General features: G+C 57.3%; 58 protein-coding genes and 1 pseudogene. 23 read left to right on the top strand and 36 right to left on the bottom strand.

Annotated features, from left to right (window positions below; all coding sequences use genetic code 11):
* Positions 1 to 20: 20 nt before the first annotated feature.
* The 3 genes from repA (at position 21) to repC (ending at position 3675) form a co-directional block, all read left to right on the top strand.
* Positions 21 to 1235 carry a plasmid partitioning protein RepA gene (repA, locus tag Q2T52_RS26000; RefSeq protein ID WP_052642541.1) on the top strand — a complete coding sequence of 405 codons (1215 nt, stop codon included), beginning with the start codon at positions 21 to 23 and terminating at the stop codon, positions 1233 to 1235.
* Positions 1232 to 2245 carry a plasmid partitioning protein RepB gene (gene repB / locus Q2T52_RS25995; RefSeq protein ID WP_145162306.1) on the top strand — a complete coding sequence of 338 codons (1014 nt, stop codon included), beginning with the start codon at positions 1232 to 1234 and terminating at the stop codon, positions 2243 to 2245. The genes repA and repB overlap by 4 nt, the downstream gene beginning before the upstream one ends.
* A 191-nt stretch (positions 2246 to 2436) precedes the next feature.
* Positions 2437 to 3675 (top strand): plasmid replication protein RepC, encoded by a 1239-nt coding sequence (repC, locus tag Q2T52_RS25990; protein ID WP_302079821.1) that lies wholly within the window; start codon positions 2437 to 2439, stop codon positions 3673 to 3675.
* 93 nt (positions 3676 to 3768) lie between these two features.
* Here repC and Q2T52_RS25985 read toward each other — a convergent pair whose 3' ends face one another.
* From Q2T52_RS25985 to Q2T52_RS25970, 4 genes are all read right to left on the bottom strand, one after another.
* Positions 3769 to 4311 carry a helix-turn-helix domain-containing protein gene (locus Q2T52_RS25985; protein ID WP_302079820.1) on the bottom strand — a complete coding sequence of 181 codons (543 nt, stop codon included), beginning with the start codon at positions 4309 to 4311 and terminating at the stop codon, positions 3769 to 3771.
* A gap of 253 nt (positions 4312 to 4564) precedes the next feature.
* Positions 4565 to 4987, bottom strand: a complete 423-nt coding sequence (locus tag Q2T52_RS25980) for a hypothetical protein (RefSeq protein ID WP_302079819.1) — start codon at positions 4985 to 4987, stop codon at positions 4565 to 4567.
* Positions 4984 to 5355 carry a hypothetical protein gene (locus Q2T52_RS25975; protein WP_302079818.1) on the bottom strand — a complete coding sequence of 124 codons (372 nt, stop codon included), beginning with the start codon at positions 5353 to 5355 and terminating at the stop codon, positions 4984 to 4986. The genes Q2T52_RS25980 and Q2T52_RS25975 overlap by 4 nt, the downstream gene beginning before the upstream one ends.
* Positions 5356 to 5431: 76 nt before the next feature.
* Complete coding sequence (locus tag Q2T52_RS25970; protein ID WP_436799588.1) at positions 5432 to 6124, bottom strand: ParA family protein; 693 nt, start codon at positions 6122 to 6124, stop codon at positions 5432 to 5434.
* Positions 6125 to 6709: 585 nt separating this feature from the next.
* Between Q2T52_RS25970 and Q2T52_RS25965 the strand changes: the two genes are divergently transcribed.
* The 3 genes from Q2T52_RS25965 to Q2T52_RS25955 are packed head-to-tail and all read left to right on the top strand — an operon-like array spanning position 6710 to position 9811.
* Positions 6710 to 7111, top strand: coding sequence for a DUF6290 family protein (locus tag Q2T52_RS25965; protein WP_302079816.1), 402 nt, complete (start codon positions 6710 to 6712; stop codon positions 7109 to 7111).
* A gap of 3 nt (positions 7112 to 7114) precedes the next feature.
* Positions 7115 to 9592, top strand: a complete 2478-nt coding sequence (locus Q2T52_RS25960) for a relaxase/mobilization nuclease domain-containing protein (protein ID WP_302079815.1) — start codon at positions 7115 to 7117, stop codon at positions 9590 to 9592.
* A 6-nt stretch (positions 9593 to 9598) separates the two neighbouring features.
* Complete coding sequence (locus Q2T52_RS25955) at positions 9599 to 9811, top strand: hypothetical protein (RefSeq protein WP_052642558.1); 213 nt, start codon at positions 9599 to 9601, stop codon at positions 9809 to 9811.
* Positions 9812 to 9818: 7 nt separating this feature from the next.
* Here Q2T52_RS25955 and Q2T52_RS25950 read toward each other — a convergent pair whose 3' ends face one another.
* Genes Q2T52_RS25950 through Q2T52_RS25890 form a run of 13 tightly spaced genes read right to left on the bottom strand, consistent with a single transcriptional unit; the run spans position 9819 to position 22809 of the window.
* Positions 9819 to 11906 (bottom strand): type IV secretory system conjugative DNA transfer family protein, encoded by a 2088-nt coding sequence (locus Q2T52_RS25950; protein WP_302079814.1) that lies wholly within the window; start codon positions 11904 to 11906, stop codon positions 9819 to 9821.
* On the bottom strand, positions 11903 to 12925 hold the full coding sequence (gene virB11, locus Q2T52_RS25945) for a P-type DNA transfer ATPase VirB11 (RefSeq protein WP_037093762.1): 1023 nt from the start codon (positions 12923 to 12925) through the stop codon (positions 11903 to 11905). The genes Q2T52_RS25950 and virB11 overlap by 4 nt, the downstream gene beginning before the upstream one ends.
* Positions 12906 to 14117 carry a type IV secretion system protein VirB10 gene (gene virB10, locus Q2T52_RS25940; RefSeq protein ID WP_302079813.1) on the bottom strand — a complete coding sequence of 404 codons (1212 nt, stop codon included), beginning with the start codon at positions 14115 to 14117 and terminating at the stop codon, positions 12906 to 12908. The genes virB11 and virB10 overlap by 20 nt, the downstream gene beginning before the upstream one ends.
* The gene (virB9, locus tag Q2T52_RS25935; protein ID WP_037093757.1) at positions 14117 to 14929 is read right to left on the bottom strand and encodes a P-type conjugative transfer protein VirB9; all 813 of its coding nucleotides are present in this window, start codon (positions 14927 to 14929) and stop codon (positions 14117 to 14119) included. The genes virB10 and virB9 overlap by 1 nt, the downstream gene beginning before the upstream one ends.
* Positions 14926 to 15618 carry a VirB8 family type IV secretion system protein gene (locus Q2T52_RS25930; RefSeq protein WP_037093755.1) on the bottom strand — a complete coding sequence of 231 codons (693 nt, stop codon included), beginning with the start codon at positions 15616 to 15618 and terminating at the stop codon, positions 14926 to 14928. Before Q2T52_RS25930 ends, virB9 begins: the two co-directional genes overlap by 4 nt.
* Positions 15619 to 15651: 33 nt before the next feature.
* On the bottom strand, positions 15652 to 16680 hold the full coding sequence (locus Q2T52_RS25925; protein ID WP_037093751.1) for a TrbL/VirB6 family protein: 1029 nt from the start codon (positions 16678 to 16680) through the stop codon (positions 15652 to 15654).
* Between the two features lie 4 nt (positions 16681 to 16684).
* A complete protein-coding gene (locus tag Q2T52_RS25920; protein ID WP_142523761.1) occupies positions 16685 to 16921 on the bottom strand; it encodes a hypothetical protein in 237 nt (78 codons plus the stop codon).
* Entirely contained in the window at positions 16914 to 17612 is a 699-nt protein-coding gene (locus Q2T52_RS25915) for a type IV secretion system protein (protein ID WP_302079812.1), read from the bottom strand. Before Q2T52_RS25915 ends, Q2T52_RS25920 begins: the two co-directional genes overlap by 8 nt.
* 14 nt (positions 17613 to 17626) lie before the next feature.
* Positions 17627 to 18718, bottom strand: coding sequence for a lytic transglycosylase domain-containing protein (locus tag Q2T52_RS25910; protein WP_302079811.1), 1092 nt, complete (start codon positions 18716 to 18718; stop codon positions 17627 to 17629).
* Positions 18715 to 21174, bottom strand: coding sequence for a VirB4 family type IV secretion/conjugal transfer ATPase (locus Q2T52_RS25905; RefSeq protein WP_227705950.1), 2460 nt, complete (start codon positions 21172 to 21174; stop codon positions 18715 to 18717). Before Q2T52_RS25905 ends, Q2T52_RS25910 begins: the two co-directional genes overlap by 4 nt.
* 3 nt (positions 21175 to 21177) lie before the next feature.
* Positions 21178 to 21477: a VirB3 family type IV secretion system protein gene (locus Q2T52_RS25900; protein WP_081950740.1), complete on the bottom strand. Its 300-nt coding sequence runs from the start codon at positions 21475 to 21477 to the stop codon at positions 21178 to 21180.
* Complete coding sequence (locus tag Q2T52_RS25895; protein WP_037093745.1) at positions 21477 to 21824, bottom strand: TrbC/VirB2 family type IV secretion system protein; 348 nt, start codon at positions 21822 to 21824, stop codon at positions 21477 to 21479. The genes Q2T52_RS25900 and Q2T52_RS25895 overlap by 1 nt, the downstream gene beginning before the upstream one ends.
* Positions 21825 to 21834: 10 nt before the next feature.
* On the bottom strand, positions 21835 to 22809 hold the full coding sequence (locus tag Q2T52_RS25890) for a lytic transglycosylase domain-containing protein (RefSeq protein ID WP_302079810.1): 975 nt from the start codon (positions 22807 to 22809) through the stop codon (positions 21835 to 21837).
* 159 nt (positions 22810 to 22968) lie between these two features.
* Here Q2T52_RS25890 and Q2T52_RS25885 point away from each other — a divergent pair, with 159 nt between their 5' ends.
* The 6 genes from Q2T52_RS25885 to Q2T52_RS25860 all read left to right on the top strand — a co-directional run bounded on the left by Q2T52_RS25885 (position 22969) and on the right by Q2T52_RS25860 (position 26236).
* Positions 22969 to 23577: a hypothetical protein gene (locus tag Q2T52_RS25885; protein WP_115672744.1), complete on the top strand. Its 609-nt coding sequence runs from the start codon at positions 22969 to 22971 to the stop codon at positions 23575 to 23577.
* Entirely contained in the window at positions 23574 to 24110 is a 537-nt protein-coding gene (locus Q2T52_RS25880; RefSeq protein WP_302079809.1) for a thermonuclease family protein, read from the top strand. Before Q2T52_RS25885 ends, Q2T52_RS25880 begins: the two co-directional genes overlap by 4 nt.
* A complete protein-coding gene (locus tag Q2T52_RS25875; protein ID WP_302079808.1) occupies positions 24107 to 24811 on the top strand; it encodes a thermonuclease family protein in 705 nt (234 codons plus the stop codon). The genes Q2T52_RS25880 and Q2T52_RS25875 overlap by 4 nt, the downstream gene beginning before the upstream one ends.
* The gene (locus tag Q2T52_RS25870; protein ID WP_302079807.1) at positions 24812 to 25123 is read left to right on the top strand and encodes a hypothetical protein; all 312 of its coding nucleotides are present in this window, start codon (positions 24812 to 24814) and stop codon (positions 25121 to 25123) included.
* Between the two features lie 360 nt (positions 25124 to 25483).
* Positions 25484 to 25804: a hypothetical protein gene (locus Q2T52_RS26855; RefSeq protein WP_367187375.1), complete on the top strand. Its 321-nt coding sequence runs from the start codon at positions 25484 to 25486 to the stop codon at positions 25802 to 25804.
* 9 nt (positions 25805 to 25813) lie between these two features.
* Positions 25814 to 26236 (top strand): hypothetical protein, encoded by a 423-nt coding sequence (locus tag Q2T52_RS25860; protein WP_302079841.1) that lies wholly within the window; start codon positions 25814 to 25816, stop codon positions 26234 to 26236.
* Positions 26237 to 26262: 26 nt separating this feature from the next.
* Here the strand turns inward: Q2T52_RS25860 and Q2T52_RS25855 are convergent, their stop codons facing one another.
* Both Q2T52_RS25855 and Q2T52_RS25850 read right to left on the bottom strand, forming a co-directional pair.
* Positions 26263 to 26544: a hypothetical protein gene (locus tag Q2T52_RS25855; protein WP_137040018.1), complete on the bottom strand. Its 282-nt coding sequence runs from the start codon at positions 26542 to 26544 to the stop codon at positions 26263 to 26265.
* Between the two features lie 305 nt (positions 26545 to 26849).
* Entirely contained in the window at positions 26850 to 27998 is a 1149-nt protein-coding gene (locus Q2T52_RS25850) for a site-specific integrase (RefSeq protein WP_302079805.1), read from the bottom strand.
* 190 nt (positions 27999 to 28188) lie between these two features.
* Here Q2T52_RS25850 and Q2T52_RS25845 point away from each other — a divergent pair, with 190 nt between their 5' ends.
* The 3 genes from Q2T52_RS25845 (at position 28189) to Q2T52_RS25835 (ending at position 31611) form a co-directional block, all read left to right on the top strand.
* Positions 28189 to 29331 carry an RHE_PE00001 family protein gene (locus Q2T52_RS25845; protein ID WP_302079840.1) on the top strand — a complete coding sequence of 381 codons (1143 nt, stop codon included), beginning with the start codon at positions 28189 to 28191 and terminating at the stop codon, positions 29329 to 29331.
* 135 nt (positions 29332 to 29466) lie between these two features.
* Entirely contained in the window at positions 29467 to 30300 is an 834-nt protein-coding gene (locus tag Q2T52_RS25840; protein WP_302079804.1) for a DUF5131 family protein, read from the top strand.
* 39 nt (positions 30301 to 30339) lie between these two features.
* On the top strand, positions 30340 to 31611 hold the full coding sequence (locus tag Q2T52_RS25835; protein ID WP_302079803.1) for a three-Cys-motif partner protein TcmP: 1272 nt from the start codon (positions 30340 to 30342) through the stop codon (positions 31609 to 31611).
* A gap of 259 nt (positions 31612 to 31870) precedes the next feature.
* Here Q2T52_RS25835 and Q2T52_RS25830 read toward each other — a convergent pair whose 3' ends face one another.
* The 4 genes from Q2T52_RS25830 to Q2T52_RS25815 form a co-directional block, all read right to left on the bottom strand.
* On the bottom strand, positions 31871 to 32527 hold the full coding sequence (locus Q2T52_RS25830) for a hypothetical protein (protein ID WP_302079802.1): 657 nt from the start codon (positions 32525 to 32527) through the stop codon (positions 31871 to 31873).
* Between the two features lie 175 nt (positions 32528 to 32702).
* Positions 32703 to 33344, bottom strand: a complete 642-nt coding sequence (locus Q2T52_RS25825; protein ID WP_302079801.1) for a hypothetical protein — start codon at positions 33342 to 33344, stop codon at positions 32703 to 32705.
* 385 nt (positions 33345 to 33729) lie between these two features.
* Positions 33730 to 35181: an argonaute/piwi family protein gene (locus Q2T52_RS25820; RefSeq protein ID WP_302079800.1), complete on the bottom strand. Its 1452-nt coding sequence runs from the start codon at positions 35179 to 35181 to the stop codon at positions 33730 to 33732.
* On the bottom strand, positions 35181 to 36938 hold the full coding sequence (locus Q2T52_RS25815) for an SIR2 family protein (RefSeq protein WP_302079799.1): 1758 nt from the start codon (positions 36936 to 36938) through the stop codon (positions 35181 to 35183). The genes Q2T52_RS25820 and Q2T52_RS25815 overlap by 1 nt, the downstream gene beginning before the upstream one ends.
* A 254-nt stretch (positions 36939 to 37192) precedes the next feature.
* Here Q2T52_RS25815 and Q2T52_RS25810 point away from each other — a divergent pair, with 254 nt between their 5' ends.
* Positions 37193 to 38062: a hypothetical protein gene (locus Q2T52_RS25810; protein ID WP_302079798.1), complete on the top strand. Its 870-nt coding sequence runs from the start codon at positions 37193 to 37195 to the stop codon at positions 38060 to 38062.
* A gap of 504 nt (positions 38063 to 38566) precedes the next feature.
* Here the strand turns inward: Q2T52_RS25810 and Q2T52_RS25805 are convergent.
* The 6 genes from Q2T52_RS25805 to Q2T52_RS25780 form a co-directional block, all read right to left on the bottom strand.
* On the bottom strand, positions 38567 to 39283 hold the full coding sequence (locus tag Q2T52_RS25805) for an HAD-IIA family hydrolase (RefSeq protein ID WP_302079797.1): 717 nt from the start codon (positions 39281 to 39283) through the stop codon (positions 38567 to 38569).
* Between the two features lie 85 nt (positions 39284 to 39368).
* A complete protein-coding gene (locus Q2T52_RS25800; protein ID WP_302079796.1) occupies positions 39369 to 40211 on the bottom strand; it encodes a phosphodiesterase in 843 nt (280 codons plus the stop codon).
* Between the two features lie 61 nt (positions 40212 to 40272).
* On the bottom strand, positions 40273 to 41523 hold the full coding sequence (locus tag Q2T52_RS25795; RefSeq protein ID WP_302079795.1) for an ABC transporter substrate-binding protein: 1251 nt from the start codon (positions 41521 to 41523) through the stop codon (positions 40273 to 40275).
* A 46-nt stretch (positions 41524 to 41569) separates the two neighbouring features.
* On the bottom strand, positions 41570 to 42415 hold the full coding sequence (locus Q2T52_RS25790; RefSeq protein ID WP_302079839.1) for a carbohydrate ABC transporter permease: 846 nt from the start codon (positions 42413 to 42415) through the stop codon (positions 41570 to 41572).
* Positions 42415 to 43296 carry a carbohydrate ABC transporter permease gene (locus tag Q2T52_RS25785; protein ID WP_302079794.1) on the bottom strand — a complete coding sequence of 294 codons (882 nt, stop codon included), beginning with the start codon at positions 43294 to 43296 and terminating at the stop codon, positions 42415 to 42417. The genes Q2T52_RS25790 and Q2T52_RS25785 overlap by 1 nt, the downstream gene beginning before the upstream one ends.
* Entirely contained in the window at positions 43293 to 44411 is a 1119-nt protein-coding gene (locus Q2T52_RS25780; RefSeq protein ID WP_302079793.1) for an ABC transporter ATP-binding protein, read from the bottom strand. The genes Q2T52_RS25785 and Q2T52_RS25780 overlap by 4 nt, the downstream gene beginning before the upstream one ends.
* A gap of 105 nt (positions 44412 to 44516) precedes the next feature.
* Here Q2T52_RS25780 and Q2T52_RS25775 point away from each other — a divergent pair, with 105 nt between their 5' ends.
* The gene (locus Q2T52_RS25775) at positions 44517 to 45389 is read left to right on the top strand and encodes a LysR family transcriptional regulator (RefSeq protein WP_302079792.1); all 873 of its coding nucleotides are present in this window, start codon (positions 44517 to 44519) and stop codon (positions 45387 to 45389) included.
* Positions 45390 to 45629: 240 nt separating this feature from the next.
* Here the strand turns inward: Q2T52_RS25775 and Q2T52_RS25770 are convergent.
* Positions 45630 to 46202 (bottom strand): annotated as a pseudogene (locus Q2T52_RS25770) (IS6 family transposase).
* Positions 46203 to 46507: 305 nt separating this feature from the next.
* Between Q2T52_RS25770 and Q2T52_RS25765 the strand changes: the two are divergent.
* Positions 46508 to 47646 (top strand): IS3 family transposase gene (locus Q2T52_RS25765; protein WP_302079791.1). Its coding sequence is split into 2 segments (ribosomal slippage): positions 46508 to 46766 and positions 46766 to 47646, totalling 1140 coding nucleotides; the frame shifts between segments, so codons are not numbered across the junction.
* 118 nt (positions 47647 to 47764) lie between these two features.
* On the opposite strand, the gene Q2T52_RS25760 is transcribed toward Q2T52_RS25765, so the two are convergent.
* The gene (locus tag Q2T52_RS25760; RefSeq protein ID WP_302079790.1) at positions 47765 to 48448 is read right to left on the bottom strand and encodes a hypothetical protein; all 684 of its coding nucleotides are present in this window, start codon (positions 48446 to 48448) and stop codon (positions 47765 to 47767) included.
* Between the two features lie 2 nt (positions 48449 to 48450).
* Complete coding sequence (locus Q2T52_RS25755) at positions 48451 to 48588, bottom strand: hypothetical protein (RefSeq protein ID WP_302079789.1); 138 nt, start codon at positions 48586 to 48588, stop codon at positions 48451 to 48453.
* A gap of 265 nt (positions 48589 to 48853) precedes the next feature.
* Between Q2T52_RS25755 and Q2T52_RS25750 the strand changes: the two genes are divergently transcribed.
* The 4 genes from Q2T52_RS25750 to Q2T52_RS25735 all read left to right on the top strand — a co-directional run bounded on the left by Q2T52_RS25750 (position 48854) and on the right by Q2T52_RS25735 (position 51219).
* Entirely contained in the window at positions 48854 to 49141 is a 288-nt protein-coding gene (locus tag Q2T52_RS25750; protein WP_302079788.1) for a helix-turn-helix domain-containing protein, read from the top strand.
* A gap of 302 nt (positions 49142 to 49443) precedes the next feature.
* On the top strand, positions 49444 to 50127 hold the full coding sequence (locus Q2T52_RS25745) for an SOS response-associated peptidase (protein ID WP_302079787.1): 684 nt from the start codon (positions 49444 to 49446) through the stop codon (positions 50125 to 50127).
* 25 nt (positions 50128 to 50152) lie between these two features.
* Positions 50153 to 50449 carry an I78 family peptidase inhibitor gene (locus tag Q2T52_RS25740; protein WP_302079786.1) on the top strand — a complete coding sequence of 99 codons (297 nt, stop codon included), beginning with the start codon at positions 50153 to 50155 and terminating at the stop codon, positions 50447 to 50449.
* A gap of 605 nt (positions 50450 to 51054) precedes the next feature.
* The gene (locus Q2T52_RS25735; RefSeq protein ID WP_302079785.1) at positions 51055 to 51219 is read left to right on the top strand and encodes a hypothetical protein; all 165 of its coding nucleotides are present in this window, start codon (positions 51055 to 51057) and stop codon (positions 51217 to 51219) included.
* Positions 51220 to 51743: 524 nt separating this feature from the next.
* On the opposite strand, the gene Q2T52_RS25730 is transcribed toward Q2T52_RS25735, so the two are convergent.
* Together Q2T52_RS25730 and Q2T52_RS25725 are read right to left on the bottom strand one after the other, a co-directional pair.
* Positions 51744 to 53015 carry a Y-family DNA polymerase gene (locus Q2T52_RS25730; RefSeq protein WP_302079784.1) on the bottom strand — a complete coding sequence of 424 codons (1272 nt, stop codon included), beginning with the start codon at positions 53013 to 53015 and terminating at the stop codon, positions 51744 to 51746.
* A complete protein-coding gene (locus Q2T52_RS25725) occupies positions 53012 to 53443 on the bottom strand; it encodes a LexA family protein (protein ID WP_246301846.1) in 432 nt (143 codons plus the stop codon). Before Q2T52_RS25725 ends, Q2T52_RS25730 begins: the two co-directional genes overlap by 4 nt.
* 175 nt (positions 53444 to 53618) lie before the next feature.
* Between Q2T52_RS25725 and Q2T52_RS25720 the strand changes: the two genes are divergently transcribed.
* Complete coding sequence (locus tag Q2T52_RS25720) at positions 53619 to 53966, top strand: hypothetical protein (RefSeq protein WP_302079783.1); 348 nt, start codon at positions 53619 to 53621, stop codon at positions 53964 to 53966.
* Between the two features lie 34 nt (positions 53967 to 54000).
* Here Q2T52_RS25720 and Q2T52_RS25715 read toward each other — a convergent pair whose 3' ends face one another.
* Complete coding sequence (locus Q2T52_RS25715; RefSeq protein ID WP_302079782.1) at positions 54001 to 54576, bottom strand: hypothetical protein; 576 nt, start codon at positions 54574 to 54576, stop codon at positions 54001 to 54003.
* Positions 54577 to 54747: 171 nt separating this feature from the next.
* Positions 54748 to 55281, bottom strand: coding sequence for a helix-turn-helix domain-containing protein (locus Q2T52_RS25710; protein ID WP_302079781.1), 534 nt, complete (start codon positions 55279 to 55281; stop codon positions 54748 to 54750).
* Positions 55282 to 55685: the final 404 nt, after the last annotated feature.

The following is a 55685-nucleotide window of genomic DNA, read 5'->3' as shown; positions in this document are numbered from 1 at the left end:
AGAACCGTCAAGAGGATTGAATGTTGCAGCCAGCTTCTCAGAGCGTCAGAGACACTGCGTCGAAGATCGAGGTCTACACCTCGAAACTCTCTGCGGAGCTGAACGATATGCGTGAAGCTGTCTATCCGCCCTCTGCGCAGAAAACATTTGGCCGGACATTCTCAACCCTTGACCTAGTGAGGCTACTCAAGGTCCCGGAAAGTACTCTTCGGCAGTTGACGCTGGAAGGGAAGGGGCCTCTGCCCGAGCGCGCAGAAAACAATAGGCGAACGTACACGATAGAGCAGGTCAAGGAACTGAGGCGATTCCTGGCCGAACTTCGTCCTGACGAAGCTGGCGAGCTGCTTCCGCATCGTCGCAAAGGGGAAAAGCTTCAGGTAATTGCTACGGCGAATTTCAAAGGTGGTAGTTCCAAGACAACCACTTCTATCCATCTCGCACATTTTTTAGGGCTTCAGGGTTATCGGGTCTTGTGTCTGGATCTTGATCCGCAAGCATCGATGACTGCGCTATTTGGTATTCAGCCCGAGTTCGATCTCGGCGAGAACCAGACAGCCTATGCAGCCATTCGATATGACAATGAGAGGCGGCCGCTCGCTGAAGTGATCCGGCCAACCTATTTCCCAGGTGTGGATCTAGTTCCTGGCAATCTGGAGCTAATGGACTTTGAATTTGATACCCCGTCCTATCTGACCTCGAAAACCAGAGATGACCTGGGTTTGTTTTTCGAGCGGTTAAGCAGTGCGCTGGCCCGCGTCGATGATCGATACGATATCGTTATCATCGACACCCCACCGTCCCTTGGATACTCGACACTCGCAGCTCTTTATGCAGCCACGTCCTTAATCATTACCGTTCACCCGGCGATGCTCGACGTTGCATCGTGCAATCAGTTCCTGATCATGATCTCCGATCTATCGGAGGTGCTGGGGCAGTTTGGAGCTAAATTTGAGCATGACTTTTTCCGCTTCCTGCTCACGCGCGTGAACCCGAATGACGGGCCGCAGAAGTACATGTCCGGAGTCATGCGCCGATTGTTTGGTGATGATGTACTCGTGGCGGAGGCGCTTGAATCGACGGCAATCGCCGGTGCAGCGGTAGCGAAGAAGACCCTATACGAGCTTGAGTCGGGTGAGGTCGGTCGTGAGGCGTTGAAGCGCGCAATTGAGAGCGCTGACCGAGTTAACTCCGAGATCCTCGACCTCGTTCACAAAGTTTGGGGACGTAGCACATGAAGAAAAGTATCCTTCAGCGAATGGCGGCCGCCGAAACCCGGACGGAATCTCCTGTGTCGTCGGACGCGTCCGACAAGCCCTCGCTGGCACGGCGGCACTCTTCACCTGTCATTTCCAATGTGGGTCGGGCACTGACACAGCTCACAGAAGATAGTGTCATTTCACTCGATCCTGACCGTATCGACCGCTCCCCCTATAGAGATCGCTTTGGCAACGACGAGGACGCGGCCAAAGAGCTCGAGGCCCTTAAGATTTCAATTGCAAGTGAAGGCCAAAAAATTCCGGTTCTTGTTCGGCCGCATCCGACGAAAGCGGATCATTACCAGCTTGCATACGGTTACCGTCGATGGGCAGCGATCAAGGCCATAATGGCAGAATCGGATCGCCCGGAGACCATAAAGATTCGAGCCTATGTTCGAGAACTTTCCGATCGGCAGTTGATTGAAGAGCAATCGCTCGAGAATGGTGTTCGGGAAAACCTGACCTGGATTGAGCAGGCAATGTGGGCCGTACAGCTGAAAAGTGCTGGCCTTTCCCATCGCGCCATGTGCCCAATCTTGGGAGCTTCAGAAGCGGCAATATCGCATCTTTTTCGAGTGACGGAGGCGGTACCCGAAGACATCATTCTTGCGATCGGAAGAGCAAAGGGAGTTGGTCGACCGAAATGGACCGCATTTGCCGAGTTGCTGAAAGATCCGAGCAGCGCAGCACGTGTTCGTAAAATAATCGACACGGTCGAGTTTCGAGGCGCTGACAGCTCCAGCCGTATTGCCCAAGCGATACGTGCTGCAAGTTCGGCGGCCGACAAAGTGACTACGGAGCCAGCTGAAGAGATTGTTGACTTCGCCGTGGGTGACCGAGTTTTTGGCCGCATGAAGAGTAATTCGGCTGGAACTACGGTCTCAATCCCGAAGCAGGAACGCGCTTTCGCGCGCTGGCTCGCGGACCGAATGCCTGATCTTCTAAGCGAATACAACAATCGTTCAGATCCAACTCACAAAGAGGTGTGATCGAGACACTCGTTAATTGGTCAAGAGGAGAGACCGCGACAAAAGAAAAAGGCCCCCAAAACGTTTCCGTCATGGAAGCCTCTCTCAATTCCTAGCAAGATCGAGAATCGCATTTCCATGAATCCCAGTCAAGAGTCTTTGGCATCGTTTTGGTGAGCGGATTTCTTTTGCCTGAAGAAAGGTGAAGGAATATGCAGACGGGAAATGTGACGACGCCCTTTGGGCGGCGGCCGGCTGTGCTTGCTCTTGTAAAGAGGCAGCTCCAGACGTCCGAGACAAAACCAAGCCGCCAGGTCGAAAAATGGAAAGTGTTTCGCGACGCTTGTGAGGCCCGTGAACGCCTTGGCCTCCAGGACAGGGCGCTGACTGTGCTGGACGCATTGTTGACGTTTTATCCAGAGAGCGAGCTCAACTGCGATAGTGGATTGGTGGTCTTTCCATCCAATGCTCAGCTGTCTGTCAGAGCGCACGGCATAACCGGAACGACCTTGCGGCGGCATTTGGCTGCCTTGGTCGAAGCCGGGCTCATCCAGCGCAAGGATAGCCCGAACGGCAAGCGCTACGCTCACCGGGACAAGGGTGGCGACATCGAGCAGGCTTTTGGATTCGATCTTTCTCCACTTTTGGCTCGTGCTGCGGAACTTGCAGGTCTGGCACAGGAAGTCGCTGCCGAGCGCCTGCAGTTCAGACGAGCCAAAGAAGCGCTGACTATCTGCCGGCGTGATGTACGCAAGCTAATTTCCGCCGCGATGGATGAGGGGGCCGACGGCGACTGGGAAACCATCGAAGACATGTATGTCGGCATTGTCAGCCGACTCCCCCGCAATCCTGACCGTCGCCAGGTGGAGGCAATCCTCGACGAGATGCAGCTATTGCGCACCGAAATCCTCAACCTTTTGGAAAATCAGTCAGATTCTCAAAATATGGACGGCAATGCTGTTCAAAATGGCTGCCACATACAGAATTCAAAACCCGAATCCATCCATGAACTTGAACCTAGCTCTGGAAAAGAGCAGGGCGGAGCCGTCGAGCTGGAAGTAGCACCCAAAGAGGTTGTTCAGCCGTTGGCAAAGCCGGAACAGATGAAGGCGTTCCCGCTGTCGATGGTCCTGAAAGCCTGCCCGCAGATTTTGGATTACGGGCCCGGGGGGACGATCTCCCATTGGCGCGAGCTGATGGGGGCCGCGGTGGTGGTTCGATCAATGCTTGGTGTTAGCCCGTCGGCTTATGAGGAGGCGTGTGAGGTGATGGGGCCGGAGAACGCGGCGGTTGCTATGGCTGCAATCCTGGAGAGGGCAGGGCATATCAATTCGGCAGGTGGATATCTCCGCGATCTCACGCGTCGAGCGAGGGCAGGGGAGTTCGGGCTTGGACCAATGCTGATGTCGTTGATGCGCGCCAATACGAACGGAGGCCGGAAAGCAGGGTGAGCGGCTGTGCTGACGCACTAGGGTGAGGTCTCGATGGAAAAGGCCTGAAGTCAGCCTTCCTACAATGACAGCACTTACAACCGGTTTCAGCTCTCATTCGTCTGTAGGTGTTTCGGTTGTAGATGACTTGCGACCTGGTGGGCGACCAGGCGGACGGCCTCTCCTGCTGGCTCTCGCAGCTTTTCGGTTCAATCGTTGGCGTTCAGCCTCAGCTTGCGCTTCAGCCTCCGCTTCCGCTTTCTGTCGAGCCTCAAGAACATCGCTCGGCGTCAATTGGCCAACTATGCCAATCAAACTGCGTATGGTGTCGTGGGGGAGGTCATGAATAAGTCTGAACAATTCAACCCGATCATCGGCCTCTTGAGGATCTTTGCCGTAAAGATGAGGTGCCGCAGCATGAATCATCTGCATTGGCAGGAAACCAAGGAGCTCGGAAAGGTGGATCATTCGTGATACGGTAAGGCGCGAAATGTTCAGTTCATAGCGGCTATAAACCACTCGTGCGAGACCAGCCAAGGTCGCGAAATCACTCTGGGTCAAACCAGTTTTCGCACGTTCGTCTAAGAGGAATGCGGAAAGCTTTGCGTCGATCTCCCCGAAGCTGACAATGCCGTCGAAGCCCTTCTGGCGGTACAAGGGTCTCTGGAAATCTGGATCTGTGGTCTCAACCAGTTCCCTTGAATTGATATAGTCGGATAGATTCCGCACCGTCGGTATTCCCTCAGTCCCCAAATCCGCCAGTGGCAGATATCACGCACCATAACGTGCCATTAAGGCACTGTCATCCTGCGCGCCAGTCACACAAACCCAACAATATTGGGGGGAATGATCTGTAACGTTGCTCTCTTGGGATCGAAATGCGCAACTCAGAGGCGCGCTCTGCCCCGAGTCAAGTTTGACTGCGAGCATTCCTGTTCACCGCCTTCGCAGCAATCAAATTCCAGCTTCGGGCATTGGGTTGAAAAATGCCTTCGAGGATCCTCTCCTCGCTGACCCAACTCAACTTCACGCGCATTTCGCAAGCTAGGGAGAACTGGTCGATGCTGATGCATCTTGTGATCCGGATCTCAGACTTCGGTCCGTGTTCCTCGAAGTCCCACATTGCGAACCGGAACAGCTCGCGTTTGGCGCGATCGTCCGTTGGCCAGTCGGTTTGCTTGAAAGACTCCGGTGGAGCGGCGCCGACACTGAGTAAAGTTCTCTTTATGGCGCGAATATCGATCCCGACCTTCTCCGTCGCTTCAGGGTTGATCAAAAATCCAAGAGTTGCCCCTAGCGCCACCCCGCCCAGGAATCGAAGGTCGAGGATCAATAACCATTATCCTTCAGAAACTGGTCGATCGCGGCCTTGACGATCACCGTCATTTTCAAGTCGTTTTCAGAGGCTGCTCGCTCCAGACGTTTCTTAGTATCGTAATCAAGGGGGCAGTTGACGAAGTGTTTGCTCTCCCGCGCTTTATTCTGCTTCAGCTCCTGCAGTCGTATTCTGGATGCCTCACGCTCTAACGATCTGCTCGTCGCTCTCTCCCGGCGAGCCTCCGGTGATGGCAGAATCAAGCTCGACCGTTGTGGCACTTGAACGTCAGGGACCTTCGCTGGAGCTTCTTCGATAGCAACCTGGTCGGGATGATCGCTGGCCACCAAGTTTTCTGCTTCGTTGTCTATAGCCGGCGGCGACATTGAATTGGGCACATTCCCCCGTGACCGTCGCGGTGCAACGGGAAAATCAGATATACTGGAAGTCCCTTTAGCCATCTTACGCCCTCTTTTCCTCGTTTGTCAGGAAACGTTCAATTTCTTGCATCATGCCCATAACCTCACTCCGGGCCTTTCTGACGGAGTCGCTGAGCTCAAGCATTTGCAGTGTCCCATATCCCAGTCTGATGTCCCGATAGGGGTTTCGCTCATACAGCTCGGTATCAAGGAGGTGTGAATCATATCCCTGCTCTTGCAGGTTTGCGATGAAGGGGCGGATCAGGCGGTAAGCTTCCAGTGAGCGGCCGGGGAGAGTGATCCGGGTTCTGAAGTTGAGATGTGGAATGTTTCGCCCGGTACGATCGCAGGTGTCAGCCACGTCCATTGCTGCCTGGCCGGCGGCAAGGATCTCGTCTTGGTTTGGCTGGATCGGGGTCATCACGATGTCCGAGCCGGCGATGATCGTGTCCCGTAGCACGGTGTCTTGCCCGGGGGAGTCTACTAACACGACGTCAAACCCGGCGGTTTCGTTCTCCAGAATATGCTGAAGTGATGCGTTAGTTACCGCCGTTCGAAGCTCAATGCCGTCTGGCCTGTTGTCCTTCGCCTCTGAACGGGACCACCACTCATTCAGGTTTTGTCGTCCGTCTGCATCAACCAAAAGCACTTGCTTACCTTGAAGCGCATATTCCCCGGCGATCAGGATTACGGCGGTCGTCTTCCCCGCGCCGCCCTTGCCGCTTACCAGCGACATGCAAATTGCCATTTCACGATCCACTTCCTGTCTAAGACTTCACCCCGTCCCCCAGCGGTCCGACGTGTGTTCGATCGGAACATAAGTATCGTCGTTAAGATCTTCACATCGAAGAGAACCTAGCATGTGAAAACACGCAGGTTAAGATTAAAACATGCGTGTGACCGCACGCTGTTAGGCATCAGTAAAACCACACGAGTTGGTCGTGTGGCGTTTACAACTGTCTGGGTCGAGTGGTGAACCCCGGAGCCGCGTGAGGCCGTCTTTGGCGCTCGCACGGAGGGCGCAAGGGCGAAGAGCGAAGCGTCCCTTTCGCCTGAGTACGAGGGACAGACAAAGGGCTTCAGAAGCGGTTTTGGCGGTGAACCCTGGTGAGCGTTCCAACGGAAAGAGTGCGAAGCGAAGCGGAGCGGAGCCAATCAAGAGGTGGAATTTGGTTAAAATTATGGGGCAGTGCTTTAGGTTAGGAGTGGTGCTTTAGATTAGGAGTGGCAGGATACGCAAAAATGTTTTACATTTTGCATTGCGATCGTGGGACAAGCCCACGATGAGGGTCGCAAAGCTCCGGGAAGGCCTAGTTGATTGATGAGTGAGGACACAATCGAAGTGCCGACAGCCAAGCAACGCAAGGGGCGTCTAATCAACGTGCGCGTCAGCGATGCAGAGTATTCGGCCATCGAAGAAGCGGCCAAGTCGGCCGGTATGAGTGTGTCTGCTTTTTTCCGTTCGCTGCTCCTCGAGGGTGCTGGCGTTCGACCTATTCTGACTGCGGAAGACAGGTTGATCATGGCCGCGGTGCTCGAAGACATGCGGATGATCGGCATTAATTTGAATCAGGTAGCCCGCTCCCTGAATGCAGGAAAGGGTGTCCATCCCTCAGAGCTGGACATCAACCTTGGCAACGTCCAGCGGATTCAGGCGGCTGTAATGAGTGAGCTGCGGACACTTTCGCGCCGTGCCGGGCATGAGCGCCGAGGCGAGGTGTAGGCCGTGGAGTTCTTTTTCGGCACTTTCACAAGCGAATGGGAGCAAAGGCGCGCGGCGCTATTGCACGAAATGACGCTCGGCGGTCGTGGGAGGGCTGTCGAGGAAGAGCTTGAGAAGAGACTGAAGAATCTGCAGCACCAGGTTGGGATGTCTAAAGGCGGGTCGGGATCTAGGGGAGGGGTGAGGACTTCGGCATTCAACGTGTTATCGCCTTCGAGGACGATGGCTGCCGGTTCGGGTGCTATGCGATCAATGGACGTTCGTCTTGCGAGCGTTGCCAAAGGGAGCCAGCCAGCCGTGGTCAAACTGGCTTCCTACGGTGGTGGCGCCCGCGTCGGCTCGATGCTCAACTATGTTTCCAGAGGGGGGGAGCTGAAGGTTGAGAACGAGAACGGCGAGACGTTGCGTGGCCGTGAGGAGCTGGCGCGTCTCCGTGGCGATTGGGATCACCTTTTCCAAAACAGGACCGAGAGCCGCGATATCGGCGCGTTTAGCGTCGAGGTGAGCGTTTCCGGCGGCTCGAAGCCGCATGAGCAGGTGCGGGACGTTCTCAGCAGTGGCTTTGGTGATCGACGCTACGCTTACTCTGTCGAAACCCGAACCGACGGATCGCTGAAGGTCGAGGGCTATGTTGTGTTGCGCAGTGGGCAGGGCGAGCGGCTGACGGCTGACGCGAAGGCGGCCGCCATCGTTCAGGAGCGTTTCGACGCCAGCGCCGTTGCGAAAGAGGCCCCCGCGGCTTTCTCGTTCACAGGCTATGGCAATGGCGTGGAATATGGCGCTGCCAAGTTGCGAGACCTGATCGCGCAGCGGAACGACGTTCGAGACGATCAGGGACGCTCGATTGCCGATGACAAGGCTGCGGGCGACCTGGTGCAAAAGGAATGGCGGGATGAGCTGCACAGCCGCAAGAGCCGTGACGTGATGCACGTGATCATGTCGGCGCGTGCCGGCACGGATGCTGTCGCGGTCGAAGGAGCTGTTCGCGACTTCCTGGCTGAGCAGTTTGCGGGCCATCGTTACGTTTTCGCTATGCACGATCCGGAGAACGATCCGAAAGAAGCAGGGGAGGGGGGCAAGCGGCCGCATGTTCATGCCCATGCCATCGTTACCATGCGATCGGAATCGGGCGACCGGATCGAGACGACTCCGGCAACCTTCCGGCAATGGCGTGAGGTCATGGCCGAGAAGGCGCGTGACCACGGCATCAATATGGAAATGACCGATCGGCGAGAGTTCGCCACGCCGCCAGCTTTCACGCGAAATCAGGTTCGCGCCGTCAAGCATGACGGTCGAACCGAGCATGTCGGCACCAGCGATCCGGCGCAGGCGCGATATGACGCAAAGCGAGCTGGTCGGCGCGTGGTGGCGACGAGCCAGAGAAGCCGCCAGTACATCCTAAAAGCGCAGGAGACCTGGCAGAAGATTGCAGTCAACGCCGGCGACACAGTGGTTGCGGCCTACGCCGCTCAGCATCGCTCCTATCTGGAAAACGGCCTTGCCCAAACGGATCAATCGCCTGCTGGTGCAGTCATTCATGCAGATTTCGGCGGTGATTACCGCTCCAATATGGTAGCAATCAGAGACATGTTGTCGGAGGCAAAGGACATGCGCGAGCAGACACGCCCAGAGTTCGAAGCGTACGAAAAGACGGTTGAAACGGCTCTATTCAACCTTCAGCGCAGCGCTGGTCCAGAGGACCAGTCAGGCTTCGAAGAGGTTTCCTCCCTCGCTCGCGAGATCGTCGATCTGCGCAGGCAGATGCTCGAAATGAAGGAGCGTGGGCTTGATGAGCAGGATAGTCGAAACGCTGCTGGCGATGTCTCCAGAGAAAGTGGTGCCGCGCCGGAAAGAACGGCATCTGAGGTGCAAGAGCAGACGAATGCTAACCTCCAGTGGGAGGCAGCTGTTGCCAAGCATGGAGAGGCTGTCGTTGAGGCTGGTAACGATGCGATGGCAAATGTGGAACACTATCGCTCCGGCCTCGCCGATATCGAAGCCGGCGAGCTCGGAGACGAAAACCGGGAGCAGTATGAGAAGGGCCTTGAGGCTTCGCTTCATCATGCAGCTCAACTCGCCGCTACTGGAAACGGCTATCTCCGGGATGTTGCCAACGAAGATCCGGAACTGCGCGCGGAGATCGAGACCATTGAGCGCAATGAAGAGCGTGGGGACGAAAACAAGTCAAACAAGCAGCCGATAACTGCGGATACTGCCGACGATCGCCAACGCGATCTCAGGGTGGATCTGGAAGAGGAACGTCCGATTGGGCAAGCGGAGCGTGAGGCTCACCAGCTCGCTGAGACGGTGGACGCTACTCAGAGGCAGCAAGATCGTGTAAACAGAGACAGGGAAGCGGCCCAGCGGGGTGGCGAGACCACTCGGACTGATCCCGCGCAACAGCACACTCCTCGTCTCGAGGAGTTGGAGCGTGAACAGGTTGAACAGAGGGAGCGTAATCGGGACGACCGTGATCGCTAAAGTGTCATGCAGGACGGTAATCAGAACACCTACCTGGTGGAAGTCAACGACCCTAAGTCTGCCGACATCGTCGGCAAGATGATGGTGTGGGGTATGGTCTCCGTCGGGATCCTCGCGATCCTGATCAAGGTCTACGGGACCGTGATCGGCTGGTATCATGCTTCTGTGGCTTGGCTAACAGAGGCGGGTCAGTACGCAGCCAGCTTCTGGCCCTTCTGAACCTGAATTAGCGGCCGGCCTGTTCCATGATTGGATCAGGAACGGTCGCTGCGAACAGCTCTTCCAAGCTCTTCCTCTTGCGCGGTGATTTGCCTTCGGCTTCCCGTTCGACGACCTCCCTAAGGCGACTAACCCGATCATTGTGCGCTTTTTCGATGTCGTTCTCTGAGATAGGTGTTGTGCGCTTTTCGGGAGCGGGCACAGCTGCCTTTGCAGGTTCCGCAGTGCCCCCGGCGCTGACCTTCTTACTGGCCAAGGCGGATGGATTCACAACGCGAGCGGGCGAGGTGGATGGCGCTGGCTCTTTCGGAGCCTCCTCCTGGACAGGCGCCCGCGGCTCCTCCGCTTTCGCCTCAGTCACAGGCTTTGTCGCTTCCGCTTGTTCAGCCTGTTCCTGGCCTGCATTGGCATAGGCTGGCGTGGTCGCTGGAACAGGTTTAGGTGGCAGGTAATCGACAGTTGGAACGGTCGGTATGTGCGTCTGAGAATAGGCCTCCGCCTCCTTGAAGGGCTGCGTCTTAAAGAAGCGCAGCTTGTCTCCAAAGATTGGCCGCTGACCCTCCACCAGCAAGATCATCTTGTTCTCGGGCATCTGGCGCACTTCCTGCGGCATCATCAGGTCCCGATCGCGAATTTGCTCGACCTTTGTTCGGCGCGGGAGCCCCATAAGCTCGATAGTGCGGGATTCAGACTGATATCGTATAGTTCTCTTGCCAAGCGCGCGGGAAGCATACTCTGCCGTGGCCTGGTCATTGGCGCCAAGTATGAGCTGATAGCCGCAATTGCCAAGGAGCGAATGTCGGGAGGTCTCACCATAGATCTCATCCAGGTTCTTCAGGTCCTGGATGATGAAGGCGAGCTTGATCTTATAGCCGGCCACATAGGGCAGCTTCGTCATGATCTCGTCCATGCGCTTCAGCTGGCGAAACTCGTCCAGCAGGAAATAGACCGGCACCGAGTTTGGATCATGCTCAAGGGTAAGTATGTCCATCACCTGTTGAACGAACAGCGTCAGCAGCGGCCTAAGAAGCGTGATGTCGGTGATGTTCGGGGCAAGGTAGATTGTGATGGGGCGACGCTTCATGGATCGAAGGTCCATGTCGGTCATGTTCGTTGCGGCCACAACGCGTTCGTTCTTGAACGGCCTCATCGCCTTCTGGATATCAAGCAGTGCCGAGGCCGCGGCCCGATCCGAGAGAGACAGGTAGGAATTGAAGCTCTCCATCGTGAACTTCGACAGGTATGGCTCCTTCTCCTTGATGTACTTCATCAAGGCCTGCAGATCGATCCCGCTGTTGAAGAAGGAGTTGATCTCGCCGAGGTTCCTGCGCCCTTTGTAGAAGGGGCTTTCGAGAACATAGCTGATGGCGCCGGCGAGAACCTGTTGAGCTGTGGCCTGCCAAACTGAATTCTCGGATTCGGTGTTTTCCGGTACAAGAATGCTGGCGATATTTTGAATGTCAGTCGTGCGATTGCCTCGCTCAGGACGAACGAAATCCAAGGGATTATAGCTGTTGGTCGTCTCGGAACCCGGCGCGAACAAGAAGACCTGGCTCCCGTTGCGCTTCCGATAGCCGGCGGTTGCCTTGTACACCTCGCCCTTCAGATCCGTGACGATCATAGAGCCTTCGTGCATGAGAGCGTTGGGGATGACGTAGCCCGCGCCCTTACCGGATCGCGTCGGGCCAATGATGAGGTGGTGGCGATCGTCATACGCGCGGAGGACGTTGCTCCCGATGCGGCCGAATATGTGACCTTTCTTGCCAAACCACTTCCCGCGCCGAAGTGTTGCAAGATCCTGAAAGGCCGCATCCCCCAATGGATTACTGGTAGGTTTGAGCCCAAGGTATGCAATGAGGCCTGATACGAGCAGCGCGGGCACCACGGAGCCGAGCGCGACTTTTTGAAGGGAAGGGGAGGAGCTATAGGCCCAGAACTGCTGAATCGGCGCGAATGGGTTTGAGGTGATTGTCGCCTCGAGGATCCTACCGTCACCGTAGAAGAGCTGAAGCCCCGCCCCGTATGCCAGCATCCAGACTGCAAAGGCGATCAACAGGCAGAAGAACAGATAGAAGGCCTGTAGCCCCTTACTCATGATGCATCCCGTGCGAAGTAGATTTCGGAAACCCCGCGCTTGCCGCCTTCCCGCCTGAGCTGGATCACGATCGGAATGACCATTTGGATGTAGGACATCAGGTCCTGCTTGGAGTAGCCGGCGGACATGCCGGACTGCTGCATCATCATGGCAAGCTGTTCATAAGCGCCGAGCGGCGTATCGGCGTGTACTGTCGACATGCTGCCCGGGTGGCCTGTGTTGATGGCGCGAAGGAATGAAAAGGCCTCAGCTCCACGAATCTCGCCAACAAAGAGGCGATCCGGCCGCATTCGAAGCGCCGATTCAAGAAGGTTTTGAATCGTCACGTTGGCAGTGCCTTGCCCACCCTTGGAGGCGATCAGGTGGACCGCGTTCTTCTGTGGTGGGAATAGCTCACGAGTGTCTTCAAGCGTCAGTATCCGCTCATTCAGGTCTACAGAGTTCAGGCACGCGTTCAGAAAGGTGGTTTTGCCCGACGACGTGCCGCCACTGATCAGGATCGAAACCCGCTTCGTGATGGCCGTATGGATGAAGTCGTAGATCTTCTCCGCGCGTAGATAGGCGATCAGCTCCCGATCCACGTCGCTTAGGCCTCCGACAGCAACCGAGACTTTGTCGAGAGAGCCGTTGTCACGGTAGTCCTGCAGAGAGAAATTCTGCACAACCTGCTTACGGATCGTGATCGACCCACCATCAGGTGCCGCGGGCGGCAAGACGACCTGGATACGTTCGCCGGTCGGCAATGCTGCGCTAAGGATCGGATTAGCGGCGTTGAGGAACTGCTTTGTCGCTGCGGCAACCCGCTCGCCAATGTTCTCGATCTCGCGTGCCGTCAGAGCATCGATTTCATGATGCTCCATGTGATCAGCACCGAAGCGCTCAACATAGACTTGGCCTGGCCGGTTCACCGCAATCTCAACCACCTTCGGGTCATCGAGAAATTGCCTGATGGGCTCCAGAGACCGGTTCAGGAAATAATGAGGATCATGAGCGGTCGTGTTACCTACCATCACGTTCACGTTTGATCTCCTTCATCGCTTCCGTGACAGGATCGTCGTACATGGCGCTGAAATCGAGGTCCTGGCGAACATAGACAAAGATCCGCTCGCCTTGCGGTACGCTGATCGTTGGCGGGATCCTCAGGTTTTCGGCAAGGACCGTGTTCGCCATGTCGCTGAAGGTCTGCGCGATCGTTTCTCGCGCCAATTCAGCACCTCTTTCGGCATCGTCGTTTCCGGAGCTGGAGTCGCTACCGTATCCGGTTAGATAGCTTGCACCCCCTCCGACGATCGACAGCAAGATTGATGCGCCAAAGCGCTCACGGAACTTGTTGTCGACATGACCCGTCAGGCCCGATCGCCCGAGGCTGTCCGTGCCGATGGAGTTCAAACGCACCGACACGCCGTCATCCCGGATCAGCCTCGTCCACACGACAAAGACCCGCTTCTGCCCCCGCGTAACTTCGGACTGATATTCCCCGATCAGGCGTGTTCCTGTTGGGATCAGGACACGCCGCCCATCGAAGGAGTAGACATCCTTGGATGTGATGGCCCGCACCTGGCCCGGAAGGTCGCTGACGATCGCCGTTTCCAAGATGCCGGGGATCAGCGTGCCCTCTGGGATCATGGCGTCGATGCGCTCAATCTGCCGGGCCTTGGCGGAACGGTCACCGATCGCACTCGCTGAGGACAGGTACTGGCTGTTGCGATCCTCGCCAGCGACGGTCAAAGGCGTGCCGCTGTTCGAGCCATCGAGCGAACCATTCGCGGATCCTCCCAGGTTCTGGTCAATCGTGATTAGCTTTGACCGAAATCGCTCCGGAAACACCTCTTCGGCGGGCGGGGGGGCGCTCGCCGGTTGAGCGACTTCGGGCGGGGGAGGCACGTTGAATTCAGTGACGTCCACCGGCGGAGCTGGCGGCGGAGGAGGCGGAGGTGGAAGTTCCAAGACAGGCTGTTCGGGTGGTGGGGGTGTGGGTTCTCCATCGCGCACGAAACCGGGCGGCCGGAAGGTCGTGGTACGGAACTCCTCCTCACTTTGCGGGCTTTCAGGCGGGCTTTCTCCGGATGTCGCGAGCACCAGGTACGCGGCGAAGACGCCAGCCAGCAAAAGGGCGGCCATGCCGACCGTTTGATTGCGCTTCACGTTTCGATTGCTGATTTCGGCCTCGTCGGCCGCCGCCATTGCGTCGAGTTCAGGGCTGCGCTTCATTAGTTGCCGCTCCTCCTGCGTTTGCTGGCATCAGGATCCGGTTTCGGAGCCATGATGTCAGGATCAGGTGCTGCAAAGTCCGGCTTGCGGAGGTTGAAAATGCACGTCCACTGGTTTCCGTCCCGGAGCGTGTATTGCGTGGCTACGCCGTCAACGACGATGTATTCGCCTTCCTTGCGGAAGTTTCGCAGGGTCTCGGAGAAGTCGGATTGAACGGCAAAAATGGCCGGCACGGTCCCTCGGCCGAACTTGAAAAAGGTCTTCTTTCCGTCATCGAAGACCATTGTCGGCTTCAGCGCCGCGTCCCCCGAGAAAGAGTAGTCTATATTGACGTTCGCTTTGTCGATGCTCGAAATGTTCGGGTTAGCTGCCCGAAACTCAGCCTCCTTCCGCAGAGACTCGTTCAGGTTCTTCTCCGGATAAACGAAGCGAATGCCGAAGACCTTTTTCCCTGCTTCCGGTGCATAGTCGTTGAGCTCAAGGAAGTAGATCCTCTTTGAGGTCACCACGTTCATGTTTGTGGAAACGTCCTTGGCTATCGGCTTGACGAAAAGGATGTTGCCCTTTTCGGACGGGGCAACCTGCCAACTGTCGGTGTCGCCAAGCGAGATCGTCTCAAACTTCTCATCTTCGTCGAAGATGATCATGGTTGAGATGCCGTATGTCGCAGACACCTTCACGACGTTGTTCGGCTGATAGACGACACTGGTCACACGCGCATCCAGACTGCCAGGGCGGGGCTGTTGCGCCGCATAGGCGTGAGTCATCGTGAGAGCGGCGATCGACGCCGCCAGTAGGAAGCCATATTTCACTGCTGGCCTCCCGAGGTCACCGTTTCCTGATCTCGGCGGTAGTCATACACCTGGAAGCCCAACGGATTTTCGAAGCGCCATTCGTTGCGCTCAGGCGTATCCGTGTAGCGATAGCGAACGATAGAGATGAAATGGCGCGTGATGACGTCTGAATCAGAGCGCTCATGCGTCGAGAACCGGACGAGCGCCGTTGTCGTGTTCGGGAAGGTGACAGACTTTATGTCGACGGTGATCGACTTATTTTTGCCGAGCCGGCGAGCTGGATTGTCAGGGTTCGCGGCACTCCATTGGGCCTGGAGGTCGCGCGCTGCGTCGCCGGTGGAGAGCAAAGCTGCAATTCCAAAGTTCTGCTCGATGGCAAAAGGATCATAGCCCTCGCGGGATCGAATGTAACGGACGACATTCGCCTGAGTGACCGCCTGCTGATCGGTGATATTCGATGTTCGGGTCAGCCCTGTCTTGACCTCAATATAGCCAGTGTTCTTGTCGACCTCGACAATGTACGGCTCGAAGCTCTTGAGGGGCACGAGCATCACCAATGCGGAGAGCGACAGGATCGTGATGCCGCCGAAGATCAGCGTAATCAGCCAAGCGAACGCCTTGGACCGTTTGGCCTTTTTGACGATCTCTTGTTCCCAACGGTCCCCATCCTGAAAATAGCTCCGGAGAGCATCGTTATTCTCTGCCATGTATCCTAGCCCTTAATTCCCGCCACCAGTTGCCTAGTTGGGCAGACTGTTGTTGGTAATTCTGTTTTGCATCGCTTCTGCTGCACCGGCGTTTTGGATGTTTTCCCTCATGCCGGCATGGGTTCTGGCGCGTGCGGCCATTCCTAATTCTCCAGCTCTCCCGGCTACAGAACGTGTCGCGGTCAAAGCTCGTGCCGGCAGTGCAACACCGGTCGCGTAGCCAACCGATCGAGCGATCTGCCCAACGCCCGTTGCCACGCCCCCGGTAATTCCCTGGGCGAGAGTTTGAATGTTGAAGAGGACAAAAGCGCCAGCCGCACAGATCAGGACGAAAGCCGAGATATCGTCCAGCTGGATCTCGTTCGCGGATGCTGCCGCTGCGACCTTCTGCAGTTCAGCGTCCATGGTCGTGATGAGAAAGGCGGCGACGACGTAAACGAAGAGCGGAATGATCGCGTACGTCAAAACCTGCTGGAACCAAGCCATTCCGTACTGGCGTGTGGAATCAAACAGTAGGCAGGCGATAAAGATCGGTGCGGTGCCAAGCAGCACCCACATCATCACCTTCGCAAGCACGAGGATGGCAAGCGCAACGGCAATGAACAGCCCAACCGCCAGCATGATCAGGAACCCTACAAGGCCCGGGAGAATGGCGAAGTAGCCTGACTGCTCCGCGAATGCTGCTGCTGCCTCATTGGCCGTCTCCCAAATCATGGAGAGGCCGTCTGTCGGCTCAGTTATCCCGGTACTGCTAGCCGTCAGGAGCGCCCGCCCCACGTCTTCCGGCGTGTTGTTCAGCCAGTCGTAAAAGAAGAGTTGGAAGTTGCCCCACTGATCAATGAAGGCGACGATGAGCATCATCCGCACGACCCGGCCGACGATCTCGCCGACGCTCACTCGCGCGGTCCCCATGACAAGTTGAAGTCCGTAATAGGCGACGTAGGCAATAAGCATGATCGTCAGCAAGGGCATGATCTCGTCGCCAACGACCTCATAAGCCCGTTGGGAGAAATTCCGCCCTGCATCTTCAAGAGCCTCAAGCAGGCCGCCTAGAAAGTTCATGGGGTCACTGCTCTCCGCTTGCAGCGAAAGCGTCGATCGCCGCCAGCGCTTCCGATGGGTTGCCATTCACGCTGGTCATTGGGCCACATTCCTGTCGCGGATCCTCGGCGTAGGATGTGAGGTTTGCCGGCCTCTTGCATGGTGCAGTCTTCTCTTTCGGAGCACCGGCGCAGCCAGTTACGCCGGCAGCAACCAGAACGGAGAGGAGCACAAAACCATTCACTCGAAATGTCTTAGTCACCGTAGGTCAGCGCCTTCTTGGTATTGGAGATGTCGACAAGGCGGCGCTGGTTTTGAGCCTGCAGGGAGCCGACCGCCCCATTCATCACGCCAATCATTTCGTTGATCGTCAGGCCGGTTTGAACCTGCAGCTGCGTGTTCTGATCGATGGACCCCTTGATGTCTTGGGCCTGGCCGATCTGCTGACCTGCCTGCTGGAATGCCTGTGTTCGCGACTGAACGGCCTGTTGCGAGCCGGTGACTAGGGCAGCAACTCCAAGGACGGTCTTCATCATCTCTTCGTAGGACTTGTCGCCGGAGAACGTGCTGTCCGCCTTGCCAGACAAGTTCTTTACCAGCTGAAGGCCGTTGATGAAGGTGGTGGCAATCTGGTCGATGTCACCGCCCATGCTGCCGAAGTTCGGGACTCCGCCCTGCATCAGGCTGTCGAGTGACGGCATCTGAGAAACGCTGAACCCTTGACCAACGGCGAGGTTCTGCATGGGATTTGAAACGCTCCCGCGATCCCCCGTGACGGCTTTAAGCGTCTCTTCTACCGTCTTCAGAACCTCCTTGTTCGTATCCAGGATCTGATCGGTCGTCTGAGAGGTTTCCGTTGCAATCTTCAGGTTGGCGCTGTCGATCACGGGAACCTGTGCAAGTGCGGTAGACGCCATCGCTAGCGAAAACGCAGTCAGAAATGCTCTTTTCATGGCCGTTCTCCTTGTCATTCGGCGCTCAACATCAGCTTCATGTCAGCCTCTGGTTCGAGTTTTCGAACGCAGGCCTGTTCCTCCGGATTCCACTCAAGCTGCAGTTCCTTGTCGCAGAGGTCAGCTACCTCGCGATCGTCTTCCTTCTCGTCTCGCTTGTAGTCGCTGGACCGCGAAGACCCCGAGAGCCCGCCCAGATCGAGTGCATTTTGAGAATTCATAAGCTCCGCCATCGTTGTTCCGAGGCGGATGACCTGGTTCATCATCTCGAGGTTCGCATTGCGTGCGCCAGAATTGTGGTCCCAGCTGTCTTGGATCGTGCCGCTTTCCATCTGGCCGAGTTGCTGAAGCCATGACGCGACGTTCCCGCTGTTTTCGGAAATCGACTGGCTGGTTGCCATTGAGTTGATCGTTGTGTCTCTCGCACCTGAAAAGCCCGACGTGCCTCCGCCGAAGTTTTCGGGGATGTTCGACACATCAGAGCCTCCAAACTGAGGCATCCACTTGCCCTTGATCGCGGCTACATATCCCTGCGTCTCCTTGAACGGAGGAATGCCGCCATACTTCCGAACGTTGCCTGGCCCCGCGTTGTACGCGGCGAGCGCAAGATTGGTATTGCCGTTGAAGGTCCGGAGCTGCTGCTTCAGGTAGCGTGCGCCGCCACGAAGGTTATCCTCGATATCGTGAGGATTCACGCCAAGATCCTTGGCTGTGCCCGGCATCAGCTGCGACAAGCCCATGGCGCCGACAGGCGACTTTGCGCAGGGATTGAACCGGCTCTCCTGGTAGACGAGAGACATGAAGAGGGTTTCGTCTACCCCTTCCTCACGCGCCACTCGCTTTACGAGCCCGACAATCTCCGGATTGGCTTGTGCTGCCGAGGGGGCGTCACCTCCGCGCCCCGGCCGGTACATCGAGCAGGTGACGCTCTTGCTCACGGAGTGCCGGCGACTGTCTGTTTCTTCGATCTGCTTCGTCGTTTCATTGCGCACCGCATCTGTTGAAGTGAGGGCGCCATCCGTAACAGGAACCTGCGAGGAGGCGGGGGGCGCTGTTCCCCAAGCCAAGGCTGCAACCAGCAGCGTTAGAGTCCGACTGTTCCTCATTCGGCCTTCTCCCATCCGCAGAATTTCGCCAACCAGTTTTCGGGTTCGTCTCCGTACTGCTCGCGAAGTGCCGCGCACTCCTCGATCGTCTCCTTGCGTCCTGAAAGCACCTTCACGAGATCTGGCATTGTCGACAGATCGAGACGCGCAATGACAGAGTCGTTGCCATGCTTAATCAGGAAGGTTCTCTTTTCAGGAGGCGTGTTCTTGATGAACTTGAACTCCTTGACCGTCAGGCCGAAGCGCTTGATGTAACTTTCTTCGTCAGCCCGTGGGTTCGGGAAGTGGATGTTGGTCGCCGATTGCTCAATGAGCGTGTGCGACGCTTTGGATTTGGTAATGTCAGCAGCCGACTGCGTACCAAAGCCCACGATGCCGTTGAGCTTTCGGATCGTCTTCATCTTGTCGACGATAAAGGCGCTGAAAGTGTCATCCATCAGCAGCTGCCAGCCTTCATCCATGAAGAACATGACGGGGTTACCGTCCAGCAGCTCGTCCAGCCGATGGTAAAGATACATCAGCGCAGGGGTTCTTAGCTCCTCGTTTCCGAGGATGTTGGTCATATCAAAGCCAAAGACGCTGTGACCCGAGAAGGACAGGACGTCATGGGGCGCGTTGAACAGCCAGGCTTTTTCGCCTTCGATCCAAGGGCGAAGCCGCGAGTATAGATCGTTGGCATCGGCCTTGGACCGCCCCATCAAGAGGCCGGCAAGATTGGGGAGGTTCCGCTGAGCTGCCGGCTCCTGCATGATCCGGACGATTGCTTTTTCCAGCGTGTCCTCGTCCTCTTGCGTGAAGTCGGTGCGACGATCGCCGCGCAGCATGGCCTTGAGCAGACGGACCAGAAATTCCCGGTTCTCGCCGGTGTTTTCCAGTTGCAGCGGGTTAAAGCCCGTGGGTGTTCCCGGAGACAGAACCTCGTAGGCTCCGCCGATCGCCCTGACGAAGATCTCAGCCCCCCGGTCCTTGTCGAAGAACACGGCGCGAGGCGTGGGTGAAACCCGCATCGCCTGAGCCAGCAGGAAGGTCAAACCTACGGTCTTGCCGGATCCTGTCGGACCAGTCACCGTGAAGTGCCCGATATCGCGACGGTGGAAGTTGAACCAGTAGGGGGTTTGTGAGGTCGTTTCCAGAATGGTGATCGGCAGGCCCCAATGGGTGCGATCCGCTTGTCCAGTCGCGAAATTATGCATCGAGGAAAGGCCGGAGAAGTTGGCGCTCGACAGCATAGCGATGCGGGAGATGTAGGAGCGGTTTCCCGGCAGCTGCGCCCAGAACGCCGCTTCAAGATTGAGATCCTCCCGGAGCCAGTTGATGTTCATGTCGGTGAGGCAAGCGCCAAGTTCCGACACGCAACGGCTTAATCCCTCGAGGTCCCGCGAAATGCACAGAAGCGAAAAATGATGGAAGCCGAATACAGCCTCCTGATTGAGGAGGCTGTTCAAAGCATAGTCGATGTCGGATTCGACCGAGCTACCTGCTTCGTCGGAGGCCTTGATTTGGCGTTGAAGGCGACTGATCCGCTCTTGTGCAATCGGCTTGTCTGCAAGGGTAAAAGACTGCGTCAGGATGAACTCGTGGTTCACCTGCAGCAACCCATCCAACATGCCGGGACCAGTGAATGGGGGATATTCTTTGATCGAGAGTAGAGCGGCATAGCGGCTATCTTCTTCCACCGCCGCTTGTGCCTGCATCGTCCGCTTTGAAAAGTGAAGCCGTGAGGTGCCGACGTAGTTGCGAATTCCCATGCGTGGAAGCCGCATCTTTCGCGGCACACCGCAGGTCAGGATCGTGTTGAAGAACTCGCAGGGCTCCGAATACGGATCGCCCTTAGCGTCTTCTCCATCGATGTCCTTTTTCGCTGTATCGTCTGATTTCTTGCGATACGTGATGCCAAGCGGCTTTGCGCCGTACTTGTGCAACTCTTTCACGATATTCCCAACCAGCTCTTCGAGGTCGGTCACGTCTTCACGGGTCGCTTGGGCCCTGGCCTCTTTGTTCGAGCGTTCAAAGATCCGCTTCAGCGAGTCGCCGAGGCCAAGCGCCCCTTTCATGCCCGAACGCACGATCGTCAGGTAGATTTCGTTCGTGAACATCCGCTTCTTGCGAAGTTGGTCCATATAGCGATCGTTCAGGATCTCGCAGAAGGAGGAATCGAACGAACCGCCGATTTCGGTCTCGACCTCACGACGGATTACAGTCGACCAAAGAGAATAGCGGCTCGAACCTAGTGCTCGGATCATGGTGTTCTGCACAACAGAACGCATGTTCAATTCGGCCTGGTCCTCCGTCTGGAAGAACAGTCCATCAAGCTTGATGACGCTGATCAGAGTTCCATTCTCGAGCCCGATGACCGTGTCAGACACATGCCGCATATAGGGGATGTGAACGGACATAGGCCGCTCGTTGCCGGCGACCTTCCCAAACCCAAGCTCTTCCTTGACGACTTTCAGCATCTACTATGGTCCGTATGAGTTGGTGCCCCAAAAGCGCTTGTTGGGGGTCCTTGGCGTCTTGCGGGACGTGACCTGCAGGACGTCGAGAATCTTGCTGTCCCAGGCACAAAGCGAGAAAAGGACAAGGTAGGCGGCTGGCGCGATCAGCAGTGCCGCCAGATGGTTCGTCACCAGCCACCCAATGATTGTCACGCCGATGATCAGGACGACCGCCATGTAGGGCACGCCCCATAGCGTCGGAGAACGGGTCAAGCCGATCACCAACGGCGTCAAAGCTGGCTTCTCGTCCTGAAAATCGCTCATCAGCCGCCGCCTACCGACGAAATCATCTGGTCAACGATGGCAGGGGCGCCGAACACGAGACCGATGCCAATGACGACGGCTCCGGCCGTGAACCACGAAAGCCTGCCGGCAAAGGCAAGGAAGCCGAGGCCAATCACGGCGATGATTGCCATCAGACGTCCGAAGGGGCCGGTGATGAAGTCAACGATCATCTGTACGGCTGTCTGAAGGGGTGCGAATGCACCGCCGCCGCCACCGCCAGCCTGTGCAAGCGCTTGATCAGCGCCTGCAACCTGCAGGGCTGCCACCAAGCCAATGACGGCTACTGCCTTCAATGCCCCGGAATGCCGGGAAACGACGTTCTTCATAGTTCTCTCCTTAAAAATGCATCACGCCGCCGACGAACTTGCCGGTCTTCTCCACAGCGATGACTCCGGCATCGCTGGTGTTCTTTGCCGCCATGTCTCGGACGATCCCGCTCGCCTTCCGTTTGCCGGCTGGCATCGGTAGGCCAAGCTGGAAATTCACGACCTTTGCGACATAGCCGACGGTTTCTTGGAATGGCGGAACGCCGCCATATTCGTAGATGCGCCCCTCGCCGCTGTTGTAAGCGGCCGCGACCAGAAGCGGGTTCTCAAACTCATCGAGCAGGAAGCGGAGGTACTTCATCCCGCCCTCGATGTTTTGAGCGGGATCACAAATGTCCTCAACACCGAAGCGAGCCGCCGTCTCGGGGATAAGCTGCATCGGTCCGCGGGCGCCTTTCGGTGAATTGCGGATCTCATCGAAGCGGCTTTCGGCCCAAGCAATAGCAACCGCGAAGCCCTCATCGACGCTGTATCGGCGCGCAGTGGATGCAACCAGCGCTTTAATCTCGTCAGGTGACAGGGGTGACGGCCCGCACTCTCCAACGGGAGTTCCTGCCCCTAGATTTTCGGGGGTATCACTAGATGTAGTATATAGAGTAGGAGTTTGGACAGGCTCAATGCGGCCCGTGGCGCGCTCTGAGACATCAAAATACGCGCTGACAGACGCATCAATGTGATGCTCTTCGGCGCCCACATCTTTCGACGTCGTTGCGCCCAATACTTCAGCTCCGCCCTTCGTGACAACACCGTTTGCACCAAGGACGAATTCCTTCTCTGATGTCTCGACCCCGCTCCAGCGATCTTCGAAGTTCGTGACAAGAGATTCCTCGTTGATTGTCACAGAACCGTTGTAATTGCTGGAACTACGCCCTGTTGTGGCTAGGTCTTGTGACGCAGCCGTATTGGCCGCGAGCAGCATGGATAATGCTGCGCTAGTCAGGGTTCGCGGGCCCAGATACCCTGCATAGACAGTGTTTTTATCCATCGCACCCGCCCGTCAAACGGTGTTGTGATCGCCACGAAAACCGACTAGAGTTAATGCACGCATGATACCGATTTGATGCATTCTTACAAGTTTTCTGATCGGTGTTAAACCCTATTTTGCAGGGTCAACAATCGCACTACGGATGGTTAGGGCTAGAATATGAAACAGGCCATCATTCCCGCGCTTCTAAGTTGCGCATTGGCAACACAAGCGCTTGCCGCTCCTGCGGTGAACAAGGACTACATCAGGTCACTGGCGGCGCCGGGCAAGACGGTTCTTGTCGTCGAGTATTACGACGGGACCGGCAAAGTCGCTGATCGCAAGGGTTACGCCACGGCCAATGGCTTCAAGGCTATTTCGGCAACTGAGTTTCGCGTCGATGAATCGACAACGTTGCATCTGTATGGCGTTCAGCCTTGCAACGGCGATCTGGTCAATCGCGCGGAGGACTATTCCGGGACTTGCGAGGAGTTTGGTACGCAGCAGCTGCAAACGATGCTGCAAAGCCCCAAGGTGCTGTTCTGCAGGGCCTTCATCAGTGAGCAGACAGCCCCCGTTCAGGATGTCACTTGCTACGGCTACTATAACTATCCTGGAGCAATGGACACGGTCGATAATCTTGAGGAGCAGCTTCTGTCGTTGGGAGCGGTTCGCCTGACTAAGAAAGCCGATGGTTCATTCGAACGTCCTGATCTCACGGAAGCTCAGGAAATCGGCCAGAAGGGTTCCTACGGCATGTGGGCAGATCCTCGGGTGAAGGCGCAATGAAGCTTGCTGCTGCACTCGTCGCGACTCTACTGCCCTTTGCAGCCAATGCCGCACCTGAAGGGTACTTCGATCTTGCTCCCGGCATTACCTTGGAAACGGGGGACACCTGGATTTCGAACGGAAAACGGTTTCGTCTCTATGGCATCCAGTCCTGCTTGCGCGGCACTGCCTACACGGACGGTCAGGGCAACAAGAAGGATTGCGGCGAGGCATCGCTTGCGATGTTGGCTGCCTACATCAAGGACACCAAACCGATCTGTGCCCCCGTGGCGAAGCTAAACGGCATCTCATATGTCGTTTGTTACGCCACGGTTGGCAGTCAAAGGCTCGACCTCGCGCAGATTATGGTGACAAGCGGCTATGCATTCGCCGCCTTGAAGACCGATGGTCTCCCTTATCATGCCCCCTACGCCATAGCCGAGCAGCTTGCTCAGCAAAAGAAGGCCGGCCTTTGGCAATTCTCCGACGTTCAGCACCCTTCCATCCTGCTTAGTCGTGAGGCGAACCAGCGATCGAGGAGCGCCCAGCCATGAGAAACCGCCTTATCGTTGCTATCGCCGCAAGCTCTTTGGCCCTGCCGGCGTTTGCCGCCGATCCGATCTATCAGAACTGGCACGCCCTACGCGGTCAGGCTGCGCCTCCTGTTGCTGCTGCTGTTCGGTTGCCGACGTTCAAAGGCCCGGTAACCGTTCTCGACGGCCGAACGCTATGGTTCGGCACGCTTGGCAATGGCTATAAAGTAAGGTTGGCTGGCATCGACACCTGTGAGCTTCCTCAATGGGCTTTGAACCCAAAGTGGACCAACCGCGACAAGCAACAGGCTCCAACCCCCGTTCCATGCGGTCCCTTCGCCAAGGCCTGGCTGAAAAGGACTGTCGGAAACAGACCCACGACTTGCGTCGGTTTGGCCTACGCGAACGATGGGATACCCGTCGCACAATGCACGGCTAACGGTGTGGATCTCGCCGCCGAAATGCTGCGCGTCGGTTGGGCTCGTCTCGATTCCCCTTACATCAACGCCCAATATTATGCCTATCAGACCAACGCCATGGCCGCCCGGTATGGGATGTGGGGAACCTACGTGTTGGACATGAACGAATGGCGCCGCAAAGCCGTCGACAAGACGCTAGATCGGCATCCGATCGCCGACTTCAATTTATTGGCCGAGAGGAAAAGCGAGATCTCTCCTCCTTTTGCTGATGCGCGAAACAAGCCGAAGAGGACAGACCGATAGTTGCCAGACCTCGCACATATTGCGACCTCTCTCGCAACGGATCCCTTGGCTGGCTTGCTGCTTGCCATCTCCCTCTCGATCGCCCTCATAATCCCGGCGCAGAGACTCTGGTGGATCCACGCGCTACTAGCGGCCTTCCTTCTCATCCTGTCGCTGGCTTTCCACGACAAGCGTCACTTGTCCTTCGACAGCTATCTGGTCGGGCTCCTAGCCTTCGCCGCGGTTTCTCGGGACATTCCCAATCAGCCACTGCTCTATCGCAGCGGCATTTCCTGGTTTGCGTGCTTCGCGCTGATCTCGGCCGTCATCTAAGCCGCAGGCGAACGCATCCAGCACAGGACTCCGCTCGAAAGACCTTTTCCGAGCCGGCAATTTCAGCAGCATTGATCAAGAGGGGCACCTGATATGAAACCAGTGTTTTTTGCAGCAGCCGGTCTCGCGGCTCTTGCCATCTCTCCAGCATCTGCCAAGGCCGAGGATGCCTCATGGGGTTGCCAGATCCTCTTGTGCGCAGCCTCACAAAGCCCGTCTTGGCATGGCGTCCCCTACTGCGTTCCCCCGATGAAAAGACTCATATCAGCTATGGCGAAGCCCGGCTTCTCCTGGCCGATCTGCCATGAAGCAAAAGCCGGAAAGCCGGGCTATGAACCTTACGAGGAATGCCCTGCCGGCATGACCGCCGTTTCCTCCCGCACCGACGGGGATCGGTCGTTCTTGGGCCGAGACGACAAGGATCAGTGCACGAAGACCGTCAACCAGTGCAGCAACCGTGCCGCCTTCCGTACCCAATTTGGTGACAGCCAAGAAAACGAGCGCAAGGGTGTCACGATCCGGCAGATCAACCAGAACAACGACAATGATGTTTTCAACCGAGACAATGGCTGCATGGTGCAGATTACTCAGCCCCGCCCTCGCCGCGCGGATCCTTATTATTTCGACATTCCGAACGATAAGGGCGTCAATCAGCGCGCTTGGTTCAACCTGAATGACTGAGTGGATGACATGAACAGCAACATTCTCATCGTAGCAGCCGCAGGTATTGGCATTCTCGCCGGTGCTGGAGGTACTTATCTCATCATGCCGGAGCCAGAGCCGGTTGTTCGGGCCCCTACTGATGCGGAGATCGCGGCCCTTATCGCAGCCAATCCCTCCCTAATTCCCGAACCTCCGACCCCTGTGCTTGAAATACCGACAGAAGAGGAAGCTCTAGCCGCATACCGCAAGGCTTATGCCCGCAATCCTCTGAGGACCGGCCGCGGTGAAGCCGATGTAACCCTTGCTTTGGGAGAGTGTGACGAGAACGCCAGCGGTCCAGGCGTATCATGCGTTGCGGCCATCAAGAGGAATGCAAACGCAGCTCCTCTCGATCGCGTTATTGGATTTGCCAAGTCTTCATCCGGCGAATGGGTTGCCACCAACTACTGATTTCAGGGCCAGATGCCTGTTGATCATCAATGCCCCGATAGTGAGATGGAGCCTGAAAGAAGAAGCTCCATTTCCTCAGGGTTTAGGCTCCCCTTGGAGGCAATTAGGTACCCCGCTATGTAAAGTAGCTTCTGATCTCTCTCATCCTGATCTGACGGCGCGTGCCTGATGATTTCCATACGTGCATTCGCTTCTTGATCCATGTCAGCGCCGCCCTCGCCGTTGACGGCTGCCAGGTAGACGGCTCGGTGACGTTCGACCTTCACGGACAATGGCTCGTTGGGTTGCAGCTCAAGCTCTTCTGTCATCTTTCCCTCTCCACAAGCGCAAGCGATCACTCCTTGGCCTCCCGAAAATCGAATGGAGGGCAGGAGCCCCGCTCCTGCTCCCGAGCTCGTGCGGAACAGCTGGAGAGAGGGGGACAAGCGCTAAACCGGAGGGGGATCACCCACCCGGAGGGCCGAGACGGATTTCATGGAAATGCGGCCGGTGCTGCAGGCCGCAGGCCGAAGCATGGGGAGACCGATTTAGTGCTTGTGGGGGAGAGAGGGCAGAGCGCCTTTCTCCCCTCTCAGTGAGTCGAATAAAGTCGCATTTCGGGCGATACCGGACATCAGAGGAGCCTTGTTGCCCGGCCGCTTCTCCTTGTAGCGCTATTGTAATAGCTCGATGCTTGTTGAACGGAGCGATGTCTTGACTGCTCCATGGCTTCGGGTAGGGGGATACCGCGATTGGCGGCCTCCGTCAGATAACCCGATCGCAAACCGTGCGCAGAAAACTCCCCAGGCTCGAGCCCGGCCAGCGCCGCCCGCTGCTTGACGATCGCATTGACCGCACTCGGCTCCAGCGCCCGCTTGGAAACATTGCCCCAGCGATCGATCTTCCGAAAGATACTCCCGCCTTCAATCCTCGCAGCCGCAAGCCAGGCATTGAGCGCATCTACGGGTCGGCCCGTCAGATAAACAACCTCGTCGTCGTCCGAGCCTGACGTCTTGGTGCGACCCAGATGAATGGCGAGAGAGGGGAGGGGAGGAGCGCCCTCGACGGTGATCGGCGGCTCGACTGTCAGTTGCTCTTTCCGCAGACCAGCAATCTCGCTGCGGCGGCGACCACCAGACGCAAACGCCACCATCAGGATGGCCCGGTCACGGACATCGCGCAGGCTGTCGGTGCAGCAGGTGGCGAGCATCTTGGCGAGCACATCGCCGGTCACCGCCTTGGCGCTCTTGCGTTTCCTTGGCCGCGGTGTCGCGCGGACGGCTAGGCGTATCGCCGATTTTAGCGAAGGGGAGGAGAAGACGCCCGACAGCCCGCGCCATTTCGTCAGCGTCGACCAACTCGCAAGGCGCCGGCGCACTGTGTCGGGCGCATGCGGCCCGGACGAACGAAGGAAGCGTTGCTCGCGCAGGCTCTGCTCGACGTCAGCTGGCATGCCATGATGAGGATCGATGTTACGCTGGTCGGGCTGCCACAAATGGTGGGCGACAAATTTCAGCAGCAGAGCTTCAGGCGCCGGCCAGGGGAGGGAGGAGCCGGTGGCAGCCAACGACCAAGCCTGCAGATAGGCAAGGTCGGAGGTGAGTGCGCGCAGTGTGTTTCCGCCCATGCCTTCGTTGACCAGATGGCGCAGCGTTTCAATGTCCTGGTCAGTGAGCAGTTCGGCAAGCTCATCGCGCCGGTCAATCGGCAGCACGCTGGCAATGGTGTCGAGCTCTTGGGCGCGGTGGTCGACTGGGGTCTTGGAAATGGACGGTTTGGCCAAAGTGAGACTCCGGATCGGCGGCTTTTACGGCCGAGCGGCCGTGGATTTACCGGATTCTTTCTGATTTTCGATTCGAGATCAATCACATTTGATAAGGGTTACTTATCGGGGGGTCAGCGACCCCGGGCTCATTTATATGATGTACGGAACCGTAGGTGATGTATAGCTTTCGCTTAACGAATCATTTACCATAAATTCAATGTCTTACGATCTCGCAAGATTACCCATCCAGAGCTTGCTGCGGCCCACTTCCGAGGCAGCGGTCGCGCTTGCGCGTCTCGACGAGCGCATCGCCCGTTCTCCCGTCGGTGAAGGCTTTCTTGAGCGCTCGCATTTCCTCGATGCGCATGCCTCGCTCTGGGTCGATGGCGAACTCGTCCATCTCGAAGACCTCGTCCTGCATGACTCGCTCCGGAATATCCGCGCACCGACCCACGAACTCACCATCGCCCACGACATCCTGAAAACTCGCCGTCGCATCGCCGCCCATCCACCCGCCTGGGCGCTCTCCGCTCAAGGCCTCGCTTCGCTGCGCGGGCGGGCGTGGCCCGCTGCATCATCGGGTGGCGACGGGGAGGGGGTGCCGGATAGGGGTGTCGAGGTGAGCGACACTGGGGCTGGAGTGGGTGAGGCCGAAGATCCGGACAATGACGATCTGGGTGATGCCTTTGCCGCGATCGATGCGGTTCTTGCCCGCTCGGACGCCGCGATTGAAGAAGCGAAGAAGCCGGGCCGCGCCAAAAACGCTCCGGACAAAAATCCCTTCGTCTACGACCTCGACTGGGATGAGGACGAGCGGCTGGCGGAGTGGCAGGCCGTTCTGGCGCGCGCCCAGGATTTGCCGTCGGTCCTCCAGGCGATCGTGGCGCTCGATGCCTGGAATGAGATCGCCGTCCTCCAGCATGCGCCGTGGCTCGGCCGGCTGCTCGCTGCCTCGATCCTGCGCGAGGGCGGCGTCACCACCGGTGGCCATCTCGCAGCGATCAATGTCGGGCTCAAGGCTATTCCAGTCGATCGGCGCCGGCATCGTGATCGCGAGACGCGGTTGCTGGCGTTTTCAAGGGCGTTGGTGATTGCCGCCGAGACGGGGCTGAAGGAGCATGATCGCCTGGTGCTGGCGCGGCAGATGATGATGCGCAAACTTGAGGGACGCCGGACGTCATCGAGGCTGCCGGAGCTTGTCGAGCTCGTCATGGCGCGGCCGCTGATCTCGGCCGGCATGGTGGCAAAGACGCTTGAGGTCACACCGCAGGGAGCGCGGCGTATTGTTCAGGAACTGGGGTTGCGGGAGATGACGGGCAGGGGGAGGTTTCGGGCGTGGGGAGTAGTTTAAATAACGCGTTGAGGCGACGGCCCAGCTGGTGACGCTCAGATTAAAACGCGATCACAACCTTAATCATTTTGTGACAGGAGAGAACGAAAGTAGAATCACCAGGCGAGTTGCAGATTTTTGGCGAGAGGTGTCACCATGGCGATGAATTCAACGATCGAATGGACCGACCACACTTTCAACCCGTGGACCGGCTGCACCAACATCAGCCCAGGTTGCGATAACTGCTATGCCGAGGCTTGGGCCAAGCGGTCCGGCCAGGTGAAATGGGGTAATTCGCCGCGCAAGCGCACAACAGAGAGCTATTGGAAAGCTCCGCATATGTGGCAGCGCAAGGCCGCAGAATTTGCGAGCGTTCACGGTCGAAGGCAGCGCGTGTTTTGTGCTTCGCTTGCCGACGTTTTTGACAACCAAGCAGATCCCAAGTGGCGTGAAGATCTTTTCAAAGTCATCCGTGCCACTCCATCGCTAGATTGGCAGTTGCTGACCAAGCGCCCGCAAAATATCCAGAAAATGCTGCCGGCCGATTGGGGCAGCAAGGGATATTCGAATGTCTGGTTGGGCTTCACCGCTGAGGATCAATCCCGTTTCGATCAAAGGAAGCGGTTCCTCTCGCTCATCCCCGCTCGCGTCTGGTTTGTGTCCTACGAGCCGGCAATAGGCCCGCTTCGGATATCACAAGGCGATCCGCGGCCGGACTGGCTTATCAGTGGCGGAGAAAGTGGCCCGCGCGCTCGCCCTATGGTGAGCCAATGGGCGCGAGATATCATTGCCGATTGTCAGGAATACGGTATCGCAGCTTTTCACAAACAATGGGGAGCGCCCGGCAATAATCCGCTTGTGCAAGAGCAAGGAATCTTGCCATCGCAAGTCAAAGAAGTTGATCCTCATGGCAAAGGGGGAGGTCTTGTTGATGGCAGGTTGGTGAGGCAGTTTCCCAAAGGCTGCGAAAAGGTAGAAAAGGCCGCCTGAACTTGACAGCTCTACATGTCGAACGCAACTTAGACTTGGTTGGCATGGGGAGTCGCAACGATCGCCGAATTTGGATGGAAGCTAGGCGGTGAGCTGCCGCCCCTAAGCGCTCACAGCGGCGCAAAATTGCGTCTCATCGAGACCTATCTTCAAAATTATTTCCCAGCAACGCTTGTCAGCCATGCCCAGGAGAGGCAGCGCATCACGCTGGTTGACGGGTTTTGCGGCGGTGGTCGATTTAGTGATGCCGGCGAGCTTATCCGCGGCACACCACTTCTCTTCCTGGATGCTGTAAGCAAGGCTCAGGAGCAAGCTAACGTTGGGCGGACAAAGTCGCTCACCATCGATGCCGAGTATCATTTCGTTGATAGCAAAAAGGACCACATCGATTTTCTTCGCGAGGAGCTGACGAAGGAAGGGCACCTTGCGGCGATCGGGAACTCGATATTCCTTCATCACGCAAAGTTCGAGGTCGTCTTCCCGGATATCTGTCGCAGGATCGAGCAACGCACGCGAGGCGGGGTAGGGCGCTCGATCTTCCTCCTGGATCAAAAAGGCTATTCGGACGTAGCCTTTGAAACCGTTCGAAAGATACTCCAGTTTTCAGCGGGCGAGTGCATCCTCACCTTCGCCGTCGGCTGGCTTATCGATTATCTCACGGACAAACCCCAAACCGTCAACCGTCTTGCGCCGATTGAAATTACCGAAGATCAGCTCCGCGAATTCCTTCGCTACAAGGGCGAGCATGGGGGGCGTTATGTCATCCAACGCTTGCTGCTGCGACATATCTCAGGCATGACAGGCGCGAAATTCCAAAGCCCATTTTTCCTACGGTCAAAAGAAGCTCGGAAGGATTTATGGCTGGTGCATCTCTCAAACCACCTGAAGGCCAGGAACGTGATGGTCGACAGCCATTGGCTGATCAATAATCAATCCTTGCACCAGGGGCATGGTGGGTTGGAAATGCTTGGCTTCAATCCGAACCTCGACCCCAGCAATGCTCCGGATTTTTGGTTTGGACCCAAGGACGAAGAAGTCATGAAGCATCGGCTCGCCGACGACTTCCTGCGCCGAATCCGCGATACGCATGGTGACGCACCCGTATCTTATGGTGACTTCGTGACATCGATTGCCAATGAGACGCCTGCACGCCTGAGCGACATCGATAAGGTTACAGCGCTTCTGGTCGGGGAGAAGGAATTGGATCTCCGCAACGCGGCGAATTCACCAAAGCGCACATCTTCTCCGATCTATAGAGACACGATAGGTGTCTCTCAGCAAACGCGCTTGTGGCCGGCGCGGGCGCTTTAATCTGGGCGATCTCGGATAGAGTACGCCTTGGCGCTTGCCGAACCGCTCGCCATGCAGATCTGTTTGCGCGGCGGTCGGAGGGTCTTTGGACAAAACCCATCCGTTCCGGCTTCAGCAAATTGGTATCGCGACGTGATCGGCTCATCAGGGCGACGGTTAGCCTGACGGGAAGCGCCGACCACCCGCTGCCTTCTGGCTCCACAAGGTGTAGTTCCTCGGGTTCTCCCATGTTTCCTCGCAGGGCGAACAACAGGCGAGGTCAGGGCTTGGTCGCGATCATTGCCGTGACGGTCTCGACCTTGTCGAGCCAATCGGCTGTGGTGACGTCGGTCCAGGCGACGATCGAGCGGATGCGATCATACTCCTGCTGCACATTGCGGCGGAAGATAGGTTCGTGATGGGCGATGCGGTTGCGCAGGTCGCGGACCTTCTGAAGCTTGTCGAAACCCTCGCTGCGCAGCTGCTGGACGGTCTTGGCAGGGTCGGCATTGGGAAAGACCGTCATCAGCTGCGAATTCCAGATCGTCTTGTCATGACTCAAAGTGAACATGCGCTCCCAAAAGACGAACTTCAGTTCGGCGACGATCTTGCCGGCTGTCGGCAGCCGGCGTGCAAGATCGGTCAGGTCGCGCCGCGGACTATAGCCGCGCTGCGGGTTTCTGAGCGAAATTTCAAAACCCTTCTCCCAAGGCCAGTTGGCGCCATACGTGTTCTCGATGGCGGTGACGATTGAATTTCGGACGCTAACTTCGCATATCTGCAGAGGGACAAGAAATGCCGCCGATACTTCCATGTTCCAGCGGTACAGCTCCAACGCCGCTTCCTTGTCACTCGCCTTCTCGGCCAGATAGGTCGCAAAGCGAGGGGCCGACAAGACCGATGGAAGGCTATGGATCTCTTCGGGCGTGAAAGGCATTGTCTCTATTCCATATGCTCTGTCGGCCACGATTCCGTTGACAGCCGTGCAGTGCTTGTAATAAAAGCATATCTGAAAGGCGCGTGAGGTCGCGGGTTAACACCACCCTCATCGTCATACGATCTAAGGGAAAGGCCCGCCTCTGGCGGGCTTTTCTCGTTTTGACGCGTCGCCATCAGACGCTTTGCTCGCTGCCAGCTGCAACGGGTGCGTCGGCGGCGACTTGCCCCGCGGCTGCGGTTTTCGCTGCTTCCGCTGCGGCCTGCTGCTGTCTCACGAGTTCCAAATGCTCGTGAAATCCTTCGATCTCGCCGAAAGCACCGATCTCCATGACCCGGTCGATGAAGCGAGCGTAAAGGCCATCCTGGATCTGCCCGTTCATCTTCATCCACTCGACCGCGACGTTGGGATTTACGAGGAAGACGTAATGAAATTCTCCCGACGGGCCCGCCTTGGTCTGGATAAACCACAGAGCTCGCAGAGCCTTCATCCGCTTACGCCAGGTATCGACGACCCGTGTGCCTGTAAAGCCAGCTTCGGCTGCAAAGGTCGTTGGGTTTTCGATCGTCAGAAATGGATAGTCGGGCGCACGCGCCCAAAGGCTGAACAACGTGTGGCCGGCCGGGTTTCCCTTCGACTGGTTGTCGATCGCCTGCATGGCGATCGGCAGGGTGCGGGGCAGGGTGGTATAGCCATCATTCGTCTTGCGGTGCCAAAAGAAGTCTGCAGGCACGCCAGGAAAATGCAGCTGCATCTGCTGCTGCGCCCGCTCGGCCATCTTAAGCCGCTTCACCGTTGATTGACGCCCGTTGGCCATTGGACCAGATCCTCTTCAGCTCGTTGTTGAACCGACAATGACTGAACCGGATGCGCGCGGCAACGAGGGAATACGCGCGCCAGAAAGCTGCGTTGAATCCTATTAAATCGACCTCGGTGAAGGTGTAGAGATAGGATATAACTGGGTCTGATCCCCTGAATTGCGCGATTTGGCGCAGACGTGTAAAGAAAATTGTTGCAATACAGTAGGTTGCGGAGTGTGTGCGGTGCTCCGCGTCTTCCCGTCCTGCTGTCCTCCTCTGTCTTCCCGCTGCTCCTGGGGTTTAGGGGGCCTCAGCTGGTGGCCTGACCCAGCTTAAAACGCATTTTTTTAACTGCTGGCTCTCGTCGATCTCGACTTCGTATCAGGTCGCGATCGAGATCTATTACATAAAAAGACGGTACGGATAGACACTCTTTGGCAGGTCGGGGACATTCGCGATCGTTCGCGCGAGCCGCTGTGAATAGCGGATACTTACCGGGACCGGATCGTAGAGCGCGTCATTGTTCCAGTCCATCTTCGTCAATGCCAGTGCTTCATGGGCTGACAATTCGAGCGGGCCGCTCCCGGCGTGCCTGATCAATTGCAACGGCTTGGGGATGCTCTTCTTGCCCTGATAGTAGTCGCCTTTGGTCGAGACTTCAGGTGCGTTGCCTGCCACCCAGACAAGCGCCGAGGTCCCAGACCTGATAACACAGGTTCCCCTGGGGACGGGATAGCCCGATGGCTGGGAAGGTGGGCTCTTTCGCCCTGACGAGATGAGCCATACGCCACGCCAGCCCGGGGACGGGTTGATCTCGATACATTCTATTTCCGGAACACCGGCAAGAGCATCGAATGCACCGTCGATCTCGGATTGTTTAAACGCGGTGGTTTTGTGGATCACCAAACGCTTCGGAAGAATTCCGCCGTTGCGGCCCTGATAAAGTTCTAGGCTGCGGGCAAGCACGGCACGCATGTCGTCACGGCTGAGAAAAGGATTCCGGCGCGCTTCGGCGGCATCAGCAACCGGATCGCGAGCCTCGAACGCGACAAACTGCATTCCGCCGCCATCCATGTCGAAAACCTGCGAACAACAGGTGACGTAATGGGCGTCGCGCTGATCTCCTCTCAGCGCATAGGCTAGCCCGATATAGGCCGTATCCGTCGGAACACCTTTCAGAGGAGCAAGTTTCCAAGGCGTACCGGCAGCTTTCACATAAAGAGCGATCGCGAGGCGCCAAGAGCGGGATGCTGCGTGTGAGAATGAGAAAACGCGGTCGTTGATAACCTGTGTCGGTATGTTGTACTTCGCGCCAAGCGCCTTCAGCGCATCATGGGCGTCGAAAAACTTGCCGCGTGTCGCGGCTGCCCAATCGTCGGGAAAATGCACGAGGACGACATCGAATTCTGCCCTGACGGCGTCCAGCCGCCGCAAAGCGTCTTCCATGGCGAGGAAGAGACGGGATTGGGCATCGCCCTGGCCGGGGAGCTGATCGAGAGCGTCCGGCCATTTGATATGGGTGCCGCGTCCAGCGGGCTCGAGGCTGACGTGAAAGAGCGCCTCAAAGCCGGGATAGGGCGGCACGTATTCCGAGCGATCACTCGGCTGGTAGGCATTGCGCAGCGACGCCATCAAGTCGCCGCGCCGCCTGAACGTGGCTTCGGGCCCAACAGTCGCAATCCGCAGTGTCGATGTGTAGCCGCCAAATGAACCCTTCGAATAGGGTCCGAAGTTGAGCAGTCCGCGCAGCGGATGTACATCGACCTGCCTGTCGTCGGAGGCCGAAAAGGAAAGCAGCGGCTCATCGAGGAGCGAAAACGGAGGAAGCCTCGAGGCATGACTTTGCGTTGCCATCATTTCTTCCTGTCAAAATAGCGGTGGTGGTGACTCGGCCGGCTCCATCCCGTGACCTCATTAAGTCGGAACACGGCATCCACGCCCGCACTGTCCTCAAGGCCAAACGCCTTGGTCTCGCCATCGGCGGAACGGGTCAAAAGGCCAGCCCATGCGTGAATGATGGCGGCCCACTGTTTGTTGTATCTTTGCGCCCAACGCTCCCGTCGCCAGTCGCCAGCCGGATCGCCGCCATGGCGTTCACGGGGCACCGAGAGCGGATCGAGCGAAGGCTCGCGGGCAATACTGCCGGTGCCTGCCGCAGGGTCCAGCCTTGGAATGTCCACATGAGTATATGGCTCGAACCCACACCACCATCGCCCGTCGATCTGTTCGAGCTTCAACAGAATGCCCTCTGAAAATGGAAAGCCGAGGCCGGGGACAGAGCCTGTTAGCGGGCTTTGATAGGCATCACGAAGTGGCTTCAGGCTCTCGTTACGTCTGCGTCGCCGCTGTTCATCTTCACCCTCGCGTGGTGATGAAACCGTCAAGGAGTGGCCCGAGCGTCGCAGGCGTGGAGTAAGCGGGCGCCAACGCGAAAAGGCCGTCACCAGTGCGTCATAGAGAATGCCGAGAGCCCAGCTGTCAGCCTCCGGGTCAAGAGCGATAGTTCCGGCCAGTTTCGGATTGAGCGACGACAGAGCTTTCAACATCTCCTGGTCATTCCCGAATGCTGCGATCTCGCGGCCGTTCGCGGCGATGATCGCCCGACATTTGGCGGCTTTGAGGAGCTCCCGAACAGCAGGGGAGGTTGTCGACTGCCCAAGGACAATCTTTCGCGCATGCGACGGAAGTGCCTCGACCAGAACGGCGGAATACCGCAGAACTGGAAAGGCCCGTGCCTCGGACGTGGGTACGGTGACCGGAATTAGCCGAGAATTCGGCCTAGCCTTGATGATGTGGTCGTGCAATTCGCTCGGGAGGTCTATTGCCCTGAAGACGTCTGCCGCAAGCTCATCGAAGGTTGCGCATTCGACAATGGCAACATCGACCCCTGCTTTTTGCGCCTTCGTCAAGAAGTCAGTCACGGCCGGCAGCAGACGGGACGCTGACGATGTCATCCAGTAAAGCCCGTTGGGAAACGGCGACCGCTCGGTCAGGACAGATGACAAGGCGCCCATAACGGAAGCATCGCGCCCGCTATATCCGACGAAAACCATGCCGAACCTTTTACTGGCCTCCACCAGCACATGCCGCATGCGCTCGTCTTGTTTCTCCAGCTCGGAGCCGGTGTTCTTGATGGATATCTCCTGGTAGTCGCCATGGAGTTTTGCGACCAGCGGCCAGTCCGACTCGTTGAGACAGCGTAGCGCCCGTTCAGCAGAATCGATCCCTGCTACCGTCGGCCGACGCTGCATGGCAACCGGACGCAATGCGTTGGCCGATAAGGTTGCATCTTCGATCAGCGGATCGAAGTTCGTGGTGAAGACGCAATCTGCTTTTCCGCCAGCAATCAGGCTCGCCAGGACCTTCTGGCCGAAACAGGGCGAACCCTTCGAGATTGCGTCGTCAATATACTGCCTGCGGTGGCGCGCCTGCGGGTAGACCGCCTCAAAGGCAGCTGCATATTCGGTCGGATCTCCGTCCGCTGGGAGCAGGGATGTGCGGCGGAAAAAAGCGTCGATCCGGTCGATCCAGACAGGATCTCCGGTGTCTATTTCCCTTTTGGAGAGCTTGTTCTCACGACAGAAAATCTGAGCCTTGAAGTCGCGGATCATCGCGTAACCGGTCGGAATTCCGGAAGCCGCCGATGCGCCAGCGCCCAAAAACCATGCGACCAGATTTGGCCTCAAGGCGAGAGCAGTCGAGAACGCTCCTGCAGAAATCGTCGGAATGGGTGGAATAGCTACGCTCCTCTTTCGCGCGATTCTCGATCTTGTATAATCTATTCAATAGCGTGGGGCCTATCGCGAAAGAAGAGCACGCAAACTAATCCACCGTTACTGTCGGATGAGCACGTGAGGGGTGATCGATGGCAAGAATTGATATCGGATTACGGCAGGCTCGAAAGATCGTTAACCTGCCTTTTGCCGAGCGCCTGGCGTTCATCGCGGAGGGATTGCCGATACTCCTGCAGAGCGCGCAAGGACTATACACGGCATCCGAAGCGGTTTCGCAAATGCCGCGAGAATCCATGCTGCTCAAAGGGCACGCCGAAGAAGAAGCTGCCAAAATACTCATCCTCATGGACATCATACGGTGCCCGAAAAAAGAGGTTTCGAGGCGCATTGGGGTGTTGATGGGATGGTATTACGATCATCTGGCACGTCTTCTTTATGCTGAGGCCTGCCAATGGCGCCCGGTCGATTTAAAGGAGCTGCGCGGGATCATCGACCGACGTAGGGTGACCCATTATGTCGAAGGCAATATGGGAGAATTCATCGCACCAAACGATCTCATCTATCGCCGCGAAACGCGGCTTTATGCCGACATCGAAGCCCTGGATGACGGCAGCCTGCAATGGGTTGCACCGTCTGGCTATGTCGGCTTTTACAATCCTAAACCCGACGCCATTGTCGTCGCGGAAGCGCTTGATGCGTTCGGTGCATTTACGGTCGAAGGCCTGGAGCTGATCTCGTCGATTTGGAGCGAGGTCGATTTTAAAGATGAGACGCCGGCGCAGGAAAACGTTCGATTGATTGAAGCAACGCTGACGCAATTAGTCGAAAGAAAAATGGCATCGGAGAGCGCGACAACGGATAATGCTCGCGACCTTTACGGTCGTTGGCAGATGCCACTCTATACGCTCGACATTAAGGCGAGAGAGGTCGCTCGATCGGCCTTGGAGGCAGAGCAGGAGCGCTTGCTTCTGGTGGAAATGGGCGTTGAAAGCGAATACTGACGCGGAGATAAATCGCAGTCCGGGTGGCGTGCTCGCGAAGATGCCATCCATGCTGCCTACTTTTGGGACAAATCGAAAATTGCGAATTATTTCAATTCGGAAATCTTGATGCACAAGCGGCCGCTGGTTCGTATCCCATCAAGGCGGAGGCGACCGGCAGGGCCTCCGACGGAAGCGGAAATTATTGGCATCTGCCTGCAATTTGCTAAGCGAAATTCCCAGCGCAGAAAACGCTCCTGACCACCGCTGCGTCGCCCGCTCCCTACATCACATTGGAGGGCGCGCTCGCGAGCAGCTTCGTTATTACCTAGCTACACCACTCCCCGGGGACACAATCCAATCGATTAGGCGGCACAAGAAAAAAGCGCGAATCCAGCGAACTCAAACTCACGAAGACAGCTATCAGCAGAGGTGTGCTGGAACTAACCTCATCCATCGGTCGGTCAGCAGTTCGAGTCGTTTGCATAGGCAGCTGTACGTTTGTCCAGCAGCGCGAAAAGAGCCTCAAAATCTTTGCGTATCCATTGCCAATGTTGACGCGACATCGAGAAAGCGGATGCCGACGCCGATTGCACCCTTGCCATCAGTCTCCGGATTGTCGCCGACCATCAGCGTCCGGTTCGCAGCGGTACCCAGAATTGCCATGCCGGCTTTAAATATTGCAGGCTCCGGCTTACCGACAATTCGATGAGGAACGGGGCCGGTGCAGGCGAGAATCGATGCGGCAAGCGCCCCGGATTCCGGGACGATAGCCCCGCCCGGGCCCGGATGCGTCCGGTCGGGATTGCAGATGACGAGCTGCGCGCCCGAAAGCACGGCGTTGGCAGCCGCGGCGATCTTATCGTAAGAGAACGCTCGGTCGCGACCGATCAGCACGACATCCGACCGGTCGGCGCAACAATAAAGCCCAAGCGTCCGCGCATAGGCCTTGAGCGCGTCACTGGCGACCATCAGTATCCGGGCCTGCGGCTTTTCTGCCGCCACGAGCCGGATGGCCTCCATGCCCGCTGTCACGATTCTGCCCTCATCGACAGGAAAGCCGATCCGGCCCATCAACGCGGCAATCTCCGATGTGGTGTGTTCGGCGTCATTGGTCACGATGGCGAATTGCCCGCGGCTGGCCTTGATCAGCCTGTCGGTCCATGGCAACACCCGACCGCCGCTGATCAGCGTCCCGTCCAGATCGAAAAGGACGCCGTCGGTAGTCTCGAAGTCATGCATGTGTTGTTTTTTCAAGTCTGCGGAGCCCGTCACGGAAGTTCGTCCTCCCGTGTCCGGGACATCCTGTTTCGAAAATGGGCCGGGATCAGGCTTCGTCTGTCGGGAAGCCGAGCGCATATCCGCGCCCCTTGACCTCGTAGCCATCGAGCGGAAACCGTTTCGATCCGTCGAGGAAGTATTTGAGATGCACCACGACGCTTCGATCCTCGACCGACACGACGGCATAGGCCGGCGGCTCGTGACTGCCGGGAATATTCTCGCCGTGGGGATCGAGTACTAACGGCACCTGATGATTGAGACCGGGAATGAGCGAAAAGGAAATCCCGTGCCAGTTGCCCGAGATCGGCCGATGGACGTGACCGAGGAAAATATGGCGGATGCGCTGCGCATGCGGCTGTAGAACCTGCCAGAGCGCATCCACATCCTGTTGGGTGATCGCGTCCATGGAGGAGATTCCGGTCAGGAAGGGCGGATGGTGCATGAACAGAAGCACTGGCTCCACGCCCTTGGCCAATTCGTTTTCAAGCCAGGCCAGTCGCGGGTCGCAATAGGCGCCGGCATGGGTGCCTGCCTGCTTAGTATCGAGAAACACCAGCCGGTGACCGTCGATGATACGGCTGCCTTGAACGAAACCGTTCCCGTCATCCATCGCACCCGGGAACACAACCCGCAGCGAGGTCCGGTCGTCGTGGTTCCCAACCATCATGACCACCGGAAGCTTCAATCCGTCGATCCGGTGGCGAAGTGCTTCATACGCTGGAACTTCGCCCCAGTGAGCGAGATCTCCGGTCAGCACTATCAGATCGGCGTCCAGATGATCCGCATGAATACTGTCGATGGCCGCATCGAGCCGCGTGCGCGGATCAAGTCCGTAAAGCGTCGCGGGCTGCGGGACCAAGTGGATATCGGTGACATGGACGATTTTCATGGCAAACTTCATCGTGAATGGAGCCACGCGGCCGGCTAGGCCGCGCGGCAAGTCTGGTGGATCAGCGACGGGGTAAAAGTGCCTGCGTGTCAGCAGCCATGTCGGCGAGAACCGCATCGGCCTCCTCGGCGCGGCTACCGTCCATGATCGACTGCAGACGGTCCTTGATCACGTCGGTGATCTTCAGGCCGTTGTCACCCGGGAAGGCATACCAGCCAGTGAGGTATGGCAGCTGCGAAAGCGCGACCGCCTGGTTCGGATTTTCCGTGTAGAAATCCTTCAGCAGATCTGCAGCCTTGTTATTGGGCGCCATGTAGCCGGTCGTCTTGACCATGATCGCGCCGCCTTCCGGGCCCGTCGCGAACTTCAGGAATTCCCAGGCTGCATTCTGCTTGGCTTTGTCCTTGGCGGTGATCATGGCAACGTTGCCGCCGGCCGGCAGGCGCGAGACGCCTTCCTGGAGATCCGGATAGTTGCCCGTCTTCAGTTCAAACTTGCCGCCGATCTGCTTGGTCACCGCGTTGACGCGGGCCGTCGTCGTCACCATTACGCCGATCTTGCCGGCGGAAAATGCCGCCAGCATCTCGTTCGGCGTCATATCCGGCGACTGCGCCTCTGTTACCAGGCTTGCCAGTGTACCGATCGCCTTTTTGCCCGCTTCGCCGTCAAAGGCGACTTTGCTCTCGTCAGCGTTCAGCATCGTGCCGCCGTTGGCGAACACCATTGCCTGCCACAACCAGTTGCCGGTGATAGCCCATTCCGTTCCGATGCCGTCAGCCTCGCCGCCGGCCTTGATCTTCTTGGACAGCGCAACGATCTCGTCCCACGTCTTCGGCAGGCTGTTTTCGTCGAAACCGGCCTTCTTCACGAGATCCATGTTGTAATAGACGATCGGCAGCGAGATCGCGAAAGGCAGGCCATAGACTTTGCCATCAACGGTACCGGCCTGACGCATGCCTTCGTGATAACCGGCAGCGTTGAAGTCCTTCTCAGCAGCGATGAAGTCGTCGAGCGCAACGGCAATACCCTTGTCGGCCAGAACGCGCACGCGGTTCAGACCCTGGAAGGTGACATCCGGCACATTGCCGGTAATGCCTTCACGTAACACGCGCTGTGCAGCATCCTCGTAATCCTTGTAGGCAGAGCGAAACTCCACCTTGATGTCGGGATGCTTCATCTCGAACGCTTTCACCATTTCATTCTGGGTTGTGTCGAAGAGTTCCGGATAGGCATACTGCACCGTGATGGTGGTTTCAGCCAGTGCGGTAGATGCCATCAGCGACAAAGCCGTAGCTGTCAGGATCAGTTTCATGGGGTGTCTCCGAGTATTTTATGGGGGTGAAGGTTGGGAGGTGGAGTTACTTGATACCGGTGAAGGCGATGCCCTCGATAAAGCGACGTTGCGCCAGAAGGAAAAGGGCGATCAGCGGGGCGACAATGATCGTGGCGGCGGCCATCAGCGGCCCGAAATTCGTCCCCGCCTCGGCATTGCGGAACGCCATCACGCCAAGCGGCGGGGTAAAATAGCCGTCGCTGGACACTGCGATCAGCGGCCAGAAATAGTCGTTCCAATGCGCCACGATCGAGAACACGCCAAAGGCTGTCAGCGCTGGAATTGCGGCTGGCAGCATCACGCGCCAGACGATCGACAGTTCGGAAAGCCCATCCATGCGTGCGGCATCGACGAGATCATCGGGCACGCCCATGAAGAACTGCCGCATCAAGAAGATGCCGAACACCGAGATCGTGAAGGGCAGAACCAGCGCACTGTAGCTATCGAGCAGATCGACGAAATACAGCATGATAAAGAGCGGCACCGCGATCGCGTGATAGGGGATCAACAGGCAGAACAGCACGAAACAGAAGGCGATGCGCCGGCCGATGAAGCGCAGCTTGGCCAGCGCATAGGCCGCGGGCAGCGATACCAGAACCTGCAGGAAGAAGATCGCGAGCGTGACGATGACACCGTTAAGAAGATACAAGGCCAGCGGCGCAGTCGAGAGGGCCTGATTGTAATTTTCGACGAAGGCGAGCTTATGTGGCCACCAGCGCACCGAGTCGGAGAAGATCTCATCCGCCGGCTTGAGCGAGGTCGAGACCATCACCGCGAAAGGCAAAAGGGCAAAGGCTGCAATCGTCATCAGCAGGATATGGCGCATTGCCGAACGGGTCAGGGCAGCGGTCGTCTTGCGGGAAACGGACATCATGCCGGCTTTCCATTTTTCTTGAAAGACACGAAGCGCATCAGGCTTACGGCAACGACAAGCGCGATGAAGACAACGGTGATCGCTGCGGCACGACCGCTGCGGAAGAATTCGAACCCCTCGGCGTAGATCGTGTAGAGCAGGACTTCCGTCGATTTGCTCGGACCGCCCTGCGTCAGAGCATGTACCGTGTCGAAAACCTGGAAGGACCGTATCATCGCGGTGATGGAGACGAAGACCGTGACCGGGGCGAGCAAAGGCCAGGTGATCAGGCTGAAGCGCGCCCAGGCATTCGGCGCTCCATCGATTTCCGCTGCGTCGTAGAGATCGCGGGGAATAGCCGAAAGCCCGGCCATGAACAGCACCATGTTGAAACCGAAGCTCTGCCAGATACCGATCACAGCAAGGACATAGAGTGCGATATCGCCGTCTTTCAGCCAGTTGTGCGGCGCAAGGCCTATGGCCTTTAAGGCGGTATTCACGATGCCGAAGCTTGGATGCAGCATGAACTCCCACACCACCGCCATCGCCAGCAGGCTTGCCATCACCGGCAGGAAGAAGACGGTCCGGTAAAACGAGCGAAGCGACGTTCTCGCATCGATCAAGAGCGCGCTTACAAGACCAAGCGTCACCGAACCAGGCACCACGACCGCCGAATACAGCAGGGTATTGCCGAGCGAGGTCCAAAATATGGGTTCATCTGCCAGCTCGCGGAAATTGTCGAAGCCGATGAAATGCAGCGTCCTGTCGCCGAGCTGGTAATCGGTAAAGGCGAGAACGAAGATCGCCAGAAGCGGAAGGAGCAGGAATATCACCGCCAGCATGGCGGCCGGCGCCATCAGGGCGAGACCGGCGCGGTTCTGGCTCGCCGAAAGCGTCATCGCCGCCGCTCCAGCCGGAACGTCCCGGGCATGCGACGATTGTCCGCCCGGAACACATGCAGACGGGTCTCGTCGATCGTAACTCCGACGCGGTCGCGCAGCGCCGGCCGCTGTCCTGCGGGGTCCGTCCGCACGACTACCATGTCGACGATCCCTTCGGCCTTGACCTGCACGAACAGGTCCGACCCCAGATTTTCGACGTGATGCACGATGCCGCAGAAGATGCCCTCGCTTTCCGCAGTCAGGCGTGCGGCCTCCGGACGAAAGGCGGCATGAATGGCGTTTGTGGTTCCCCGCGCGGTCAGGGAAAGCAGCCCCGCCTCCCGCAGGGTCACCGCCGCAACGTTGATCTTGGGACTTCCGATGAACTCGGCAACCCGCAGATCCTGCGGCATCTGGTAGATCTGGTCCGGTGTATCGACCTGAAGGAGCTCTCCCCCTATCATGACCGCAATCCGGTCCGACATGGTCATCGCCTCGGCCTGATCATGGGTCACGTAAATGAATGTCGAGTCCAGCTGGCGATGCAGCGCCGCTATTTCGCTGCGTGCCTGTACGCGCATCTTGGCATCGAGGTTGGACAAGGGCTCGTCCATCAGGAAGCCGCTCGGCTTGCGCACCATGGCGCGGGCGAGTGCAACACGCTGCCGCTGGCCGCCAGACAGTGCTGCCGGCTTGCGGTCCTTCAGAGCATTGATTGACAAGGCATCGCACACCTTGGCGACTTCGCCCGCGATCTCACGCCGCCTTTCGCTTGCAGAGGGCACAATCTTGCCGATCAAAGAGCGCTGCAATGTCGACATACGGCGCATGGTGAGCGGCACAGCAATATTCTCGGCGACCGTCAGATGCGGATAAAGCGCGTAACTCTGGAAGACCATCGCAAGATCACGATCACGCGGTCGCATCGCGTCGACCTTGCGACCGTCGAGCAAGATATGGCCTTCGGTCTGCTGCTCGAGACCAGCCACGATGCGCAGCAACGTGGATTTGCCGCAGCCGGATGGCCCGACCAGCGAAATAAACTCACCGTCCCGAATGTCCAGATCGATACGCTTCAAAACGTCGGTTTCGCCAAAGCGTTTCGCGACCGCCTGGATGTTGAGAGCTGCCATGAAAAATGCCTGCCAAAGTTTCGTTGGGCGGGATGATATTATATAAATTTTACACACAAGTGACGTATTATAAATTTTCCTTCTACCCCTCATCAGGTCTTATCCATGCGCCCAAAAATCAGCTACACTCAACTTCGCGCCTTCAATGCTGTCGTGCAGGAGGGCAGCTTTACTGCGGCAGCAAAGCGTCTCGGATTGAGCCAGCCGGCAATCACCGCACAGATCAAGGCAATCGAGCAGACCCACGGCGTCATGCTGTTCGAGCGTACGGGCGATGGCGCAAGGATGACGCAGCTGGCCAAACGCCTGTTCCAAGAGACACGCGAGCTGCATGTCATCGAGGATGCCGCATCTGACATTCTTAGCGCTTCCAGTGCCTTGAAGACGGGCGCTCTGCATGTCATGTGCGGCGCCCCCAATCCGGCAATGGCGCTGATTTCCGAATACCGCCGGCTTTATCCCGGGGTGCGTGTAACAGCCAATTTCGGCAATTGGCAGCGCGTCACAACAGCGCTTTACGAGCAGCAATGCGATGCCATCATTCTTACCGGCGTCCCCGATGATGAGACCCTGACGCGAGCCTCTTACATCGAACAGCGGGCGGTTGCGCTGGTGCCGAGCAACCACGCTTTGGCCAAACGCGGCACGCCGGTTTCGCTGCATGAACTTGCCGATCAGCCGCTGATCTTCCGCAACGATCAGTCGCTTACCCAATCAGCACTGAACCGGGCCATGAAAAAGGCCGATCTTAATCTTGAGCCGGCCTTGTCGCTTGGAGAACGCGAGGCTGTCTATGAAGCGGTGCTTCAGAGTCTTGGTATCGGTTTTATGTTCGAGCTTGCCGTCAGCCGCACAGACAACAATGTCACCCGGTTGCCCATCGTCGAACTCGACGAGGTCTATGTGGAACATGTCGCTTGCTTGTCACGCAATATGCGACGACGGGAAGTTCGAGCCTTGATGGAGTTGGCAGCTTGAAAAAACTGATGAGAAGCGCATTCTTGGATGACGCGACGAATGTAAGCGATCGACTGGGGGCGCTACTGGCCGAAATCATCTTTGACGAAGACTACGACGTGTGGATCTCGCTCGAAGAGGATCTGTGACGTGCCCCCAATAAGTGGAGCCCTAAGAGCCGGAATTTTCCATTCATCATCCCTGTGATGGGCACCGTCAATTTGACGAGCTGGAGGCAAAGCGCCTCCTTGGGTCGCCAAATCAGATGCTCACGGCAACGCCTGTCACTTCGGCCCAGGCAGTGAAGGCCTGGGGGGAAGCCTCGCGACGTTCAGCAACGTTGCTGTTGGCGGTACGGTGGAAGAGGTTGGCTATCTGATCGTGGACTGAAAGGAACCGTTGTACGTGCCCGGCTGACTTGAAGCGCTTCATGATCCGCTCCCGTCTTCGGGTCGGTTGATGGCTGTTTTTCCGCTCGATTCTTTATGCCCTTATGCTGCCGATGCTCCACACCCTGCCATGATCTCTCGCATAGCCGCGCCGTAGCTGACGAGTTTATCCGTGATCATCAAGCGCGGTGCGGTGCCTTGCTTCTTGAGCAGCTTGCGCAACAGGTGCCGGAAAACGTCGGCGGATCTGGTTGGCAAAATACAGGCCGAACTTCAGCGCCCACTGTCGCACCGTTTCATAACTGACCAGGATTCCACGGGCGGCCAGCATTTCCTCTACCATGCGCAGGCTGAGCGGGAACCGGAAATAGAGCCACACGGTTTGGCTGGTCACTTCGGCCGGAGAGCGATGGCGGGTATAGCGAGGATCACGGGCGTTGTTCATCCCTCCTCTATGCCCTTATCCGGTCACCCATCGGGTAACCTGACGCTACTCTTTTCCTTGTGTTTGGGCGTGCAAAATAGGCTCTGACTCATATGTGGAACGGCCAGGTTGCCAAGGTTTTTCAGCGCAATTCACCTCCGGACGGTGCAGCCATATGTCCGGCCAATCAACGCGGTTATCGACCGCTGGCCGCGATGAGATCCGCGATGTCGATAGCCTAAAGAGCTGGCTCGGGAAATCTGAACAGCGGGGATAAGTGGAATTTCTGCCTGACTTCGGCTTAGATGCCGGGAACAGGAGAAACCATGACAAGACGACCGCGCCGGAACCATAGCCCGGCTTTCAAGGCGAAGGTGGCACTTGCCGCCATCCGAGGTGAGCAGACGCTGGTGGAATTATCCCAACAGTTTGACGTACACGCCAACCAGATCAAACAGTGGAAAGACCAGCTCCTTGAGGGTGCGACAGGCGTTTTTGGCGATGAAGCGAAGGCCGAACCGGCAGGTCCGGCCGTGGACGTCAAAACACTGCATGCTAAGATCGGCGAATTGACACTGGAGAATGATTTTTTATCCGGTGCGCTCGGCAAGGCGGGATTGCTGGGCGGAAAGAAATGATCGACCGCACGCACAAACTATCCGTCGTGCGCCAGGCGAAGCTTCTCGGCTTCAGCCGTGGCAGCGTCTATTATCTGCCTCGTCCAGTGCCCGACGGCGATCTGGCCCTGATGCGGCGGATCGATGAGCTGCATCTCGACTACCCGTTCGCCGGAAGTCGGATGTTGCAAGGGCTCTTGAGGGGAGAAGGGCTGGAAACGGGGCGATTGCACGTCGCCACGCTGATGAAGAAGATGGGCATCGAAGCGATCTACCGCCGCCCGAACACCTCCAAACCAGCGCCAGGTCACAAAATCTATCCCTACCTCCTGCGCAAGTTGGCCGTCACCAGACCCAACCAGGTCTGGGCCATGGACATCAGCTATATCCCCATGGCGCGAGGATTCGTCTATCTCTGTGCCGTCGTGGACTGGTTCAGCCGGAAGGTCTTGTCGTGGCGGCTGTCGATCACGATGGAAGCGGACTTCTGCATCGAAGCGGTCGAGGAGGCGCTCGCCCGCTATGGCAAGCCCGACATCTTCAACACGGATCAGGGCTCGCAGTTTACCTCGATGGACTTCACGGCGGTGCTGAAGAAAGCTGAGATCGCCATCTCGATGGATGGCAAGGGCGCATGGCGCGACAACGTCTTCGTCGAGCGGCTCTGGCGGTCGATCAAATACGAGGAGGTCTACCTCCACGCCTACAAGACCGTGTCTGAGGCCCGCGTCGGCATTGGCCGATATCTGACCTTTTACAATAGCCGACGCCCACATTCATCCCTTGACCGGCAGACGCCGGATCAGGCCTACTTCAACGCGCTGGCACCCATGATGGTGGCGGCATAATCGAGGCGGAAATCCACTTAGCAAAACGCCCGAAACTGTTCAGACAAACCGAGCCACCTCTGTCTCAGCACGTATACCTTAATGAAGCGAATCTTTGTGGTCCGGTTGTTGAATGGCATCAGAGCTCTTTGGCGGCCACTAACTGGGCGCGACCAGTCGTGCCTGGATGTCGGTACGAGTCCAGGTATGAAAGCCGATAGGAGTTCATAGTGGCATAATCATTGATGTCGCTGGGTTGTCGTTCGTGACGGATCAAACCATTAACAGACAACAGAGACAGAGCATCGGGGATCTTTTTCCTGCTAATGCCTGCGTACTCCCGGATTTTGTCATAACTCAAGTCAACAACGTTTCGCGTGATGTCGCGACGTGCGACGAAAAGAAGGTACAGCTTCAGTGCATCTAGTTCCGCACGATGACGGAGGTGAAGGCGGCGGAAAAACGGAATCCGGCCTGTTGTCGAGTAGAGGCCCTTTGCAGGCAGCATTCCCCATCCCCCGACGGCCGTGTTGAGGTTAGAAAGCCGAACCACACTTCGCTCCTGCTCCTTGATAATGAGGCCGCGCTCAGCAAGTACCTCCAAGCCGCCGGAAATTTTGCTGCGGCTTAACCCTGCTATGTCTCCAATCTTCCCGTAAGTCAGCCTCGCTAGTCCAAAGCCGTCGGTGTGGTGAGCGATAAGCATCAGGCATATGAGCGCAGAGGCTTGATCAGAGCCTCCGCCTCCATCAGACCATGCGAATTGCTTTAGCCCCTGTTGCTCGATCCAGACGGTGGGCAAGGGAACCCATGTGCGCATCATCGTTAGCGTCCTTGTACGACAGAGAGCACGGCGTAGATCGCGTAGCCGGACAATGCGATCGCAGCGAGACTGATTACAAATCCATGGTGCTCAGGCGGTATGCGCAGCATCGAAAAAAGACGGTCGATCAACTCAGACATCGGGGCCTCCTAGGGGTGAAAACTACCATGTCGAAAAATTTAGCGCCGCCATTCCTTTCTTTATAGATACAGTTCCCCGCAGTTCCGCTCAGTCGATATGCTTAAATAATTGTTTTGTTTGAGATTCAATCCGTGTTTTGGTGGTTCAGGGTAAAGAGAATTCAGTTCATGAAGCTGGTTTCGTGAACTGTATGATACGTCATTGACGTAGCGACCAAAACACCGTTTTTTAGCGGATCAAGAAGACCTCTGCTGGACCGCCCTCATGAACAACTTCCCAAGTAATCTTCCACTTGATGCCTTTCTGGACCTGATTGGAAGTACCGCGAAGAATGAGCTGACACCTGCGGTGATACAAGCGATCAGGCGCAGCGTCGCGAGTTCGTGCCGGGAATTCGAGAGGCTGACCCATATTCCGGCCAGAACTGTAGAGGCCTATGAACAAGGACGCCGGAAGCCTGATGCAGCTACAAGAGCTTTGTTTTTGATACTCGCTAAGGAGCCGAAAGCGGCGATGCGGGCACTCTCAAGTGATCCGGGTTGGTTGTTCTGACCATTCTCGTTAGTGGCGCCTCGGTGTCGAGAGAAGAGCTATTTTAGAAGTTCGTTCGATAACTGAATGGAGGGTCTGGCGTGAGGAATCTTCTAATCGTTGTTCTTATGGCAGGATGCGTCTGGATGGGCTGGCGGTTGGCAGACGTCGAGCGTCAAAGATACGCGTTAGTGACGGGCGTTTGTGATATTGATCTGGCGCAGCCACGATCATTGGACTGCCTCACCAACGCTCAGCCACGCGAAAACTGGTTGTGGGATCTGTATTATGGTCTGATTGGATAGAAAATCGAGGGGCAGTGAATGTGTGGCCGTTTTACCAACACCATGACTTGGGCCGAGATCCCTGCCCTCTACAATATCCATGCAGAGACCCCGCCTCCGTCCAACATGCCGCCGCGCTACAACATCGCGCCGACACAGAGCGTCTATTTCGCCCATAAGGACAAAGCCGGCGCGCTAGAAATTGACTACGGGCGCTGGTGGCTCGTGCCCTTCTTCGCAAAAGAGCTGCCGAAAGCGGCAATGTTCAATGCCAGGATTGAGACAGTCGACACGTCAGGGGCATTTCGAGAACCCTTCAAGTCGAAGCGTTGCCTTATTCCGGCTGATGGTTATTTCGAATGGACCACAAGCGAAGAGGACGGCAAGAAAGACCCATGGCTGTTGCAGCTCCCCGAGGGGAAGCCTTTCTCCTTCGCCGGGCTATGGGCGCATAACGACAAGCTAGGCATCACCAGCTGCACGATCATCACAGCGCCGGCCGTCGATCACATCGCTCATATTCATACGCGGATGCCCGTCATGCTGGATCCATCTGCCTATGAGACCTGGTTGGATGCCTCTGTTCAGGGTGCTGAAGCGAAAGCCTTCCTTGTTGAAAACCAGATCGACAGCCAGCTCGAGTTTTACCGTGTCGGCCGGGAGGTGAACTCATCTCGCTATGATGGCAGCGACACGAAAAAGCCAATCCTGAACTCCTTGTAGGAGCTTCAGAGCAAGGAGATTCCCGATGAAGTCGCCGTTCTATTCCTTCCCTATGGTCGCCGCCTGTGTGGCTTTGGCCTCATCTGGTTGCAGCGCGGATGGAGCTTCATCGCCGGCAGCAGGTCCGTGCAAAGCGGAAGCCGCGCAAGGGTTGGTCGGCAAGGAAAAGCCGACAGACGCCGAGGCGATGCAGCTGACTGGCGCAAAGACTGTTCGCCAGATCCAACCCGGCGACATGGTAACCCAGGACTTCAGAGAGGATCGGGTGACGATCGAGACTGATCCCGCCACGGAACTGGTCACTCGGGCCACCTGCGGCTGATTTATCTGTCGCCAAAGAAAAAGGGCCAGCGGAAGCCGCGGCCCTTGAGGTGTGAAGGTCTAAGCCTCCAGAGGGGAACGATCGACGCGGCGGCTGGGAGGACCCGCTGTGTCAATCAAGATTCTATATGGTGGCCCGATCGGCGGCCTGCAAGCTGATCACTGCGCATTCTGGTCCTGCGCGCTGCTTGTCGACGAACGCTTTTCGGCTTCAGACAGCCGCTCAAGTAGCGACTGGATCCGATCGTCGTCCGGTTCGGCTGAAGCCTCTCATGCCTCTGCGCTGCCTTGCGCACCATGTCACTCGAAGCGAGCTGCCTGAAAAACTTGCTTTGATCTGCCATCCGAAACCTCCGTCGCCAAAACGACGGGTTGTGCAACTGGTTCCGGACAGGATGGTGCCATACGGAGAGGTATATTCTCTCTCAACATCATCCAATTACACCGACAAGCGAGGGTTCGCGTCAATGATGCGCGGTCCCCCCAATTTCGCCGCTGCGCAACGAAATCGGCTCCCCCACGCCCCGTAGGCCGCCTCCGGCGGTCATTGACCCAAACCCTCCCTTGTCGGTCCCGCACCTTTGTTTTCATTCAAAGGAGCCGACGATGACCACTTACGACCACATCAACGAATTACGCGCCGAGCTTGCAGCGTCCATCGACCGGCCCGAGCGTCAGCAGATCGCAGCCGAGCTGGCGGCGGTCGAAGCGAAGCTTGCCGAAGAAGAGGCCGCATTCGATGCGCTGATCAGCGCCGAGCCGCCCCACTAGGGCGGCTCTTTCCAATGCCGGCGTCATGGGTATTGTCGCGCTATGATCAAGCGCGTCTTTCTATTCTCAGGAATTGCCGTCTGCCTGTTTGCAGTCGGCTTCTGGTACTTTGTAGCGAGCCTCAGTTGCGGTCTGGACGGCGCGGGCGGATGTAGCAACCTTCCCCCGGCGCCATGGAAGTATCCCAATGCCCTCGCCTACTCTCTGCCGTTCTTAGGCTTAGGCTTGGTGTTTATCCTGGCGAGCCGCCGCTTCAGAGACTAACCCCGTTCTATGAGGACGCCGATCCGCAGGAGGCAGGGAAACCGCGCCTCACACTGATCTGACCCCCTCCGGTCGCACCCAATCGCGAGGGCGCGCTTCAGGTCGACGAACTGACAGCTGGCGCCGTATTTCTTCACCAATGCCTTCCGATCGAGTACTGCGTAACGGTCGCAGCGCCGGCACTCAACGTCGATCGTTTCCGCCCGGTAATCCTTCAGCCGAGGCAGGCTCATCCAAATCCCTCGCTTCTTCTTCGTTTGCTAGCGCGCCACGGCTACGGGCAGTTCTTTGATATTCGTGGTGTAGCGCGGCGACCGACGGTCAAACTTCGTCTGCCAGTCGCGCTTGATGCCGGCCGAGGCCGGGATAAGCGAGCCACGCCCAAATTTCCCATTGACCGCATCCAGGGCTGTCATCAACCGTTCCGACTGGTCACGGTCCCGCGCATCGAACAGGGGCCGCGGCTGTGACGCCGCCCGCACCAGATCGTTCATGATGATGCCGGCCTTTGCGTAGCGATGGCCGTCCCTGAAGATCTTGCGCGCTCCGCTCTGAGCGGCCCGGATCAGGTCAAAAGTATCGTTCGAAGCCTCGGGAAAATGGACTGTCGTTTGAGCCGAGTGCGGCTTGTCCTTCGAGTTAAAGCGCGACGTATGCATGAAGACCGCCATATGTGTCGCCTCGAGACCATGCCGGCGCAGCTTCTCTCCTGCCCTCATCGCATAGGCCGCGACCGCCTCGAGCATTCCGCTCAGATCCGTAACCGGCGTTCCAAAGGATCGGGTCACGGCGCAGCCCTTCCGTTGTGGCGGCACGTCTTCAAGCGGCAGGCATGAAATGCCCTGCAGCTCCAGAACCGTCCTCTCGCCCACCACGCTCAGAAGATTGCGGGCGAGCCGCGCATCAACGCGCGCTAGGTCGCCGGCCGTCTCAATGCCCAGGCCGAATAGCTTTCGCTCTGATGCCGATCCGACGCCCCAAACCTCCCCGACCTCGACGCGATCGAGCCAGCTTTGCCGAACGGCTGCATCTGTCAGGTCGCAGACGCCGCCAAGCTCCGGGTTCTTCTTTGCAATGTGGTTTGCGAACTTCGCCAGTGTCTTGCTCGGGCCAATGCCGACACATGTCGGGATCCCGGTCCATTGTTGAACCGTGGACCGAAGATCGCGGCCGAAGGCGACGCGATCGACGGGCCTGATGTCGGTCATATCCAAAAAGCTTTCATCGATCGAATAGACCTCAACATCCGGAGACCATTGCCGGTAGATCGCATTCAGCCTGGCGCTCATGTCGCCATAAAGGGTGTAGTTGCTGGAGTAGACCGCCACATCATTGTCACGACAGAGATCGCGGATCTTGAAGTAGGGTTCGCCCATGCCAATGCCGAGCGCCTTGGCCTCCGCCGTTCTGGCAACGGCGCATCCGTCGTTGTTGGACAGAACGATCACCGGCCGCTTGGCGATGGCAGGGTCAAAGACGCGCTCGCAAGAGCAATAGAATGAGTTGCCGTCAATCAGTGCGAATGAGGTCATCCCTGCTTCCTCGGTCGCAGCCAATGTACGTTGCAAAGTGCGACGCCCCAGATCTCGACTTCCGCGATCTCCGGAAGGTCGAACAGCGGCATATCTGAATTCTCAAACATCAGCCGCGGACGACCACCCGTCATGCGCAGCCGCTTCAAGGATCGCTCGCCGTGCACGGTCGCCACGACAATATCGCCATCGACCGGCCGCACGCTTCGGTCGACCACGATCAGATCCCCGTGGAAGATCCCGGCGTCCCGCATCGAATTGCCGTCGACCTTCCACAGGAAGGTTGCCGGCGGATTCCGAATCAGGAGCTTTGTAAGGTCGATAGACTCTTCGATGTAGTCATCTGCGGGTGATGGAAAGCCGGCGCATAACCCGTGGAGCATGAGAGGCACATAGATTTCTGCCTCGATTTTCAGGCCGGCGAGCATTCAATTCGATCCTTTCACGACTGGTAGCGAAAGGAACAAACAGGGAACACATGGGGCGTCAAAAATCAAGATAGAAGATTACGCGATCCTAATCTGCAGATCTGCAGCTAACGCGAGTGTCGGCATGGTGGTAGCTTTTCGGAGCACTGTCACAGTGGAGAGGACGAGGATCACCATGACTGACGAAGTGGAACACCTTTCAAATACCCTGATGTGGACCGTCGGCATGATTACCCAAGCCGGGCCGGACGATCTCAAGCGTGTGGCGAGGGCTTATCGAGAAGCGCAGGACTTGGTCTCGAAGATTCCGAAGACTGAGGAAGGCGCGCGCCCTCGCATTATCGCTTGCTTTCATCGGTCGGACGAGTATCGCGCTGCAGACGATATCGCCTGCGTCGGATGGATACTGACCGCAATCCAGGAGCGGGTGAACGAAGGCGATCTACGCGATTGGAGGAAGCTGCGAACGGTTGTGAGGCAGATGGTAAAGCTGCTGCAGGAGCCGGCTACTTCGCTTCACTGAAGCATGCCTTGTGGTGGTACCAAGTTGGCGAGCTTCAAGGTCTGCTCTTAGTCAAGCGACGAGCGGCAGCATACTTGTCGAAGTCCCGAAAATTCGAAAAACAAGCTGCAAACAAGACAGCCGTCTCGGCCAAGAGCAGGGAGCCGATCAGGTACTGCGCGTACAAAAGTGCGGGTACAGCATAGGCCAAGGTTGCAACACCAACTACCCCAGGAATCAGCACCCACGCGGCATAAAGAAACAATCTCCAGCCGTTAGACACGTTGCTACGCATCACAAACCATGTTCCCGTCCAAATCACATGCGGCCCGGCTTTTGCGCGTGCCCGAGCAACGCCCACTGCGTCGATAGGGTGGTCCAGCAATGCCTTAATTTCTGGTACTGTTGCGTGAGATCCGAAGCTCTGCTCATAGGCAAGCTGCAGGACAGCATCCGTCTTTTCTCGACCAGAGAAGAACTTTTCTTCTGCCTGGATACGGGCAGCGTGCCGTTCCTTCCAAGCGTTGCGGATCTTCGTGCTCAATGTGAATAAAGCGATGAAGATGGCGACCGCCTGCATTAGCGAAGCGTTGCCGATTTCTTTGGCAATTGTCGATAGTTCCGGGAGCACCAAAACACCTGTCTGTTCCTTGGAAAGCCGTCCTGCTACGCCAAGGAAGTGGATTATGCGTTTAGTGGTTTGGTGCAGGCTTCGTTAATCTAGAAAGGACGCCGCATGAGCGCCGGCTGATCGCCGATGGCGGCCGGCGCGCGGCGGAAACCAAAGCCACCCCGCTGAGTGTCATGGCGCGGCTTTCGCCGCGCCATTCCTTTTCTGCCTTCCGATCGTCCGGGGCTCCATGGCGATCACCAGGTCATGCACCATCTTCAAGGCCGTATCGTCGAGCTTCTTCAGGTGGTCGACCGTTTCTCCCATCAGCTTGTTTCTCACGTCTTTGCGTGACTTGCCTTTGGGATGAATAGGTCGTTCGTTGACGAAGGGATCGAAGAACTCTTCCGGAGTGATATCCAGGACCTCGAAAACGTGGATCAGCCGTCCGACGGTCATCAAGGAAGAGGCGTTCTCGTAACGGGAATAGGTCGCCTCTTTCACCCCCAGCAGTGTAGCGACTTTGGCTTGCGCAATCTGTCGGTCGGTTCGCAGGTCACGCAGTCTCTGAGCAACAAGCAGATCCAGTTCCTTGAGATCGATGATCTTTCCGTCGAGCCGCTTGCGATAAACCGGATGATCTTTGTTCGGGTCGTCAACGCGTTCAAGTCCGAGATAGCTTACCCACTGCTCGAGTCCGAAACCTGCCATTGCCACCAACCACACTGGAAATTAATCGTTATTCCTCTGGAACAAATAAAGATGGTACCTCGAAAGTCTACCCTGAATAGCTACTTTAGCGCATCGCTTTGCGACCCCGCTCTATGCCTTCGGCACGGAGCCAGCAGGCGCTGTCTCCGCCCATTCGGGTGACGATCGGTTGCGCTGCGGCTTCGCCTTCAATCACATGCATCTTGGGCAAAAATCGGTACCGACATTTACAGCCTCTCCCGATCGACCCATATTGGCTACTGATCAAGTCAGGTCGTGGCAAGTCTCTAGCCGGGCGTGTCGCAAATTTTTCTGGTTAACGAGCTGTTGACCACAACGGTGGAAATTCCGCTCCCGATGTAGCGGAGCGTAGTCATGATCCTGAATGCCATTGCCGAGAAGCTGAAGCGCCAGTCGAA

Origin of the sequence: Rhizobium oryzicola, from assembly GCF_030504645.1 — a bacterium.
GTDB lineage: Bacteria > Pseudomonadota > Alphaproteobacteria > Rhizobiales > Rhizobiaceae > Neorhizobium > Neorhizobium oryzicola.
This window is presented reverse-complemented; position numbering and strand designations above follow the sequence as displayed.

What these genes read in the sequence shown, in the direction of transcription:
- Q2T52_RS25965 (WP_302079816.1), top strand. Translation starts at nt 6,710, where the DNA reads ATGAGTGAGGACACAATCGAAGTGCCGACAGCCAAGCAACGCAAGGGG.
- repC (WP_302079821.1), top strand. Translation starts at nt 2,437, where the DNA reads ATGCAGACGGGAAATGTGACGACGCCCTTTGGGCGGCGGCCGGCTGTG.
- Q2T52_RS25840 (WP_302079804.1), top strand. Translation starts at nt 29,467, where the DNA reads ATGGCGATGAATTCAACGATCGAATGGACCGACCACACTTTCAACCCG.
- Q2T52_RS25955 (WP_052642558.1), top strand. Translation starts at nt 9,599, where the DNA reads ATGCAGGACGGTAATCAGAACACCTACCTGGTGGAAGTCAACGACCCT.
- Q2T52_RS25905 (WP_227705950.1), bottom strand. Translation starts at nt 21,174, where the DNA reads ATGCTGAAAGTCGTCAAGGAAGAGCTTGGGTTTGGGAAGGTCGCCGGC.
- Q2T52_RS25975 (WP_302079818.1), bottom strand. Translation starts at nt 5,355, where the DNA reads ATGTCGCCGCCGGCTATAGACAACGAAGCAGAAAACTTGGTGGCCAGC.
- Q2T52_RS25800 (WP_302079796.1), bottom strand. Translation starts at nt 40,211, where the DNA reads ATGAAAATCGTCCATGTCACCGATATCCACTTGGTCCCGCAGCCCGCG.
- Q2T52_RS25790 (WP_302079839.1), bottom strand. Translation starts at nt 42,415, where the DNA reads ATGTCCGTTTCCCGCAAGACGACCGCTGCCCTGACCCGTTCGGCAATG.
- Q2T52_RS25780 (WP_302079793.1), bottom strand. Translation starts at nt 44,411, where the DNA reads ATGGCAGCTCTCAACATCCAGGCGGTCGCGAAACGCTTTGGCGAAACC.
- Q2T52_RS25895 (WP_037093745.1), bottom strand. Translation starts at nt 21,824, where the DNA reads ATGAAGAACGTCGTTTCCCGGCATTCCGGGGCATTGAAGGCAGTAGCC.
- Q2T52_RS25875 (WP_302079808.1), top strand. Translation starts at nt 24,107, where the DNA reads ATGAGAAACCGCCTTATCGTTGCTATCGCCGCAAGCTCTTTGGCCCTG.
- Q2T52_RS25745 (WP_302079787.1), top strand. Translation starts at nt 49,444, where the DNA reads ATGTGTGGCCGTTTTACCAACACCATGACTTGGGCCGAGATCCCTGCC.
- Q2T52_RS25855 (WP_137040018.1), bottom strand. Translation starts at nt 26,544, where the DNA reads ATGACAGAAGAGCTTGAGCTGCAACCCAACGAGCCATTGTCCGTGAAG.
- Q2T52_RS25930 (WP_037093755.1), bottom strand. Translation starts at nt 15,618, where the DNA reads ATGGCAGAGAATAACGATGCTCTCCGGAGCTATTTTCAGGATGGGGAC.
- virB10 (WP_302079813.1), bottom strand. Translation starts at nt 14,117, where the DNA reads ATGAAGCGCAGCCCTGAACTCGACGCAATGGCGGCGGCCGACGAGGCC.
- Q2T52_RS25810 (WP_302079798.1), top strand. Translation starts at nt 37,193, where the DNA reads ATGGCAAGAATTGATATCGGATTACGGCAGGCTCGAAAGATCGTTAAC.
- Q2T52_RS25750 (WP_302079788.1), top strand. Translation starts at nt 48,854, where the DNA reads ATGAACAACTTCCCAAGTAATCTTCCACTTGATGCCTTTCTGGACCTG.
- Q2T52_RS25740 (WP_302079786.1), top strand. Translation starts at nt 50,153, where the DNA reads ATGAAGTCGCCGTTCTATTCCTTCCCTATGGTCGCCGCCTGTGTGGCT.
- Q2T52_RS25825 (WP_302079801.1), bottom strand. Translation starts at nt 33,344, where the DNA reads ATGGCCAACGGGCGTCAATCAACGGTGAAGCGGCTTAAGATGGCCGAG.
- Q2T52_RS25785 (WP_302079794.1), bottom strand. Translation starts at nt 43,296, where the DNA reads ATGACGCTTTCGGCGAGCCAGAACCGCGCCGGTCTCGCCCTGATGGCG.
- Q2T52_RS25830 (WP_302079802.1), bottom strand. Translation starts at nt 32,527, where the DNA reads ATGCCTTTCACGCCCGAAGAGATCCATAGCCTTCCATCGGTCTTGTCG.
- Q2T52_RS25925 (WP_037093751.1), bottom strand. Translation starts at nt 16,680, where the DNA reads ATGAACTTTCTAGGCGGCCTGCTTGAGGCTCTTGAAGATGCAGGGCGG.
- Q2T52_RS25805 (WP_302079797.1), bottom strand. Translation starts at nt 39,283, where the DNA reads ATGCATGACTTCGAGACTACCGACGGCGTCCTTTTCGATCTGGACGGG.
- Q2T52_RS25775 (WP_302079792.1), top strand. Translation starts at nt 44,517, where the DNA reads ATGCGCCCAAAAATCAGCTACACTCAACTTCGCGCCTTCAATGCTGTC.
- Q2T52_RS25755 (WP_302079789.1), bottom strand. Translation starts at nt 48,588, where the DNA reads ATGTCTGAGTTGATCGACCGTCTTTTTTCGATGCTGCGCATACCGCCT.
- Q2T52_RS25970 (WP_436799588.1), bottom strand. Translation starts at nt 6,124, where the DNA reads ATGTCGCTGGTAAGCGGCAAGGGCGGCGCGGGGAAGACGACCGCCGTA.
- Q2T52_RS25735 (WP_302079785.1), top strand. Translation starts at nt 51,055, where the DNA reads ATGACCACTTACGACCACATCAACGAATTACGCGCCGAGCTTGCAGCG.
- Q2T52_RS26855 (WP_367187375.1), top strand. Translation starts at nt 25,484, where the DNA reads ATGACCGCCGTTTCCTCCCGCACCGACGGGGATCGGTCGTTCTTGGGC.
- repA (WP_052642541.1), top strand. Translation starts at nt 21, where the DNA reads ATGTTGCAGCCAGCTTCTCAGAGCGTCAGAGACACTGCGTCGAAGATC.
- Q2T52_RS25860 (WP_302079841.1), top strand. Translation starts at nt 25,814, where the DNA reads ATGAACAGCAACATTCTCATCGTAGCAGCCGCAGGTATTGGCATTCTC.
- Q2T52_RS25720 (WP_302079783.1), top strand. Translation starts at nt 53,619, where the DNA reads ATGACTGACGAAGTGGAACACCTTTCAAATACCCTGATGTGGACCGTC.
- Q2T52_RS25915 (WP_302079812.1), bottom strand. Translation starts at nt 17,612, where the DNA reads ATGAAAAGAGCATTTCTGACTGCGTTTTCGCTAGCGATGGCGTCTACC.
- Q2T52_RS25815 (WP_302079799.1), bottom strand. Translation starts at nt 36,938, where the DNA reads ATGATCCGCGACTTCAAGGCTCAGATTTTCTGTCGTGAGAACAAGCTC.
- repB (WP_145162306.1), top strand. Translation starts at nt 1,232, where the DNA reads ATGAAGAAAAGTATCCTTCAGCGAATGGCGGCCGCCGAAACCCGGACG.
- Q2T52_RS25900 (WP_081950740.1), bottom strand. Translation starts at nt 21,477, where the DNA reads ATGAGCGATTTTCAGGACGAGAAGCCAGCTTTGACGCCGTTGGTGATC.
- Q2T52_RS25890 (WP_302079810.1), bottom strand. Translation starts at nt 22,809, where the DNA reads ATGGATAAAAACACTGTCTATGCAGGGTATCTGGGCCCGCGAACCCTG.
- Q2T52_RS25795 (WP_302079795.1), bottom strand. Translation starts at nt 41,523, where the DNA reads ATGAAACTGATCCTGACAGCTACGGCTTTGTCGCTGATGGCATCTACC.
- Q2T52_RS25885 (WP_115672744.1), top strand. Translation starts at nt 22,969, where the DNA reads ATGAAACAGGCCATCATTCCCGCGCTTCTAAGTTGCGCATTGGCAACA.
- Q2T52_RS25880 (WP_302079809.1), top strand. Translation starts at nt 23,574, where the DNA reads ATGAAGCTTGCTGCTGCACTCGTCGCGACTCTACTGCCCTTTGCAGCC.
- Q2T52_RS25820 (WP_302079800.1), bottom strand. Translation starts at nt 35,181, where the DNA reads ATGGCAACGCAAAGTCATGCCTCGAGGCTTCCTCCGTTTTCGCTCCTC.
- Q2T52_RS25760 (WP_302079790.1), bottom strand. Translation starts at nt 48,448, where the DNA reads ATGATGCGCACATGGGTTCCCTTGCCCACCGTCTGGATCGAGCAACAG.
- Q2T52_RS25910 (WP_302079811.1), bottom strand. Translation starts at nt 18,718, where the DNA reads ATGAGGAACAGTCGGACTCTAACGCTGCTGGTTGCAGCCTTGGCTTGG.
- Q2T52_RS25730 (WP_302079784.1), bottom strand. Translation starts at nt 53,015, where the DNA reads ATGACCTCATTCGCACTGATTGACGGCAACTCATTCTATTGCTCTTGC.
- Q2T52_RS25950 (WP_302079814.1), bottom strand. Translation starts at nt 11,906, where the DNA reads ATGAGTAAGGGGCTACAGGCCTTCTATCTGTTCTTCTGCCTGTTGATC.
- Q2T52_RS25725 (WP_246301846.1), bottom strand. Translation starts at nt 53,443, where the DNA reads ATGCTCGCCGGCCTGAAAATCGAGGCAGAAATCTATGTGCCTCTCATG.